Consider the following 57,671-nt stretch of genomic DNA (forward strand, 5'->3'; position numbering starts at 1 on the left):
ACCTGAGGCGGGCGGCGGCCACCGCCGGCGAGCTCGCCGCCGTGACCGGCCTTCCCGTCGCGTACGACTCCGCGCTGCGCGAGACGTACGCGGGGGAGTGGCAGGGACTGACCCACGAGGAGATCGTGGGGCGCTACGGCGAGCAGTACGCGGCCTGGAAGCGCGGCGAGCCCGTGCGCCGGGGCGGCGGGGAACTGGAGACCGAGGTGGCCGACCGGGCGGCTCCGGTGGTCCTCCGGCACGCCGAGAAGCTGCCCGAGAACGGCACGCTGGTCGTGGTGAGCCACGGCGGCACGATCCGCACCACGATCGGCCGGCTCCTGGGCCTGGAGGCCCGGCACTGGGAGGGCCTGGGCGGCCTCTCCAACTGCTGCTGGTCCGTCCTCGGTGAGGGCGCGCGCGGCTGGCGGCTCCTGGAGCACAACGCCGGCACGCTGCCCGAACCGGTGCTCGGCGACGACGACTGAGTCCCCCGCACCCCCCGGATTTCGCTTTCCGGCAGGTCACAGGCTAAGGTTCTTCTTGTTCGCAGCGCGGAGCGCGAAGAGCACGAGGGGCTATAGCTCAGTTGGTAGAGCGCCTGCATGGCATGCAGGAGGTCAGGAGTTCAATTCTCCTTAGCTCCACATTCACCGAATCCCGTCCCCTGCAGGGGGCGGGATTCGTCGTTCCGTCACTTTCCCGGCGTTCCCTCACGTGTCACCGGAGCCTGCGTGGCCCATCGGCGTTCCTCACCTCCCGGGCATGCCGGAGGCGCCTGCCCCCGCGGACGAGCCCCGGGCAGAGGCCCTCGCCCGGGCCGCCGCGTCGATCTCGGGCGGACCGGCGGTGACCGGTCCGCGGAGCCCGCTGACCCGCTTGCGAGGCCATGGCAGAATCGGGATGGCCGGAGGGGGACGAGGGTCCGGACGGGAGGGAGTGTGCGTTGGCCGCGAGCGGTGCCGAGGATTCCGAGGCCCATGCCGTCGCCGAGACCATCGAGGACCGTACGGGGGTGCCAGGCGCGCGACCCCGGGCCGGCCGCCCCGCCCGGCGATCGACGGAGGCCGCCCAGGTGCGTGACGGCGGCGGTGTGTCCGGTGGGCACACGTCCCGCGGTCACAGCGGGGGCTGAGTGATGGGTGCACACAGGCGGAAGTGCGACTGGTGCGGCAGGGGTACGCCCATCGTCCGGGACATGGATCCGGTCAACACCGAGTACCAGTACTGGTGCGAGGAGTGCGCTCGGGCGCTGATCATAAAGGGCGACCCCATCGAGACCTACCGCGAACTCGAGGGTGAACCGATCTACGGGCGGCTCCTCGAGGAGCACTGCACCCTCAAGCGCTTCTACTCGTTCGCCACGGCCTGACGCCACCGGGTGAGGGCGTATCCCGCGAACAGCGCCGTCATCGTCAGCGGATAGACCGCGGACAGCAGCATCTGGCCGGCGTTCTGGTCGAGCTCGGGACGCCCGGGGTCGTGCGGCACCCACCACAGCGCGAACGAGGCGAAAACCAGCGCGACCGCGGGCACCGCCCAGTCCGGCCGTACCCGCGCGCGCCGGTCCACCAGCAGGACCAGCAGCGGGACGCACCAGACCCAGTGGTGGGACCACGATATGGGGCTGATCATCAGGGCGGTGACCGCGCAGACCACCACGGCCATCGCCGTGTCCCCGCGCAGCGCCGCCCGCACCGCCAGAGTCATGGCCGCCGCGCCGAGAACGGCCGCCGTCGCCACCCACCACATGCCCGGGTCGTCGGTGTGCATGAGCCGGGCCAGTACCCCGCGCACCGACTGGTTGGCGGTCTCCTCGGCGAAGCCGACCCGGCCGGTCTCGAAGAGTGTCCCGGTCCAGAAGCGCTTCGCGTCGTGTGGCAGCGCCAGCCCGCTGGCCAGCGTCGTCCCCAGGAAGACGGCCGTCGCGGTGACCCCGGTCCGGAGCCATGTGTTCCAGCCGCGCTCGGCGCGCCACCGCAGCAGACCCACGACCAGCAGCAGCACGACGAAGAGGCCGGGTGTGAGCTTCACCGCGGTGGCGAGGCCGATTCCGAGCCCGGCCCAGCGGCTTCCCTCGCGCCGGGTGAAGTCCCAGAGCACGGCGACCGCGATCAGCAGGTTGATCTGTCCGTACCGCAACGTCGTCCACACCGGCTCCGACCAGACCACGACGGCGGCCACCAGGAACGTCGCCCGCCACAGATCCGCGCGGGCGAGGGACGGGCGGACCAGCCGGAGCGACAGCTGGACCAGCGCGACCACCAGCAGGAGGTTCCCCGCGGTCGTCAGCGTCCGCATCAACGGGACGCCCACCAGCGTCAGCGGCACGAACAGCAGCCCGGCGAACGGGGGATACGTCATGGCGAGGTTCGCCGAGGTGGCCCGCATCGCGTACAGGTCACCGCCGGCCCGGACCGTCTCGCCCTCGGCCCGGTACACCATCACGTCGAGCATGTTCACGTGTGCGAGGCGCTGGGCGACCCAGAAGGCGGCGAAGGAGAGCAGGCACACCGCCGCGGCGGTGGCGAGGGGCCACTTGCGGGCACGGGTGCGGATGAGGACGGGCGCGGTCACAGAGGGGGACCCTACCCGTACCCGCCGGCCCCCCGGTGAATCGATTTGGTGATCCCCTGGAGGGCCGGTTAATGTTCTGTCTGTCGCCGCGGGGGAAACCCGGAACGGGGCGGCAGGCAGCAAGGGGCTATAGCTCAGTTGGTAGAGCGCCTGCATGGCATGCAGGAGGTCAGGAGTTCAATTCTCCTTAGCTCCACAAGAAGGAAGCGGGTCATCCGGATCGGATGACCCGCTTCTTCGTGTTCCCTTCGGAGGTCAACTCCGGCCGCTGCCCAGGGCCTTGCGGCCGGAGCCGGGCGGCAGGGCGGGGCGTTCGGCCGGGGCCGGCTCCACGCGCAGGGCCAGCGCGGGACAACGGCGCACGGCGCGCTGGGCGCGGCCCCGCAGATGCGTCGGCACGGACGCGTCGGCGAGTGCCGGGTAGCCGTCCGGGCCCAGCCTGATCAGCTCCGGTACGAGGTCCGCGCACAGGCCGTGCCCCTGGCAGAGCGTCCAGTCCACCGCGAGCTTCTCACCGCTCGGAATCGACTCCTCCGCGTCTTGGTAGCCGGCCGCGGGCAGCGGCAGCACCCCGATCGTCGGCCGGCCGCAGCCGCCGTTGAGCACGTGGGCGGCGAGATCGTCGGTGAACGCGGAGAGCGTCGAGGCGAAGAAGCGGGCCGAGCCGTCCGGGTGCTTGCACGCTCCGCGGCCCTTCACTGCCTGCGTGACCTCCCGCAGCGCCTCCAGCGCGGCCGGACCGCCGCCGTTCAGCAGGTCCGAGAGACCGCCTGCCGCGGCGGGCAGGCCCAGCCGACAGGGCCCGCACTGCCCGGCCGTCTCCGCCGCCAGCCAGTTCGCGACCCGCAGGGACTCGCCGAGCGGGCAGGTCTCCGGACCGATGGGCAGGATCGCGCCGGCGCCCAGGGCTCCGCCTACCGCCGCCAGCGACGCGCGCGAGACGGTCGCGTTGTGGACGGCGACCGAGTCGATCCAGTTGCCGTGGTACCCGCCGGTCAGAACGCCCTGGGGGAGCGGTGGGGCCCCGGCCAGCTGGAGCGCGTACCGCAGCGGGACACCCGTCGGGACCTCGACCACCATGGGGCGCGCGACCGCCCCGGAGATGGTCAGCAGGACCGTTCCCGGCTCGGAGTCGAGTCCGGTGTGGGCGTAGCGCTGCGGACCGATCCGGGCGGCGATCGCCAGCTGCGCGAAGGTCTCGGCGTTCGACAGCAGTGTCGGCGCGCCGCCGACGCCGGACTCGGCCGCGCGTTCCCGGCGGCCGGGCGGCAGGGCGGGGCCCCCGGAAGCGGCACGGATGACCGCCGATGCCTCCCCGGAGACCATCCGCTCAGGGGTGCGGACGACCCGCGCGCGCAGCGCCTGGCCGCGCCGGTCGGACAGGCCCCGCTCGGCGAGGGCCGAGCGGATGGAGATCTCCGTGGAGTTCCGGGTCACGGCGACGATGAGCGTTCGGGCGCCGAGCGCCTCGGCCGCCAGCAGCGCGCCGTCCAGGATGAGGTGCGGAGCCCGGTTGAGCAGCACCGTGTCCTTGCGGCAGGCCGGTTCGCCCTCACTGCCGTTGACCACGACGACGGGGCGTACCCCGCGTCGGATCGCCGCCTTGCCGACCGCCCGGAGTTTGCGTCCGAAGGGGAAGCCGGCGCCGCCGCGGCCGGTCAGGGATATGTCGTCGGCGAGCTGGGCGAGCTGGTCACCGCTGAGGGGTTCCAGCGGTCCGTGCACCTTCAGATGCATGTCGAGCCCGAGCCGCTCCACCAGGTCGAATCCCTGAGTGAGTTGGGGCAGGCCGACCACCCGGACCTCGGGGACATCGGGGAGCGGGACGTTCACGGGCGTTCTCCTGCGGGTGCGTTCCAGGGCTCACCTGCGGGTGGCGGGCTGGAGTACGTCGGCATCGGCGGCGACGGGGCCGGCCAGTAGCCGGGTCGGGGGCTGGGATCGGGGACGACGGGGAGCTCCTCGGTCATGGGTATGCGCTCGGCGTACGGGACGCCGGGGTCGGTCGGATACGAGGCGGTCTCCGGCGCCGCGGTGGTGGCCCGCGACACTGCGCGGTACGCGGCCGAGAAGCCGGCACCGGCAGGGGGGACCGGGGACGCCGGGGCGACCACCGGCGGCGCGGAGACCGCCTCGTACAACTGCGGTACGGGCGGGGCGGCGGAATTGTTCAAGAAGGGTGCGGAAACAGGCCGGTCCAGCCACTCGGCGGACAGGGTGGGGGGCTCCTCCGGCGGGCTCGGCGCCTCTCGCTCGGTCCGGCGGGCCCGCCTCGCGGACGGCTCGGGCGTCGGCCGGCGGCCTTCCAGCAAGGAGATGAGGACGACGAGTCGGTCGACCAGCGCGCGCCGGGTCGGTGCGGGCAACAGCCGCAGCGAGACGGCTCCGGCGACCACGGCCAGGGCCAGGCAGTACAGGGTGACGACCCAGGTCGCCGCGGGCCTGCCGGTGTACAGGCCGTGCATCAGTGCGAAGCACCAGGCCGGGTAGGCCAGCATGTGCAGGGGCCGCCAGCGGGCGGCGAAGCGGCTCCGGCCGGCCAGGGTGCTGCGCAGTGCGCCGGTCGCGGCGGCGACCACCATCAGCAGGCCGGCCAGCGAACCGAGGCCGATGAGGCCGCCGGTGCCCGTGACGCCGAGGCCGAAGGGGACGAACGCGCCGATCGCCTCGACGTGGCCGAGGGAGACCTTCACCGTCGCGTGCAGCAGGAGGAAGCCCAGGGAGGCGACGGCCGTGGCGCGGTGGATGCCCTGGGCGAGCAGCCGGTGGCGAGTGGAGAGCAGCAGCCGGTCGGTGGCGGTCAGGCCCCAGGCGACCGACGCGGTCAGGGACACCAGCGACAGCACGCCGGTGGTGAAGTCGAGAGCGGCCCGGAAGCTCTCGCTGCCGAGGACGGCGAGCAGCGGGATGGCGACCAGGGCCGCGACCGACAGCCCGCCCTGAACCGGCCGGCTCATGCCGGCTCGTTCGGCGGGCGATGAACGGATCTTGCGGTGAGGGTTCATGGGGGCGACTCCGAATGGTGCGGATAAGCGGTCCCGTTGCCGCATGCTAAGTCCCGGCATACCGACCGGTAGATGGTTTGCGCGTTTACAGGGCTTGCGAACGAGAACTGACTCTGGGGTTGCCCTGGATAGGGGCGATACGCGGGGTAACCCGGGTGGCTCGGGCGGTCGGTGGTCACCGGGTGGAGCGTCGGCGCGGCCCCGTGGGGTCCGGCGGTCACAGAGCGGAACACCGGTGCGGCCCGCTCGGGCCCTGCGGTACCCTGACGCCATGCGTGCCGTACGCCTCCTGCTTAGCGAGCCGCGCTGATCAGTCCCGACGGATGAGAGATCCGGTCGGAATCGGCGCGGCGTCCCCTCCTGTGCGAGGGGTTTTTTCATTTCGTGGCAGCGGGCAGAGACGATCGATGGAGCTTCAAGGATCATGAGCGAGATGAATTCGGCTGCCGAGACGGCGGCCCCGCATCGTTATACGGCGGCCATGGCCGCCGACATCGAGGCACGCTGGCAGGACTTCTGGGACACCGAGGGAACCTACGAGGCACCGAATCCCACCGGTGACCTGGCGGGCGACCCGGAGATCGCCGCCCGGCCCAAGAAGTTCATCATGGACATGTTCCCGTACCCCTCGGGCGCGGGACTGCACGTCGGTCATCCGCTGGGGTACATCGCCACCGACGTGTACGCCCGCCACGCGCGCATGTCCGGGCACAACGTCCTGCACACCCTGGGCTTCGACGCCTTCGGCCTGCCCGCCGAGCAGTACGCGGTGCAGACCGGCACGCACCCGCGGGTGTCCACCGAGGCCAACATGGAGAACATGAAGGTCCAGCTGCGCCGGCTGGGCCTGGGTCACGACAAGCGCCGGTCGTTCGCCACGATCGACCCGGAGTACTACAAGTGGACGCAGTGGATCTTCCTGCAGATCTTCGACTCCTGGTACGACGAAGAGGCCGGCAAGGCCCGCCCGATCGCCACGCTGGTCGAGCGGTTCGAGAACGGCACCCGTGAGGTGCCGGGCGCGCGCCCGTGGGGCGAACTGAGTGCCGCGGAGCGCTCCGACCTGCTGAGCGAGTACCGCCTGGCGTACGCCTCCGACGCCCCCGTGAACTGGTGCCCGGGTCTGGGTACGGTGCTGGCCAACGAGGAGGTCACCGCCGACGGGCGCTCCGAGCGCGGCAACTTCCCCGTCTTCAAGTCCAAGCTGCGCCAGTGGAACATGCGGATCACCGCCTACGCGGACCGTCTGCTGGGCGACCTGGACGCCCTGGACTGGCCCGATGCCATCAAGCTGCAGCAGCGCAACTGGATCGGCCGGTCCGAGGGCGCCCGCGTCGACTTCCCGGTCGGCGACACCGGCGCGATCACGGTCTTCACCACCCGCCAGGACACCCTGTTCGGCGCCACCTACATGGTCCTGGCCCCCGAGCACGACCTGATCGAGAAGATCGTTCCGGCCGCCTGGCCCGAGGGCACCCACGACGTGTGGACCGGCGGCCACGCCAACCCGGCCGAGGCCGTCGACGCGTACCGCAAGCAGGCCGCCGCCAAGTCCGAGGTGGAGCGGCAGGCCGAGGCCAAGGACAAGACCGGTGTCTTCACCGGCGCGTACGCGACCAACCCGGTCAGCGGGGAGCAGGTCCCGGTCTTCATCGCCGACTACGTCCTGATGGGCTACGGCACCGGCGCGATCATGGCCGTCCCGGCCCATGACTCCCGCGACTTCGCCTTCGCTCGCGCCTTCGAACTGCCGATGCGCTGCGTCGTGGAACCAAGCGACGACCGCGGCACCGACCCGGCGGCCTGGGACGACGCCTTCTCCTCGTACGAGGCCAGGCTGGTCAACTCCTCGAACGAGGACGTGGCCCTGGACGGTCTGGGCGTCGTCGACGCCAAGGCGAGGATCACCGCCTGGCTGGCCGAGCGCGGCATCGGCGAAGGCACCGTCAACTTCCGCCTGCGCGACTGGCTGTTCAGCCGCCAGCGCTACTGGGGCGAGCCGTTCCCGATCGTCTACGACGAGGACGGCGTCGCGCACGCGCTGCCCGCGTCGATGCTGCCGCTGGAACTGCCGGAGGTCGACGACTACTCGCCGCGCACCTTCGACCCGGACGACGCCGACACCCGTCCGGAGACCCCGCTGTCCCGCAACGCCGACTGGGTGAACGTCACGCTGGACCTGGGCGACGGCCCCAGGAAGTACCGACGCGAGACCAACACCATGCCCAACTGGGCCGGCTCCTGCTGGTACGAGCTGCGCTACCTGGACCCGAACAACTCCGGGAAGCTGGTCGACCCCGCCATCGAGCAGTACTGGATGGGGCCGCGCGAGGGCATGCCCACCGGGGGCGTCGACCTGTACGTCGGCGGCGCCGAGCACGCCGTGCTGCACCTGCTCTACGCGCGCTTCTGGTCCAAGGTCCTGTTCGACCTGGGCCACATCTCGTCGGCCGAGCCGTTCCACAAGCTGTACAACCAGGGCATGATCCAGGCATTCGTCTACCGCGACGCGCGCGGCATCGCTGTCCCCGCGGCCGAGGTCGTGGAGCGCGACGGCGCCTTCTTCCACGGGGACGAGAAGGTCAGCCGCGTCCTGGGCAAGATGGGCAAGTCCCTGAAGAACGCGGTCACCCCCGACGAGATCTGCGCCGAATACGGCGCCGACACCCTGCGCCTGTACGAGATGGCGATGGGGCCGCTGGACGTCTCCCGCCCCTGGGACACGCGCGCCGTCGTCGGCCAGTACCGGCTGCTGCAGCGTCTGTGGCGCAACGTCGTCGACGAGTCGACCGGTGAGGTGACGGTCGCCGACGCCGAGCCCACCGAGGACACCCTGCGTGCCCTGAACAAGGCGATCGACGGGGTCGCGCAGGACATGGCCGCGATGCGCTTCAACACCGCCATCGCCAAGATCACCGAGCTGAACAACCACCTGACCAAGACGCCCGGCCCGCTCCCGCGGCCGGTCGCCGAACAGCTGGTGCTCCTGATCGCCCCGCTGGCCCCGCACATCGCCGAGGAGCTCTGGCGCAAGCTGGGCCACGCCGGTTCGGTCGTCCACCAGGACTTCCCGGTAGCCGACCCGGCCTACGTGGTGGACGAGACCGTGACCTGCGTCGTGCAGATCAAGGGCAAGGTCAAGGCGCGCCTGGAGGTCTCCCCGTCGATCACCGACGCGGAGCTGGAGGCGCTGGCCCTGGGCGATCCGCACGTGACCGCCGCGCTCGGCGGCGCCGAGATCCGCAAGGTGATCGTGCGCGCACCGAAGCTGGTCAACATCGTGGCCTGACCGCGGCACCGGGGTTTTCCCCTACGGGCAGGTTGGGGGTTCCGATGGAACCCCCAACCTGCCCGTTCCGTTTACCGTGGAGGAAGCGACAGCCGAGGGAACCCGAAGGACGCCGGAGGGCGCATATGGAAGCCGCGATTGTGATCATGGCGCTGCTCTTCTTCGCCCTCGTGGCGCTGGGGGCGTACGCGACCGTGAAGGCGGTCCGGGCCGCCAAGCGCGGAGTCGACCGCACCCTGTCCCAGGCCAGACGGACGGTCGAGGACACCACCCTGCGCGCCAAGAGCTACGGGCAGACCGGGGTCGCGGGCGAACTGGCCCAGCTGCGGCTCTCGCTGCGCACCTCGATGCGCGCGACCCAGAACGCCCTCCAGGCCGCCGGGCCCGAGGACGCCTCCGTCGGGGAAGCGCTGCTCCTGTTCCAGCGACTGAGCGCCCACGGCCGGGAGCTGGACGACGACCTGAAGCGGCTGGAACGGGAGCCGGACCGGTCCAGGGTGGCCGGACAGCTCGGCGAACTCCGCGAGCGCACGGAACGCATCACTCACTCCGCCGACTCGCTGCGCTGGGCCGCCCGGGACCGGGCACGGAGGTTCGCCGACGACGACCTGGCCTCGCTCAGCGCGCAGATCGACATCGAGGCGGGCGCGCTGCGCCACTGGTCGCCGGTGGACGACACCTCCGGCTCCCGGCCGGCCGACCTCTCCTGGTCCGAGCCCACCGCGGCGGGCGCCGGGCGCGAGCGGACAGCGGCGGCGGACGAGGACGCACACGGCCCGCAGGGGCCACCCCGTCCGGCCGCGCCGGAGCGGCGGCCTCCACGGGGCGTCACGGCGCGTGCCCCGCGGACGACGGCGTTCCCGTGGGAGAAGACCCCGCGACCGGAGTCCGGCAACCGCACCTGACCCGGGCGGCGGTGTGCCGGCGCACCGGGCACCGTCGCGGCAGTTGCCGTACGCCCCTCCACGCGCGCCGCGACGCGGACCCATGGTCAGCCCGCCCCGCTCACGCGGGCGCCGGCGGGCCATCTCGGACGTGCCCCGGTCCGCGCACCGTCCAGGCCTACGCGGTACGCGGCCGGGTGCCGGACGGGACGACGCGGCGGCCGGTGGACGGGACCCGGGCTGCCGTCGGGCCGCCCCTGCGGGTAACCTCCCGCTCATGTCCCGGCATGTCGCGATCGTCACCGATTCCACGGCCTACCTGCCACCCCAGACGATGGAGCGGCACGCCATCACAGCGGTACCGCTGACCGTCGTCGTCGACGGCCAGGCGCTCGAGGAGGGTACCGAGATCTCGGCCCGCTCACTGGCCCAGGCGCTCCAGAAACGCCGGCCGGTGACCACCTCCCGGCCGAGTCCCGAGGTCTTCGCGGCGACCTACCGCGCGGCGGCCGACGCCGGCGCGACCGGCATCGTCTCGCTTCATTTGTCCGCCGAGTTCTCGGGGACGTACGACGCCGCGGTGCTGGCGGCGAAGGACGCCTCCGTGCCCGTTCGGGTGGTGGACACCCGCATGGTGGGGATGGCGCTCGGCTTCTGCGCCCTCACGGCCGCCGAGGCCGTCGACGCGGGAGGCTCACTCGACGAGGCGGTCGCCGCGGCAGAGAAACGCGCCGCGGGGACCGCCGCCTACTTCTACGTCGACACGCTCGACTACCTTCGTCGCGGCGGTCGCATCGGAGCCGCGCAGGCGCTGCTCGGCTCCGCGCTGGCGGTCAAGCCGCTGCTCGAACTGGACGGCGGGCGGATCGAACTGAGAGAGAAGGTGCGTACGGCGTCGAAGGCCATCGCCCGCCTTGAGGAGATCGCCGTGGAACGTGCCGCGTCCGAGGCGGTGGACGTGGCGGTGCACCATCTGTCCGCACCCGAACGGGCCGGCGCGTTGGCCGAACGGCTACGGGAGCGCATCCCCGCCATGGCGGGGCTCCAGGTCTCCGAGGTCGGTGCGGTGATCGGGGCACACACCGGACCGGGATTGCTCGCCGTGGTCGTCTCGCCCCGCTGAGCGTCCCGGGGCGGGCGGATGCCGCCGTGCGTCCCACCCCGCCGGCCGCGGCCGCCCCCCGCCCGCTCCCTCGTGCGAGTGACGACTTTTTCCACAACTGTCCGTCTGTGCACGGATTCAGGAGCGTCTCGTCGGTTTCCTCGCTTTCTGTCTACCGTCGGACGCATGACTATTCGCACACGCATCTCGGCGGCAGCGGCCAGCGGACCGGGAAGGGCGCCAGGGCCGGACGGGCGCGCTCGCTCCGGTGGGCGAGGATCGCCCGTGGGGCGCGCTCGTCTCACGGCAGGCGGTGGACAGCGGGCGGTGGTGAGCGGGGCGGCGGCGCGGTACCGGGGAGAGGCGCTCTTCCCCGGAGCGGCCCGAGATCCACGGTCCGACAAGCCCGTCGACGAGCTTTCCGCCACGGCCGACGGCTCGGCGGCGGCCGTACCGCCGGTGAGCCGGCGAGCGGCGGAGACGGAACCCCCGCCCGGCACCCGGGAGGAGAGGGCGGGCCCCGGGCGGCGCGAGCGCCTGGGCTCCGCGCTGCGGGACCGGTTACCGGTGTGGGTGCAGTCCAGCTGCGGACTGGAGCCGCGGGCGTTGGCGGCGCTGGCTGTGATCCTGGTGGTGGCCGCGGGTGTCGCCGGATGGTACTTCTGGGCCGGAGGACCGGAGGTGGTCCGGGCACCTGAGGTCGTCCACGCGGCGCCGCCGGCGGAGAACGGGGCACCCTCCGGGACGCAGGGCGTCCCGGAGGCCCCGATGCTGTCCGCCCACCCCTCCTCGCAGACCTCGGGCACGGCGGTCGTCGTCGATGTGAACGGCAAGGTGCGACGGCCGGGGGTGCTCACCCTGCCGGCCGGATCGCGGGTCGCGGACGCGCTTCGCGCGGCGGGTGGAGTCCGGCCGGGCGCGGATCTGACGGGACTCAACCGTGCCCGGGTCCTCATGGACGGCGAGCAGGTCGTGGTCGGACTTCCCCCCGCGGAGATTCGGGCGGGGGGCGGAGGTGTCGGTGCGGCAGGCGGGGCCGCCGTCGGCACCCGGGCCGGGCCCTTGAGCCTCAACACGGCGACCATGGAGCAGCTTGACGCCCTTCCCGGGGTCGGGCCGGTCCTCGCCCGGCACATCGTCGACCACCGCACCCGACGCGGCGGCTTCCGCACGGTCGCCGAGTTGCGCGAGGTCAGCGGCATCGGCGAGCGCAGGTTCGCGGAGCTCGAACCACTGGTGCGGCCATGAGGACGCCCGAGATGCGCCCTGGCTTACACGAGAACCATCCCAAGGGCGGGGGCGGCCACGACGGTGACGCGGCGGAGGACGGCCACGACCACCACCCGCACTTCGGAGGCCGGCTGCGGAGCCGCCGAGCCGTGAGCCGGGGCGGCCCCGCCCGCCACGACTGCCGGGAAGACCCCGACGACACCGACGAACCCGACCACCGGCACGAGGACGGGCCGGTCGATCTCCGGCTGGTGCCTCCCGCGTTGGCGGCCTGGGGAGCGGCGGCGCTCGCGGTGGGCGTCAGCGGATGGTGGACGGCCGCGGGGGTGGCGGCCTGTGTGGGTGGGGCGGTGTTGCTGCTGACACCCGTGACGATCGGCGCGCGACGCGGCCGGCCGGATCGGGCCCTCAAGGCCACGGCGGCTGCTGCGGTGCTGCTCTGCGCGGCGGCCGGGGCGGCGTCGGGCGGTCTGCACGCGGCGGACCTGCGGCGCGGCCCGGTGCCGGGGCTCGCGGAGAGACATGCGAGAGTGACCGTGGAGATGACCCTCGTCTCCGATCCCCGGCTCACCCGCCCCCGGGTCCGGGGCGACCGGACCGCTCCCGCCTCCGTGGTCCTGCGCGCCGAAGCACACCGGGTCGAGCCGTCCGACGGCTCGGCACACCGCACCAGAACACCCGTGCTGGTCCTCGTGCCGGCGGGCAAGGCCCAGGGTGCGTGGCTGCGCCTGCTGCCCTCGACCCGGCTGCGCGTCCACGGGCGCCTGGCCTCCCCGCTGAGTCCGGGCGAGTCGTTTGCCGCGGTGCTCCGCGTCGACAGTGCCGGGCCGCCGCGGATCACCGGGCCGCCGAGCACCGTACAGCGCACGGCCGGAGGACTGCGCGCCGGACTACGTCGCGCGACCGAGAACCTGCCTCCTGACGCGCGGGCGCTGCTGCCCGGCCTCGTCGTCGGCGACACCGCACGGATCGAGCGGGATCTCGCGGACGCCTTCGCCGCCACCGACCTCGCTCACCTGCTCGCGGTCTCGGGATCGAACCTCACCGTCGTCCTGCTGCTCCTCGTCGGACGGCCGAGCACCGCTCTGGCTGCGGAACGCGGCGGGCTCGCGCCCCGGCTCGGCATTCCCCTGCGGTCCACGGCGCTCGTCGGAGGAGGGCTCACCCTCGCGTTCGTGGTCGTGTGCCGGCCCGACCCCAGCGTGCTCAGGGCGGCGGCCTGCGGTCTGGTCGCCTTGCTGGCCATCGCCACCGGCCGACGCAGATCCCTGATTCCCGCACTGGCCGCGGCGGTGCTGCTGCTCGTGCTCTACGACCCCTGGCTGGCGCGGAGTTACGGCTTCCTGCTCTCGGTCCTGGCCACCGGTGCGCTGCTCACGATCGCCCCGCGCTGGAGTGCGGCCCTGCGACGCCGCCGGGTGCCCGGCCGTCTTGCCGAGGCGCTCGCCGCGGCCCTGGCGGCGCAACTGGTCTGCGCCCCGGTCGTGACGGTCTTCGCCGCTCGGGTGAGTCTGGTCGCGATCCCCGCCCACCTCCTCGCCGAACCGGCCGTCGCCCCTGCCACGGTGCTCGGGTTCGCCGTCCTCGCGCTGGCCCCGGTCGCCCCGCCGATCGCCGAGTGGGTGGCGCGGGTCGCGGCCTGGCCCGCGGGATGGATCGCCACGGTGGCCCGTCGGGGTGCGGAGCTGCCGGGTGCGGAGGCGGCCTGGCCGGGCGGTTGGTGGGGCGGACTGCTCCTCGCCGGCGTGTTCGCTCTCGTGGCGACCGGCATCTGGAAACTGCCGTACCGGCGCGGGATCGCCGTCTTCGGAGCCGTGCTGCTCCTGCTCGCCGCGGTGCGGCCCCCGCCGCTCGCGCGGCTCGTCACGGGCTGGCCTCCGCCGGGCTGGGTGTTCGTGATGTGCCAGGTCGGGCAAGGGGACGCGACCGTGGTGGCGGCGGGCGGGGACACGGCTGTCGTGGTCGACGCCGGGCCGGACCCGGGACTGGTGGACCGCTGCCTGCGCGACCTCGGAGTGCGCAGAGTCCCGCTGCTGGTGCTCACGCACTTCCACGCGGATCACGTCGCCGGACTGCCCGGGGTGCTGCGCGGGCGCTCGGTCGGCGCGATTCAGACGACGGGTCTCGAAGAACCCGCGGGGCAGGCGGCGTTCGTGCGCAGGACGGCCGCGGCGGCGGGTGTTCCGCTGGTCGCGGCCCGCGCCGGGGAGCGACGACGACTCGGCCCGCTGGACTGGCGGGTCCTCTGGCCCCGCGACACGACCACGCGGGCGGGCCCGGAGGATTCCTCACCGAACGACGCCAGCGTCACTCTGCTGGTCCGGGCCGCCGGAGGGCTGAGCGTTCTGCTCCTCGGAGACCTTGAACCGCCCTCCCAGAGCGGGTTGCTGCGTACGCATCCGGACCTGAAGCCGGTGGACGTGCTGAAGGTCGCCCACCATGGCTCCGCGCATCAGGACCCTGAGCTGATGCGGGCGGTCCGGCCGAGGCTCGCGCTGATCTCGACCGGACGGGACAACCCGTACGGACATCCCGCGCCCCGTACCGTCGACGCTCTGCGGGCCGGCGGGGCGCGGGTGCTACGTACGGACCGGGACGGTGCGATCGCGGTGACGGGAGCGGGAACGAAGCTCCTCGCCGTACCGAGAGGAGCCCCCTGAGAAACGCCCGGTCGAGACCGCGTCCGGACGTCCGAAGGTCACGCGGCAGGGCCGGCGACGCGATCCGGTGCGTGCCCGCTTCGGACCGGCCGCGGTGTCCGGACCACGGGCTCCAGCGGTCCGCCGCCGCCCTGGCGGTCATCGGAGCCGCCACCACGCCCGGACGAGGCCCGTGGGAGACCGGTCACCCGTTCTCGGAGCCGCCGCGCGCCATGCCGCACCGTCATCGGTACCGACCGGGCTCCGCGCCGCCGCGGCGGCCGAGGCTGGGTCACGTCCGGTACACGGCCTAGGACCGAAGTCCCATGGCGGCATCCGGGACCTGCCGGGGAGACTGTCTTCATGGACAGCCCCGCCGCCGACGAACGCCCGACCGCCGACGCGTACCTGCGGCGCGTCGGTGCCACCCGCCCCGCGCGCCCGGACACCGCCGCGCTGGACGAGCTCCACCTGCGGCACCTGCGCACCGTCCCCTTCGAGAACCTCTCGATCCACCTCGGCGAGGACATCGTCCTGGAGGAGGGGGCGCTGCTCGACAAAGTGGTCAACGCCCGTCGTGGTGGCTTCTGTTACGAGGTCAACACGACGTTCGCCGTACTCCTGCGCGACCTCGGCTACCGGGTCTCCCCGCTCCAGGGCCGCTGCTTCGGAAAGGACGGACGGCTCGGCATCCCCTACGACCACATGGCGTTGCTCGTGGAGACGGCGGACGGAGGACGCCGGCTCGCGGACGTGGGCTTCGGGAACCACTCGCACTTCCCGCTGGCCTTCGACGAGCGGGGGGACCAGCAGGACCCGGGAGGCGTGTTCCGGGTCGTTCCGGCCGCGGGCGGTGATCTCGACGTGCTGCGCGACGGGAAACCCCAGTACCGCCTGGAGACGAGACCACGCGTGACGGCCGACTTCACGGCGGGGGCCTGGTACCACCGCACCTCACCGGATTCGCACTTCACGCGTTCCCTCATCTGCTCCCGTCTCACGGGGGAGGGCCGCGTCACGCTCAGTGGGTACAAGCTGGTGACGACGCTCGGGGCCGAACGGGACGAGCGGTCGCTGGAGAGCGACGAGGAGGTGCGGGCGGTGTACCGGGACCTGTTCGGCATCGAGCTCGCCCGCCTGCCCGAAGTACCCCCGTCCGCGGAGCGGTGACCCTCTGGCCGTGACGCCGTGGCCGACCACGTACCGTCTGAGCGTGTTCGTTCCCGATCGACAGGGTCCCGTGCTGCACGGGCGAGGCGAGAGGGACCAACGGGGCCGACCGTCGCGGCTCGGCGGAGCCCCGGGCACCGGACCCCTCCCGAGTGAGGGGGCATCCACCAGAGCCGGAGGCACCGAGGACCCCGCCGGTGCGGTCGCGCCGCCGGTTCCGCGGGGAGGCCGTCGGCGTTACGGGGCCTCCAGCCAGCCCTCGTACTCCGCGGCCAGCGCGTCGAGGCCCTCGGCGTCCAGGCGCGCGTCCGGGTCCTCCACGACCACCAGCCACTGGGCGTCCTCGGCGTCGTCCTCGCCCGCCAGGGCGTCGCGCACGAGCTGCGGTTCCTCGTCCGGGCCGAATCGGTCGTTCACTTCCCCGACCACCTCCTCCGCGGCGTCGCGGTCCGGCAGCACCAACACGTGTCTCACGTCGCTCACGCGCACATTCTCCGGTACGGCGACGGCCGCACGGCAGGGGGTGTCAGCGGTCCGTGGGATGCTGGGACGCGATGGCACCCAGGAAGAATTCCACCGACGACCTCCTCGGCCCCGTGACGATCGCCGTGGGCCAGGAGGATCTCCTCCTCGACCGCGCCTTCCAGGAGGTGGTGGCGGCTGCCAGAGCCGCCGACGCCGACACCGACGTACGTGATCTGGGCCCCGAACAGCTCCAGCCGGGCACCCTGGCGGAGCTGACCAGCCCTTCGCTGTTCGCGGAGCGCAAAGTCCTGGTCGTACGGAACGCGCAGGACCTGTCCGCGGACACGATCAAGGACGTCAAGGCGTACATCGGCGCTCCCGTCGAGGAGATCACGCTCGTGCTGCTCCACGCCGGCGGGGCCAAGGGCAAGGGGCTGCTCGACGCGGCACGCAAGGCGGGCGCGCGCGAGGTGCCCTGCCCGAAGACGACGAAGCCGGCCGAACGACTGGCGTTCGTAAGGCAGGAGTTCCGGGCGGCGGGGCGTTCGGCCACGCCCGAGGCGTGCCAGGCGCTGGTGGACGCGATCGGCAGCGACCTGCGGGAGCTTGCGTCGGCCGTCTCGCAGCTCGTCGCGGACGTGCCGGGGACGATCGACGAGGCGGTCGTCGGACGCTATTACACGGGGCGCGCCGAGGCGTCGTCGTTCAACGTCGCGGACCGTGCGGTGGAGGGCCGGGCGGCCGAGGCGCTGGAGGCGCTGCGCTGGTCCCTCTCGACCGGGGTTCCGGCCGTGCTGATCACCAGCGCACTCGCGCAGGGGGTCCGGGCGATCGGCAAGCTTTCCGCGGCGCGAGGCGGACGGCCCGCGGACCTCGCGCGGGAACTGGGGATGCCGCCGTGGAAGATCGACCGTGTCCGGCAGCAGATGAGGGGCTGGACGCCGGACGGGGTGTCGCTCGCTCTGCGGGCGGTGGCAGAGGCCGACGCGGGCGTCAAGGGCGGAGGAGACGATCCCGAGTACGCCCTGGAGAAGGCGGTGGTCGCGGTGGCGCGGGCGGCAAGACTCCGCCGGTAGCCGATAGCCCACGCACCGAAGGCCCCGCACCCTCCTGGGGAAGGAGGAGGCGGGGCCTTCGGCGTTACGGCGGTGGGCCCGTGCACGCGTGGCGAACGCGTATCGCGCACGGATCCGGGGTGCCGGTCGGGAGCGGGAGAGAGGGCCCGCTGTGCCCCGTCCGGCGTCTACATCAGAGCTCAGCCCTGGAGAGCGGCAACCTTGGTGGCCAGCGCCGACTTCTTGTTGGCGGCGGCGTTCTTGTGGATGACGCCCTTCGAGACAGCCTTGTCGAGCGCGCGGGAGGCGGCGCGGGAAGCCACGACGGCCTTCTCCACGTCACCCGCGGCGACGGCCTCGCGGGCCTTGCGGATCGCGGTCTTGAGCGAGGACTTGACGGCCTTGTTGCGCAGGCGCGCCTTCTCGTTCGTCTTGTTCCGCTTGATCTGGGACTTGATGTTCGCCACGAAAGAGCCTTTTCAGGTTCGATGTTGTTTCAGAGTGCGTGACCCGTAGCTGAGAGGGCATACGAGACACAGCTGTCCACGGTATCAGCAGCCCGTGGGACCGCCCAAACCGAGCACCGCGTCACAGTCATGGGACGATGGAGCCTACGTATCGATCCGACATCGCCCCGAGACGAGACCCTGCGTGCCCGCGACTCCTCCCCACGTGCCCGAGCCGAGCCGTACCGACCCGGCTCTGATCCGCAACTTCTGCATCATCGCGCACATCGACCACGGCAAGTCGACCCTTGCCGACCGGATGCTCCAACTGACCGGAGTGGTCGACCAGCGGCAGATGCGCGCCCAGTACCTCGACCGGATGGACATCGAGCGCGAGCGCGGCATCACGATCAAGTCCCAGGCCGTCCGTCTGCCCTGGGCGCCGAGCGAGGGCGCCGGTCAGGGCAGGACGCACATCCTGAACATGATCGACACCCCCGGGCACGTCGACTTCACCTACGAGGTCTCGCGGTCCCTCGCCGCGTGTGAGGGCACGGTTCTGCTGGTCGACGCGGCGCAGGGCATCGAGGCGCAGACCCTCGCCAACCTCTACCTGGCGATGGAGAACGACCTCACCATCGTCCCGGTGCTGAACAAGATCGACCTGCCGGCCGCCCAGCCGGAGAAGTTCTCCGAGGAGCTGGCCAACCTCATCGGTTGTCAGCCCGAGGACGTGCTCAAGGTCTCCGCCAAGACCGGTCTCGGCGTCGAGGCCCTGCTCGACCGGGTCGTGGAGAACGTTCCGGCTCCCGTCGGTGCCGCCGACGCCCCCGCCCGCGCGATGATCTTCGACTCGGTCTACGACTCCTACCGTGGCGTCGTGACCTACGTCCGTGTCGTGGACGGCCAGCTCAACAAGCGCGAGCGCATCCGCATGATGTCGACCGGCGCCACCCACGAACTGCTGGAGATCGGCACCAACTCGCCCGAGATGCTGCCGGCCGACGGCCTTGGCGTCGGCGAGGTGGGCTACCTCATCACCGGGGTGAAGGACGTCCGTCAGTCCAAGGTCGGCGACACGATCACCTCCCTGGTCAAGGGCGCCTCGGAGGCCCTCGGCGGCTACAAGGACCCCAAGCCGATGGTCTTCTCCGGCCTCTACCCGCTGGACGGCTCGGACTACCCGGAGCTGCGCGAGGCCCTGGACAAGCTCCAGCTGAACGACGCCGCGCTGGTCTACGAGCCGGAGACCTCCGCCGCCCTCGGCTTCGGTTTCCGCGTCGGCTTCCTCGGGCTGCTGCACCTGGACGTGATCAGAGAGCGCCTGGAGCGCGAGTTCGGCCTCGACCTCATCGCCACGGCTCCCAACGTGGTCTACCGCGTGGTCATGGAGGACGGCGGCGAGCACACGGTCACCAATCCGAGCGAGTTCCCCGAGGGCAAGATCGACGAGGTGTACGAGCCCGTCGTGCGCGCCACGATCCTCGCCCCCAGCGAGTTCATCGGGTCGATCATGGAGCTGTGCCAGACCCGGCGCGGCACCCTGCTCGGCATGGACTACCTCTCCGAGGACCGGGTGGAGATCCGCTACACCCTGCCCCTCGCCGAGATCGTCTTCGACTTCTTCGACCAGCTGAAGTCCAAGACGCGCGGCTACGCCTCCCTCGACTACGAGCCCACCGGCGAGCAGGCGTCCAGTCTGGTCAAGGTGGACATCCTGCTGCACGGCGACAAGGTGGACGCCTTCTCGGCGATCACCCACAAGGACCAGGCGTACGCCTACGGCGTGCGGCTCGTCGCCAAGCTGAAGGAGCTCATCCCTCGGCAGGCGTTCGAGGTGCCGGTGCAGGCCGCCATCGGGTCCCGGGTCATCGCCCGGGAGACCATCCGCGCCATCCGCAAGGACGTCCTCGCCAAGTGCTACGGCGGTGACATCTCCCGTAAGCGGAAGCTGCTGGAGAAGCAGAAGGAAGGCAAGAAGCGGATGAAGATGGTCGGCTCCGTGGAGGTCCCGCAGGAGGCGTTCATCGCCGTCCTGTCGAGCGACGACTCGGCGGGCGGCAAGGCCAAGAAGTAGGGCGCACGGTCGGCCGTGAGGACAGCGGCCGATGGGGTGACAGGTCCTTCGAACGGGCTCACGTACGAACAGTGCGGGGGCCCGTTCGTTATGAAACCGGGTGCGAAGCGGCGACCGCGGGCTCTTACGCGGCGCTCTTCGGCCATCTACTCTGATCCCGGCTCGAAGGTTACTCGCCAGTTAGAACGCGAAGAACACCCAGAACGCACCGCCGCCGCCCGGAGGACGTCGTGAGCGACACACAGACCCAGATCGAGAACCGGCCGCCGTCCGTGGCGACCCTCTTCCTTGAGCGCGTGGCGCGGACTCCCGACGCGGAGGCATATCGCTATCCGGTCCCGGCCGCCTCCGGTCAGGGCACCGACGAGTGGAAGTCGCTCAGCTGGGAACAGGCCGCCGAGCGCGTCTACGCGATCGCCGCGGGTCTGGTCGATCTGGGTGTCCAGCCGGAGGAGCGGGTCGCCCTGGCGTCCTCCACCCGGGTGGAGTGGATCCTCGCCGACCTCGGCGTGATGTGCGCGGGCGCCGCCACCACCACGGTCTACCCCCAGACCAATGCCGAGGAGTCGGCGTTCATCCTCTCCGACTCCGAGTCCAAGGTGCTGATCGCGGAGGACGCCGCCCAGGTCGCCAAGGCCGTCGCCCGCCGCGGTGACCTGCCTGGTCTCCATCACGTCGTCGTCGTCGACACCACCGATGTGGAGACGGACGACTGGGTCATCTCGCTGGCCGACCTGGAGGCGCGCGGCAAGGCGTACCTGGAGAAGCACCCGGAGGCCGTCAAGGAGCGGGTCGCCGCGATCACCTCCGACCAGCTGGCCACGCTCATCTACACCTCGGGCACCACCGGCCGCCCCAAGGGCGTCCGCCTCCCGCACGACAACTGGTCGTACATGGCCAAGGCCATCGCCGCCACCGGCCTCGTCACCCAGGACGACGTCCAGTACCTGTGGCTGCCGCTCGCGCACGTCTTCGGCAAGGTGCTGACCTCGGGGCAGATCGAGGTCGGACACGTCACCGCGGTCGACGGCCGCATCGACAAGATCATCGTGAACCTGCCGGTGGTCCAGCCCACCTACATGGCGGCCGTCCCCCGCATCTTCGAGAAGGTATACAACGGAGTCGCGGCCAAGGCCCGTGAGGGCGGCGCCGCCAAGTACAAGATCTTCCAGTGGGCGGCCGACGTCGCACGCGAATACGCCAAGGTCACGCAGGACAACTTCCGCCGCACCGGGACCGCCTCCGCGCCCTTCGGCCTCACCGCCAAGCACAAGGTCGCCGACGCGCTGGTCTACAAGAAGCTGCGCGAGGCGTTCGGCGGCCGGCTGCGCGCCGCCGTGTCCGGCTCCGTCGCGCTCGCGCCCGAGATCGGCTACTTCTTCTCCGGAGCCGGCATCCACATCCTGGAGGGCTACGGCCTCACGGAGTCCTCCGCCGCCTCCTTCGTCAACCCGGGCGAGGCATACCGGACCGGCACGGTCGGCAAGCCGCTGCCCGGCACCGAGGTCCGCATCGCCGACGACGGCGAGATCCTGCTGCGCGGCCCCGGCATCATGGAGGGCTACCACGGCCTGCCGGAGAAGACCGCCGAGGTCCTGGAGCCCGACGGCTGGTTCCACACCGGGGACATCGGCGAGCTGTCCGCCGACGGCTACCTGCGGATCACCGACCGCAAGAAGGACCTGTTCAAGACCTCCGGCGGCAAGTACATCGCCCCGACGGAGATCGAGGGCCGGTTCAAGGCCGTCTGTCCGTTCGTCTCGAACATCGTGGTCCTCGGCGCCGACCGGAACTACTGCTCGGCACTGATCGCGCTCGACGAACCCGCCATCCTCGGCTGGGCGGCCGAGCACGGCCTCGAGGGCAAGACGTACGCGGAGGTCGTCGCCGCCCCGGAGACCGAGACGTTCGTGCAGGGCTACGTCGAGCGCATGAACGAGGGACTCCAGCGCTGGCAGACGATCAAGAAGTTCCGGCTGCTGCCGCGCGACCTGGACGTCGAGCACGGCGAGCTCACCCCGAGCCTGAAGATGAAGCGGCCCGTCGTGGAGCGCACCTACCAGCACCTCATCGACGAGATGTACGCGGGAGCCCGCGAGGCCTGACCCCCGGTACTCTCAGGCCGGACGCGCACCTCGGGTGGTACGGGACAATGGGCTCATGCCTTCCGTACTGCCCGATGGTGAGTCCATGCCCGAGGACGGGGCGCTGCCCGCACACGCCCTGGAAGGGGCCGGGGAGCGACCGCTCGGGTTCTATCTGCATGTGCCGTACTGCGCCACGCGCTGCGGCTACTGCGACTTCAACACCTACACCGCGAGTGAGCTGCGCGGGGCCGGCGGCGTGCTCGCCTCCCGGGACAACTACGCGGGACAGGTCGCCGAGGAGATCCGGCTGGCCCGCAAGGTGCTCGGCGACGACCCCCGGCCGGTCCGGACCGTGTTCGTCGGCGGCGGTACGCCGACGCTGCTCGCCGCGGGCGACCTGGTGCGGATGCTGGGGGCGATCCGGGACGAGTTCGGGCTCGCGGACGACGCCGAGATCACGACGGAGGCGAACCCCGAGTCGGTGGACCCCGCCTACCTGGCGGAACTGCGCGCGGGAGGCTTCAACCGGATCTCCTTCGGGATGCAGAGCGCGCGGCAGCACGTCCTGAAGGTCCTGGACCGGACCCACACGCCCGGCCGTCCCGAGGCGTGTGTGGCCGAAGCGCGGGCCGCGGGCTTCGAGCACGTGAATCTGGACCTCATCTACGGCACGCCCGGCGAGAGCGACGACGACTGGCGGGCGTCGCTCGACGCGGCGATCGGGGCCGGACCCGACCACGTCAGCGCCTACGCGTTGATCGTGGAGGAGGGTACGCAGCTGGCGCGGCGGATCCGCCGCGGCGAGGTCCCGATGACCGACGACGACGTCCACGCGGACCGCTATCTGATCGCCGACTCCGTTTTCGCGCAGGCCGGATTCGCGTGGTACGAGGTGTCGAACTGGGCGACCTCCGAGGCCGGGCGCTGCCTGCACAACGAGCTGTACTGGCGCGGAGCCGACTGGTGGGGCGCCGGTCCGGGCGCCCACAGCCACGTCGGCGGCGTGCGGTGGTGGAACGTGAAGCACCCGGGCGCCTACGCGGCGGCCCTCGGGGAAGGACGCTCGCCCGGCGCCGGCCGGGAGCTGCTGTCCGCGGAGGACCGGCGGGTGGAGCGCATCCTGCTGGAGCTGCGCCTCCGGGAGGGCGTGGAGCTGGGGCTGCTGGCCCCTGCGGGCCTGGCCGCCTCCCGCAAGGCGCTCACGGACGGCTTGCTCCAGGCGGAGCCGTACCGCGCGGGCCGTGCGGTCCTGACCCTGCGCGGACGCCTCCTCGCGGACGCGGTGGTCCGCGACCTGGTCGACTGACCGCCGCGTCCGCGAGGAGGCGTCCGCCGTTCCCGCGTCCCGGCCGCACGCCACCGGCGGCCGGGAGCCGGCTACGGCTCCGTCACGAAGTCGATCAGCTCCTCCACCCGGCCCAGCAGCGCCGGTTCCAGATCCTTGTAGGTGCGGACCTTCGACAGGATGTGCTGCCAGGCCGCGCCGGTGTTCTCCGGCCAGCCGAGCGCCCTGCAGACGCCCGTCTTCCAGTCCTGGCCGCGCGGGACGGACGGCCACGCGGGGATGCCCACGGAGGACGGTTTCACCGCCTCCCAGACGTCGATGTACGGGTGGCCGACGACGAGCACGTCCTCGCCCGTGACCGAGGCCGCCAGGCGTTGCTCCTTCGAGCCGGGCACCAGATGGTCCACCAGGACACCGAGCCGTGCGTCGGGCGCCGGACCGAACTCCGCGACGACGGCCGGCAGGTCGTCGACGCCCTCCAGGTACTCCACGACGACGCCCTCGACCCGCAGGTCGTCGCCCCAGACCCGCTCGACGAGTTCGGCGTCGTGGCGGCCCTCCACGTAGATACGCCCCGCCCGTGCGACCCGTGCCCGCGCGCCCGGTACCGCGATCGAGCCCGAGGCGGTCCGGGCGGGACCCGCCGGGGCCGCCGCCGACGGGCGGACCAGCGTCACCACCCGGCCCTCCAGCAGGAAGCCGCGCGGTTCCATCGGGAAGACCCGGTGCTTGCCGAAGCGGTCCTCCAGGGTCACCGTGCCCGCCTCGCAGCGGATCACCGCCCCGCAGAAGCCGGTCGCGACCTCCTCGACGACGAGGTCCGCCTTCGCGGGGACCTCCGCGACGGGTGCCGACCGCTTCCAAGGGGGCGTCAGGTCCGGGTTGTAGCTGCGCATTCGCGCGACGTTATGACACTCCGAAGCGCTGTGCCAGCTCATCGCGCTGCGTCCGTACGAACGTTGCGTCGACCGTCGCTCCGTGCCCGGGCACGTACACCGCGTCCGTACCGCCCAGTAGCAGCAGCCGGTCGAGCGCCGCCGGCCAGCGTGCCGGGATCGCGTCCCGCCCGGCCTGTGGCTCACCGGACTCCTCGACCAGGTCGCCGCAGAACACGACCTCCGGGCCGCCGTCCGCGTCGGGGACGAGCAGCGCCAGATCGTGGCCGGAGTGACCGGGACCCACGTTGGCCAGCAGCACCCGTCGGCCACCCAGGTCGAGGGTCCACTCGCCGGACACCGTGTGGCGCGGGCTCACCAGCACGTCGACCGCCTCCTCCGCCACGTGCGCGTCCACCCCGTGCTCCACCGCGGACGCCCGCAGCGCGCCGGCCTCCCGCCGCAGCAGCGCGTCGAGCCCCACCGCGCCGTACACCTCGGCTCCCGCGAAGACGGCGGTGCCCAGGACGTGGTCGAAGTGCGGGTGGCTCAGTGCGATGTGCGTCACTCTCCGGCCCCCGGTCAGCGCCCGTACCTGAGCCCGCAGCTCCGCGCCCTCGCGGAGCGAGGAGCCCGTGTCGTACAGCAGGACGGCCGTCTCGCCCAGCACCAGGCCCACCGTGGCGTCCCAGACCGGCAGACGGCGCCGCCCGATTCCGTCACCGAGTCGTTCCCAGCCGAGCTCTTCCCAAGCGACATTCATGCGGCGACGCTATCCGCTACGACGCGGCAGGCGGGGACTCGGCCTCCTTGCCAGGAGCGATGCCCGCCGCCGTACACTGGCCGGGGGATTCCTGGCACTCGGACGACACGAGTGCCAAACACGGAGCAACCGGGACGACAGCTGGAGGTGTGCCCATGCTCAGCGAACGCAGACTCGAGGTGCTGCGCGCCATCGTCCAGGACTACGTCGGGACGGAGGAACCGGTCGGCTCCAAGGCGCTCACGGAGCGTCACCGGCTGGGGGTCTCACCCGCCACCGTCCGCAACGACATGGCCGTCCTGGAGGAAGAGGGCTTCATCGCCCAGCCCCACACCAGCGCCGGACGCATCCCCACGGACAAGGGCTACCGACTCTTCGTCGACCGGCTCGCCGGCGTCAAGCCGCTGTCGACCCCGGAGCGGCGCGCCATCCACAACTTCCTGGACGGCGCCGTCGACCTGGACGACGTCGTCGGGCGCACCGTCCGGCTGCTCGCGCAGCTGACCCGGCAGGTCGCCGTCGTGCAGTACCCCTCGCTGACCCGTTCGACGGTCCGGCACGTGGAGCTGCTCTCGCTGGCGCCCGCCCGGCTGATGCTGGTGCTGATCACGGACACCGGACGGGTCGAGCAACGGATGATCGACTGCCCGGCGCCCTTCGGCGAGACCTCGCTGGCTGATCTGCGGGCCCGGCTCAACAGCCGGGTCGTCGGCCGCCGTTTCGCGGATGTGCCGCAACTGGTGCAGGATCTTCCGGAGTCCTTCGAGGAGACGGAGGACCGCGGCACGGTCACGGCGGTGCTCGCGACCCTGCTGGAAACCCTGGTGGAAGAGCACGAGGAACGGCTGATGATCGGCGGTACCGCCAATCTCACCCGCTTCGGGCACGACTTCCCCCTCATGATCAGGCCGGTGCTGGAGGCGCTCGAGGAACAGGTCGTGCTCCTCAAGCTGCTCGGCGAGGCCAAGGACTCGGGCATGACCGTACGGATCGGGCACGAGAACGCCCACGAGGGGCTCACCTCCACGTCCGTCGTCGCGGTCGGCTACGGTTCGGGCGACGAGGCAGTCGCCAAACTCGGCGTGGTCGGACCGACCCGCATGGACTACCCCGGAACGATGGGAGCGGTACGCGCAGTGGCACGTTACGTCGGACAGATCCTGGCGGAGTCGTAAGTGGCCACGGACTACTACGCCGTACTCGGCGTACGCCGCGACGCCTCCCAGGACGAGATCAAGAAGGCGTTCCGGAGGCTCGCCCGCGAGCTGCACCCGGACGTCAATCCCGATCCGAAGACGCAGGAGCGCTTCAAGGAGATCAACGCCGCCTACGAGGTGTTGTCGGACCCGCAGAAGAAGCAGGTCTACGACCTCGGCGGGGACCCGCTCTCCCAGGCTGGAGGCGGCGGTGGCGCCGGCGGCTTCGGCGCCGGCGGCTTCGGGAACTTCTCGGACATCATGGACGCGTTCTTCGGCACGGCGTCGCAGCGCGGGCCGCGCTCGCGCACCCGCCGCGGCCAGGACGCCATGATCCGTCTGGAGATCGATCTCAACGAGGCCGCCTTCGGCACGACGAAGGACATCCAGGTCGACACGGCGGTCGTCTGCACGACGTGCTCCGGCGAGGGCGCCGCACCCGGCACCTCCGCGCAGACCTGTGACATGTGCCGCGGCCGTGGCGAGGTCTCGCAGGTCACCCGGTCCTTCCTGGGCCAGGTCATGACCTCGCGTCCCTGCCCCCAGTGCCAGGGCTTCGGCACCGTCGTCCCGACCCCGTGCCCGGAGTGCGCCGGCGACGGACGGGTCCGTTCGCGCCGCACCCTCACCGTGAAGATCCCGGCCGGTGTCGACAACGGCACCCGGATCCAGCTGGCCGGCGAGGGTGAGGTGGGTCCCGGCGGCGGTCCCGCCGGCGACCTGTACGTCGAGATCCACGAGGTCCCGCACGAGGTCTTCCAGCGCCGCGGCGACGACCTGCACTGCACGGTCACCATCCCGATGACGGCGGGTGCGCTCGGCACCAAGGTGCCGCTCCAGACGCTGGACGGGATGGAGGAGGTCGACATCAGGCCGGGCACGCAGTCCGGGCAGTCGATCCCCCTGCAGGGCCGCGGCATCACGCATCTGCGGGGCGGCGGGCGCGGCGACCTGATCGTGCACGTGGAGGTCACCACGCCGTCGAAGCTCGACCCGGAGCAGGAGCGGCTGCTGCGCGAACTGGCGAAGCTGCGTGGTGAGGAACGCCCGACGGGCCAGTTCCAGCCGGGGCAGCAGGGCCTGTTCTCGCGCCTCAAGGACGCCTTCAACGGCCGCTAGGGCGTGACGGGCGGGGCCGACGCCCCGCCCGTGCGGACCTTCGCCCGGAGTGGCACCGTCGGCACCTCCCGGGGCGGCACGCGTGGACCACGCGTGCCGCCCCGGGCGTTTTCGGCCGGGGAGCCCGGCCATGACACGATGCATGCATGTCCACCGCACTGAGCGATCTCTGTCGTCACCCGATCGTGCAGGCCCCCATGGCGGGTGGCGCCTCCTGTCCGCAGCTGGTCGGAGCCGTTTGCGAGGCCGGCGGCCTGGGATTCCTGGCCGGCGGCTACAAGACGGCCGGCGGCATGTACCAGGAGATCAAGCAGGTCCGCGGGCTGACCTCGCGCCCGTTCGGCGTGAACCTGTTCATGCCCCGGAGCGCACAGGCCGCGGACCCCGCCGCCGTCGAGATGTACCGGCACCAGCTCGCGGGGGAGGCCACCTGGTACGAGACCGAGCTCGGCGACCCGGACAGCGGACGCGACGACGGCTACGACTCCAAGCTGGCGATCCTCCTGGACGACCCGGTGCCGGTCGTCTCCTTCACCTTCGGCTGCCCCTCCCGGGACACCCTGAACGCCTTCGCCCGCGCCGGTACGTTCACGATCGTCACGGTGACCTCGGCCGAGGAGGCCGGCACCGCGCAGCGCGCCGGCGCCGACGCGGTCTGCGTCCAGGGCGACGAGGCCGGCGGGCACCGGGGCAGCCACCGCGACGACCCGGACATCGCGCTGTCCGCCGGAACCGGCCTGCTGGCGCTCGTGACCCAGGTGCGCGAGACCGTGCGGCTGCCGATCATCGCGAGCGGTGGGCTGATGCGCGGGGCGCAGATCGCCGCCGTCCTGGCCGCCGGTGCGGACGCGGCCCAGCTCGGCACCGCGTTCCTGGTGTGCCCCGAGTCGGCGGCCCATCCCCTGCACAAGCAGGCCATGACCAATCCGCTGTTCTGCCGCACCGAGCTGACGCGGGCCTTCTCCGGGCGCCCGGCGCGCGGGCTCGTCAACCGCTTCATGCGCGAGCACGGGCCCTACGCCCCCGCCGCCTATCCCGAGGTGCATCACCTCACCGCCCCGCTGCGGAAGGCCGCCGCCACCGCGGGCGACGCGCAGGGCATGGCCCTGTGGGCCGGGCAGGGGCACCGGCTCGCCCGGGACCTGCCGGCCGGCCGGCTCGTCGAGGTGCTGGCCTCCGAACTCGACACCACCTCCGCCGGGCTGGCCCACAGGAGCGCCTCATGACCGCACCCGTCTTCGTCGTCGACGCCGTACCCGGCGCCGGCCGCTATGTCCTGGACGGTCCCGAGGGCCGCCACGCCGTCTCCGTGAAGCGCCTGCGGGCGGGGGAGGAGCTGGTCCTGACCGACGGGCGCGGAGCCTGGGCCGGGTGCGTGGTCGCCTCAGCCGAGGGCAAGGACCGGCTGACCGTGGACGTGCGGGCGGTCCACGACGACCCCGAACCCACGCCCCGCATCACCGTGGTCCAGGCGCTGCCCAAGGGCGACCGGGGGGAGCTCGCCGTCGAGATCATGACGGAGACGGGCGTCGACGCGATCGTGCCGTGGGCGGCGTCCCGCTGCGTCACCCAGTGGCGGGGCGAGCGCGGTCTGAAGGCCCTCGCGAAGTGGCGGGCCACGGCACGCGAGGCGGGCAAACAGTCGCGCCGCACCCGTTTCCCCGAGGTCGCCGACGCGATGAGCACCAAGCAGGCAGCGGCCCTCCTCGCGGAAGCCGACTTCGCCGCGGTGCTCCACGAGGACCGCGACCACCCCAGTGACGCGCTGGCCGACGCGCGACTCCCCGTGACGGGCGGGATCGTGCTGGTGGTGGGGCCCGAGGGCGGCGTCTCCCCGGAGGAGCTCGCCGTCTTCGAAGCGGCCGGCGCGAAGCCGTACCGCCTGGGCCCCAGCGTGCTGCGGACCTCCACCGCGGGCACGGCGGCGACGGCGCTGCTCCTGGGCCGCACCGGCCGCTGGAGCGGGACGGTCCCCTCGGACCACTGACCTCCGGGGCGCCGCCGGCGTCCCGGACCGGCCGTCGTCGGCGGTGCGCCGATCCGGCCGCCACGCCCGCGCCGGTCCTCGCCGGCCTCTTCGGGTCCTCCGGCGGCCCGGATCACCGCCCTCCGCCACCGGATCCCCGGAACCCGGTGGACGGGAGGGGTGGGCCGCTCCTTAGGCTGGCCGCATGCCCGACGAGTCCCCTCTCATCCGCAGTCTGCGCGCCGCCGTCGCCGCCGCCCCGGACGACGTCCCCCTACGGCTGCACTTCGCCGAACTGCTCCTCGCGGAGGGGCGTGGAGACGAGGCCGTCACGGAAGCGGCCGTCGCCCTCCAGCACGCGCCGGGCGACGAGGCGGCCCGGACCCTGATGGTCCGTGCGATGGGGCTGCCCCCCACCCCGCCGGCCGCGCCGCCTCCGGCGCAGGGCCCCACCCCGCCGGTGGCGCCGCGGGACGAGCCCCCCACCGCGTCCCGAGCCGAACCCCCGGCCGATCCCCCCGCCTTCGACTGGGCGGCGGCCGAGCAGGAGATCGGGGACCTCGTCGGCCCCCGGTTCGTCACCGGTGACGAACCGGAGCCGCCCCTGACGGCCGACGGCGGCGGCGACCCCGGGGACGCGCCCGCCTGGGACGTCGACGCGCCGGGAGCCGTCCGTCTCGCCGACGTCGGCGGCATGCGGGAGGTGAAGGAGCGCCTGGAGGCCGCCTTCCTCGCTCCCATGCGCAACCCCGAACTCCGCAGGCTCTACGGCAAGTCGCTGCGCGGCGGACTGCTCCTGTACGGCCCGCCCGGCTGCGGCAAGACCTTCATCGCCCGCGCCGTCGCCGGCGAACTCGGCGCGAACTTCATGTCGGTCTCGCTCTCCGACATCCTCGACATGTACATCGGCACGTCCGAGAAGAACGTCCACGACATCTTCGAGACCGCCCGCCGTCAGGCGCCCTGCGTGGTCTTCCTCGACGAGCTGGACGCCCTCGGCGCCAAGCGTTCCCGTACCCACCACAGCGGTCTGCGCAACGTCGTCAACCAGCTCCTCACCGAACTGGACGGCATCCACAGCGCCGGCAACGAGGGGGTCTTCGTGCTGGCCGCCACCAACGTCCCCTGGGACGTGGACCTCGCCCTGCGCCGTCCCGGCCGGCTCGACCGCACCCTCCTGGTGCTGCCGCCCGACGCCGCGGCCCGGGACGCGATCCTCCGCTACCACCTGCGCGGCCGTCCCATCGAATCCGTCGACCTGGGCAGACTCGTCAAGGCCACCGACGAGTTCTCCGGCGCCGACCTCGCCCATCTGTGCGAGACGGCCGCCGAGTCGGCGCTCCTCGACTCCGCTCGCACCGGCACCGTACGGATGATCGGCATGAAGGACCTGCTGGGCGCGGCGAAGCAGATCAAACCGTCCAGCGAGTCCTGGTTCGCCTCGGCGCGCAACGTCGCGATGTTCGCCAACGACGGCGGCACCTACGACGACCTGGTCGCCTATCTGAAGAAGAAGCGCAAGCTGTGACCGGCCACGCCCGGGGCTCCCGCGTCCGGGCCCGCCACCGCCGGATCCGGACGCCGCGTCCGCCCGGCACCGCGGGCGACGGGGGCACGGTCCGATGAGCCCGTCACTGGAACGCGCCGACGCCCTCTTCGACGTAGGCCGGTACGAGCAGGCCGCCGAACTCGCCGCAGGGCACCTGGCGCAGGACCCGGAGGACGCCGAGGCACTCGTGCTGCTCGCCCGCTGCCAGCAGCGCCTCGGCCGGGATGAGGAGGCCCTCGAGAGCGTCGAGCGGGCGTTGCGCGCCGCACCCGAAGCCCTCACGGCCTGGCTGATGCGCACCCATGTCCTGCTGTCGCTCCGGCGGTACGAGGAAGCCGAGGCCGCCGCCCGGCACTCCGTCGAACTGGCCCCGCACTACTGGGGCAGCCACTACGCCCTCGGCACCGTCCTCGACCGGTCCAGCCGGATCGAGCGCAGGCGCGCCGCCTACGAGGCGGCCCGGACCGCCGTGGCCCTGGCTCCCGAGGAGAGCGACGCGCACTTCCTGGTGGGACTCACCGCCCAGCGCACGGGCGACCACCGGGTCGCCCAACAGGCGTACGAGACGGCGCTGCGGCTCGACCCGGAGAGCAGCGAGGCCCACAACAACCTCTCCCTGCTGCACCTGCGCCGCCGCTGGTTCCGGCGTGGGGCGTGGACGAAGGCCGCCGAGGGTTTCGTCGAGTCCGCGGCCCTCGACATGAACGACCGCCAGGCCCGCTACAACCTGGAGACCATGGCCTGGAACACCGCCGCCGGGGCGCGCTGGGTGGCCCTGCTCGGCTGCGTCGCGGCCACCTTCGGCTCGGCCTCTCTGCGTGGAGGGGCCGCCGGCCGGGACGCGCTCGTCCCCAGCCTGATCGCCGTGGCCGTGCTCGTCTGCGGCTGGGGAGGCTGGGCGCTGCTGCTGAGCCGTCGCGTGCCGGCCCGGCTGCGGCGTCCGCTGCTTCTGGTGGCGCGCGGCTGCCGACCGGTCCTCGCGATGGCGGCGGCGGTCGGACTCCTCGGTCTCCAGTCGTTGCTGGCCCTGGTGTTGTGGCGGGTCGAGCCCGTCACGGCTCTCGCCTACCCGCTGTTCTGGGGTGTGGTGATCACCTACTGGGTGAGCCGCTCGGCCCTGCGGCGGCGCGCACCCCGGCCCTGAGCCGGCCCGGGGTCCGGCCGATACGATGCGGATGTATCGATCATCGACGCGAGGAGGCCCGGGCCATGGCCGGAGAGCCGCACAGCGACTGCCTGTTCTGCAAGATCGTCGAAGGGGAGGTGCCGGCGACGATCGTGCGTGAGACGGAGACCACGCTCGCCTTCCGGGACATCAATCCGCAGGCGCCCACGCACGTGCTCGTCATCCCGCGCGTCCACTACCCCGACGCCGCGTCCCTCGCGGCCGCCGCCCCGGAGGTCGCCGCCGACGTGCTGCGCGAGGCGGGCGAGGTCGCCGCCCAGGAGAAGGTCGACGGCAGTGGCTTCCGGGTCGTCTTCAACACCGGTTCCGGCGCCGGACAGACCGTCTTCCACGCGCACGCCCACGTCCTCGGCGGGCGCGGACTCAACTGGCCCCCCGGATAGCCGCCCGCACGCACGAGAGGAGCCTCGCCGTGTCCGTACGCGAGCTCGTCGTGCTCGGGACCGCCAGCCAGGTCCCGACCCGGCACCGCAACCACAACGGCTATCTGCTGCGCTGGGACGGGCAGGGCCTGCTCTTCGACCCCGGCGAGGGCACCCAGCGCCAGATGCTGCGGGCCGGCGTCGCCGCCCACGACATCGACCGGATCTGCGTCACCCACTTCCACGGCGACCACTCGCTGGGCCTCGCCGGAGTGATCCAGCGGATCAACCTCGACCAGGTGCCGCACCCGGTGGGCGTCCACTACCCGGCGAGCGGGCAGCACTTCTTCGAGCGGCTGAGGTACGCCACCGCCTACCGAGAGACCGTGGCGCTGACCGAGGCCCCGGTCCGTGCCGACGGCCCGCTCGCCGTCACCGACGCGTACACCCTCGACGCGTGCCGGCTCTCCCACCCCGTCGAGTCCTACGGCTACCGGCTCGTCGAGCCCGACGGCCGCCGCCTGCTGCCGGCCCGCCTCGCCGCGCACGGCATCCATGGCCCGGACGTCGGACGGCTCCGGCGCGAGGGCGTCCTCGACGGGGTCACCCTCGACGAGGTCAGCGAGGTCCGCCGCGGACAGCGTTTCGCCTTCGTCATGGACACCCGGCTCTGCGACGGGGTGTACGCCCTCGCGGAGCGCGCCGACATGCTCGTCATCGAGTCGACCTTCCTCGACGAGGACGTCCGTCTCGCCACCGACCACGGGCACCTGACGGCAGGTCAGGCAGGTGCGGTCGCGCGGGAGGCGGGGGTGCGGCACCTCGTCCTCACCCATTTCTCGCAGCGATACCACGATCCGGACGCCTTCACCCGCCAGGCCCGCGCGGCCGGATTCGAGGGAGAACTGAGCACCGCCCAGGACCTGATGCGGGTCCCCCTCCCCAAGAGATAGACGACACACCCGTGCACCTCCCCCTGCCCAAAGCCGAACTCCACCTCCACATCGAGGGCACCCTCGAACCCGAGCTGGCCTTCACGCTCGCCGCACGCAACGGCGTGACGCTGCCCTACGCCGACACCGAGGCGCTGCGCGCGGCGTACCGGTTCGGCGACCTCCAGTCCTTCCTCGACCTGTACTACGCGCTGATGGCCGTCCTGCGCACGGCGGACGACTTCGGCGAACTCGCCGACGCCTATCTGGCGCGCGCGGCGGCTCAGGGCGTGCGGCACGCCGAGGTCTTCTTCGACCCGCAGGCCCACACGGCCCGGGGGGTGGCGATCGGGACGGTCGTCGAGGGCCTGGCCGACGCACTGGACCGGGCCGAGGAGCGCCACGGGGTCTCCACCCGGCTGATCATGTGCTTCCTGCGCGACGAGTCCGCCGAGTCGGCACTGGCGACCCTGGAGGCCGCGAAGCCGTACCTGCACCGGATCACCGGCGTCGGCCTGGACTCGGCGGAGGCCGGGCACCCGCCGTCGAAGTTCCGGGAGGTGTACGCGGCGGCCGGGGAGCTCGGGCTGCGCAAGGTCGCCCACGCGGGCGAGGAGGGGCCACCGGCCTACATCCGGGAGGCGCTGGACGTCCTGGGCGTGGAGCGCGTCGACCACGGACTGCGGTGCGTGGAGGACCCGGGACTCGTGGCGCGGCTCGTCCGGGAACGGGTGCCGCTGACGCTCTGCCCGCTGTCGAACGTGCGCCTGCGGGCGGTCGACGTCCTGGAGGACCACCCGCTGTCCGCGATGATGGAGGCCGGTCTGATGGTGACGGTGAACTCCGACGACCCCGCGTACTTCGGCGGCTACGTGGGTGACAACTTCGACGCGGTGCGGGACGCGCTCGGCCTGGACCGCGAACGGCTGCGGACACTGGCCCGCAACTCCTTCGAGGCGTCCTTCCTCGACGACGACGAGGAGCGCAGGGCGCGTTACCTCGCCGAGGTCGAGGCGTACGACTTCGACGCCGCCGGATAAGCCCCGTCACGGGCCGGGGTGCGCAGCCGCCCCGCCGGCTCCCCGCCCGATCCGTCCGGCGGACCGCCTCGCGGCGTCACCGCCGCCACCCGGCCCCCATCGGGCACACTGGGCAGAACCGCACCATGTTCGGGAGCCTGCCGTGACCACACCAGAGGGAGACCAGCAACGCGACGCCGGAGTCGACCCCCTGGTGTGCCTGCGTGAGCCGACCGACCCCGACTGCGACGTCTTCCTCACCGGCACGGTCTTCCTCGACATCGTCTTCACCGGCCTGGACAGCGCGCCCGTCCGCGGGACCGAGTCCTGGGCCCGGGGGATGGGCTCCAGCCCCGGCGGCGTGGCCAACATGGCCACCGCCCTGGCCCGCCTCGGCCTGCGGACCTCGCTCGCCGCCGCCTTCGGCGACGACCACTACGGCGAGTACTGCTGGGACGCCCTGGAGCAGGGCGAGGGGATCGACCTTTCCCTCTCCCGGACCGTGCCCGGCTGGCACTCCCCGGTCACCGTCTCCATGGCCTACGAGGGCGAGCGCACGATGGTCTCCCACGGCCACGAGGCCCCGCCCCTGGACGGAGCGCTGCCCGCCTACCCGCCGCACGCCCGTGCCGCGGTCGCCTCCCTGGCACCCGGGCGGGGCGAGGAGTGGGTCGCCCAGGCGGCCCGCGGCGGCGCCAGGGTCTTCGCCGACGTCGGCTGGGACGACACCGGACGCTGGGACCTGGCCGGGCTCACCGACCTGGAACACTGCGAGGCTTTCCTGCCCAACGCGCAGGAGGCCATGCGGTACACCCGCACCGACTGTCCGCGGGCCGCCGCCCGCGCCCTCGCCGACAAGGTCCGCTACGCGGTGGTCACGCTCGGCGCCGACGGCGCCTACGCCGTCGACGGCGCCACCGGCGAGACGGCGGAGGTCCCCGCCATCGAGGTCTCCGCGCTCGACCCGACCGGAGCCGGCGACGTCTTCGTTGCCGGGTTCGTCACCGGCACCCTCGCGGGCTGGCCGCTCGCCGACCGGCTCGCCTTCGCCGGTCTGACCGCCGCCCTCTCGGTACAGGAGTTCGGAGGCTCCCTGTCCGCGCCGACCTGGGGCGAGGTCGCCGCCTGGTGGCAGCACGTCCAGGGCCACGCCTGCCAGGACCCCGAGGCCCTCCGCGGCCGCTACGCCTTCCTGGAACGCCTCCTGCCGGCGCCCGCCCGCCCCTGGCCGCTGCGCCGCGCGGTGCCGACCATCGGCTTCCGCCGCGGGGCCTGAGCACCCGGACCGGGAAAACACTTCGGTCTTGTCGGCGGCAAGTCGTAGGCTGGGAGGCCGAGAGGTTATCGAGCAGCGAGAACCCCGCAGCGGGAGGTATGCGCAGGCCACAGTGCCGGCCCATGACTCAGACACCCACAGACCGCAACGGCGCCACGGGCGAGGCCCGTGCCCACTTCACCGTCCCCGCCAAGCACCCGATGGTGACGGTCCTCGGTTCCGGTGACGCTTTGCTCCGCGTGATCGAGAAGGCGTTCCCGGAAGCCGACATCCATGTCCGTGGCAACCAGGTCAGCGCGGTGGGCGAGGCGGCGGAGGTCGCACTCATCCAGCGCCTTTTCGACGAGATGATGCTGGTGCTCCGCACCGGGCAGCCGATGACGGAGGACGCAGTGGAACGCTCGATCGCCATGCTCCGGGCGAGCGAGAACGGCAAGGCCGAGGTCGGCCAGGAGACCCCGGCCGAGGTGCTCACGCAGAACATCCTCTCCAGCCGCGGCCGGACCATCCGCCCCAAGACCCTGAACCAGAAGCGCTACGTCGACGCGATCGACAAGCACACCATCGTCTTCGGCATCGGCCCCGCCGGCACCGGCAAGACGTACCTGGCCATGGCCAAGGCGGTCCAGGCCCTGCAGTCCAAGCAGGTCACCCGGATCATCCTGACCCGACCCGCCGTCGAGGCGGGCGAGCGGCTCGGTTTCCTGCCCGGCACGCTCTACGAGAAGATCGATCCCTACCTGCGGCCGCTCTACGACGCCCTGCACGACATGCTCGACCCCGACTCGATCCCGAAGCTGATGGCCTCGGGCACGATCGAGGTCGCGCCGCTGGCCTACATGCGGGGCCGCACGCTCAACGACGCGTTCATCATCCTCGACGAGGCGCAGAACACGAACCCCGAGCAGATGAAGATGTTCCTCACCCGCCTCGGTTTCGACTCGAAGATCGTCATCACCGGCGATGTCACCCAGGTCGACCTGCCCGGCGGCACGAAGAGCGGTCTGCGACAGGTCCGCGACATCCTCGACGGGGTGCGGGACGTCCACTTCTCGACGCTCACGTCGCAGGATGTCGTCCGGCACAAGCTCGTCGGCCGTATCGTCGACGCGTACGAGCAGTACGACAGCCGCAACGGGAAGTAGCACACCAGCACCATGTCGATCGACGTCAACAACGAGTCCGGTACCGAGGTCGACGAGCAGGCGATCCTCGACGTCGCCCGCTACGCGCTCGCCCGGATGCGCATCCATCCCCTCTCCGAACTGTCGGTGATCGTCGTGGACGCCGACGCGATGGAACAGCTCCACATCCAGTGGATGGACCTGCCGGGTCCGACGGACGTCATGTCCTTCCCGATGGACGAGCTCCGCCCGCCGACGAAGGACTCCGAGGAGCCCCCGCAGGGGCTCCTCGGCGACATCGTGCTCTGCCCCGAGGTCGCCACCCAGCAGGGCAAGGACGCCCCCACACAGCACTCCATGGACGAGGAGCTCCAGCTCCTCACCGTCCACGGCGTGCTCCACCTGCTCGGCTACGACCACGAGGAGTCCGACGAGAAGGCCGAGATGTTCGGCCTTCAGGCGGCCATCGTCGACGGCTGGCGCGCGGACAAGGGCCTGACCGGCCCGTCCCCGGCGCCCACCGTCTCCTGAGCCACCGATGGACGCATCGCTGATCCTCGGCGCCGTCGCCCTCGTCGTCGTGGCCTGGCTCGCCGCCTGCGCCGAGGCCGGACTCGCCCGCGTCTCCACCTTCCGCGCCGCCGAGGCCGTCCGGTCGGGGCGGCGCGGGGCCGAGAAACTGGCCCAGGTCTCCGCCGACCCCACCCGCTATCTCAACATGGCGCTGCTCGTGCGCGTCTCCTGCGAGATGGCGGCCGGAGTCCTCGTCACGTACGCGTGCCTGGAGGCGTTTCCCGAGACCTGGGAGGCGCTCCTCGTCGCGATCGTGGTGATGGTGCTCGTCAGCTACGTCGCCGTCGGCGTCTCGCCGCGCACCATCGGCCGCCAGCACCCCCTGAACACGGCGACCGTCGCCGCCTACGTCCTGCTGCCCCTGGCCAGGATCATGGGCCCGATCCCGCAGCTCCTCATCCTCATCGGCAACGCGCTCACGCCCGGCAAGGGCTTCCGCAAGGGCCCTTTCGCCTCGGAGGCCGAACTGCGCGCGATGGTCGACCTGGCCGAACAGGAGTCCCTGATCGAGGACGAGGAGCGCCGCATGGTGCACTCCGTCTTCGAGCTCGGCGACACCCTGGTCCGCGAGGTCATGGTGCCCCGCACCGACCTGGTCTGCATCGAGCGGTACAAGACGATCCGTCAGGCGCTCACTCTGGCACTGCGGTCCGGCTTCTCCCGGATCCCGGTCACCGGTGAGAACGAGGACGACATCGTCGGCATCGTCTACCTGAAGGACCTGGCACGCAAGACCCACATCAACCGGGACGCCGAGGCGGACCTCGTCTCCACGGCGATGCGGTCGGCTGCCTTCGTCCCGGACACCAAGAACGCGGGCGATCTGCTGCGCGAGATGCAGCAGGAGCGCAACCACGTCGCCGTCGTCATCGACGAATACGGCGGCACGGCCGGGATCGTCACCATCGAGGACATCCTGGAGGAGATCGTCGGCGAGATCACCGACGAGTACGACCGCGAGCTCCCGCCCGTCCAGGACCTGGGCGAGGACCGCTACCGGGTCACCGCCCGGCTCGACATCGGAGACCTCGGCGAGCTGTACGGCCTGGGCCCGGACGAGTACGACGACGAGGACGTGGAGACCGTCGGGGGCCTGCTCGCCAAGGCGCTCGGCCGCGTGCCGATCGCCGGTGCCTCCTCCGTCGTGGAGCTGCCGGACGGCCGCTCGCTGCGCATGACGGCAGAGTCCCCCGCCGGCCGCCGCAACAAGATCGTGACGGTGCTCGTGGAACCCGAACCGGAGGGAGAACCGGAATGACGCCGGAGCAGCTGCGCGCCTTCTGCCTGGGCTTCGAGGACGTGACGGAGGAATTCCCTTTCACCCCGGAGACCTCGGTCTTCAAGGTCGCCGGGAAGATGTTCGCGCTCTGCGCGCTCGACGCGGAGCCGCTGCGGGTCAACCTCAAGTGCGATCCGGAGGAGGCGGTACGGCTCCGGGAGGAGTACCCGGCCGTCGCCCCCGGCTATCACATGAACAAACGCCACTGGAACACGGTGACGGCCGGAGAGCTCCCGGACCGGATGGTCCGGGAGCTCGTCGAGGACTCCTACGACCTGGTCGTCGCAGGTCTCCCGAAGGCCGTCCGGCTCCGCCTCGACCGTCCCTAGCGCCGCGTCAGGCGATCTCGCCCCGTCGTACTGGCGCACCGTCGGCGGGCTCGCTCGGCTGACGGACGGGGTGTCCGGTCCCGGGCGGACGATCGTCGCCTGCCGTTCAAGGGGCGATCATGCGCTGTCACCGGTGCCGTATATCCTCCACGAGGCTTGGCCCGCTCCGGGGCCGAGACCTTCATCTCCTCATTTCAAGGGGCTCTTCAGCATGCGCACCCGCATACGCCACGGCGTGGCCGCCGTTCTCGCCGTCTCCTCTCTCGCCCTGACCGCGGCCTGCGGCGGGTCCGGTGACAGCGACGCGAAGAGCGGCGACGAGAAGAGCGCCGGCACACCGGCCGCCTCCGCGAAGGCCACGGAGTCCGCTCCCGCCGCCGCGCCTCTGACGGAAGCCCAGATGAAGGCCGGCGCGCTGGCGCTGACGGACCTCCCGTCCGGCTGGAAGGCGAGCACGTCGGAGTCGGACGGCACCGTCTACAAGGCCGACAAGCCCGAGTGCGCGCCGCTGGCCACGCTGCTCGCGGACGAGATCGCCGGCGCCACGACCGGCGCCTCGGTCGACTACGAGACCGCCGGCACCGAGTCCCTGATCGGCCAGCAGGTCGCGACCTTCCCGGGCACCGGCGCCGCGGACCTCGTGAAGTCGGTCGGCACCGCCGTCGACGCCTGCGCCGGGTTCGGTGCCGAGATGCAGGGCATGAAGATGGACGTCACCCTGCAGAAGCTGACCGCCCCGCAGGGCGCCGAGGAGGCCCACGCCTTCCGGCTGAAGATGAAGATCAAGGACGTCGGCATCACCGTGGAGTCGAACATGCTGGTCGCCTCCCAGGGCACCGGACTGACCCGCTTCTCCCACACTCCCGCCAACGCCTCCGGACACAAGGACTTCGACGGCCTCGCCAAGCTCGCCGTCGAGAAGTTCGCCAAGGGCGCGCAGAGCTGACCCGGCGCCCCGACCTATGCTCGGGGCATGACACTCAGCAGCGACCACGGTGACCTCGGCACCGAGGACCTCAAGATCATCACGCTGGCGCGCAGCGCCCGCGCCCGCAACGGTGTGCCCGAGGGGGCGGCGGTACGGGACGAGACCGGCCGCACCTATGTGGCGGGGACCGTGGCCCTGGAATCGCTCCGGCTCAGCGCACTCCAGACCGCGGTCGCGATGGCCGTGGCCAGTGGCGCCCGGTCGTTGGAGGCCGCGGCCGTCGTCTCGGACGCCGACGCCGCCTCGGACGCGGACCGGGCGGCCGTCCGGGACCTCGGCGGCCCGCGGACCCCGGTGCTGCTCGCCGGTCCCGACGGCACGCTGCGCGCGGCGGTCACCGCGGGCTGAGGTCCTCGGGTGAGTCACCGCCGAAGGGCCCGGAGCATCCTTCCGGGCCCTTCGGCGCGTTCGGCCTCCGACGCGGCCGTGAGACGCGACGCGAGTGTCCCGACGCCACCGGGGGACGCCTTTCCGGCCGATGCGCTCCGGGGCAGGGGGGCGCGGCAGGGTGCCGCTGCCCGCCGGGCGTGCCGGCGTGGATCCACACAGGCGACCGGAGTGGCGTCGCCCTCAGCGTCACCGGTACCTGCGCCGACCTGGTGGGATGCCGCCGGTTTGGCGATCTTGACAGTATCTGATGGGTCATCAGTCGGTGGATTTGGATGCCATTGACTTCTTTTGACGCGCGGCCGTCAATGGCGCCCTCTCATCCCTCAGGAGGGGCACACATGGCACTGTTCCGAACCTTGCCGCGAAGACGGCGCCGGACGGCCGTCCTCGGCGTCGCCGTCCTCGCGACCGCCGCCGTCACCGCACTGGCCGGCCCGGCCGGCGCGGTGACGACCGCGTCGCAGGCCGTGGACTTCCCCACGCACTGCGTTCCGCCGCCGATCGCGGGCATCCCGCCCATCGACGGCACCACGACGGCACGGATCACCGTGGACAAACCCACACCCAAGGTCGGCGACACGGTCACCGTCACCTACGAGGTCACCAAGCCGGCCGCCTCCAACCCGGTCGACCTGGCCCTGCCCGCCGACATCATGACGCCGAGCGGCAAGGTCGCCCTCGGTGGCGCCCAGTCGGGCGCGGTCACCGTCGTCGGGCCCAAGAAGAACGATCCGGTCCCGGGCAAGGGCGCCTTCCCGCCGTTCTCGATGACCGGCACGTTCACGGTCACCGCGCCCGGTGCGATCACCCTGTCGCCCGGCGACTACAACATCCACACCAGCTACCTGATGGAGCTGGACACCCCGTGCACGGTCACCGACCCGCCCGCACCGGTCTCCGAGACCGTCACGGCGAGCCCGCAGCCGGGCGCCAACGAGCGGAACATCTCGCTCGGCTCGGCCTCCGGCGCACCGGGCGTCCAGGTCACCGTCACCGGCGCGAAGTTCACCCCGCTCGCCGAGGTGACCGTCGCCGGCCGCTCCGGCGCCGCGGAGACCACGGACCGGATGACCGTCACGACCGACAGTCAGGGAGGATTCACCGCACGCCTCACGGTAGGCGACAAGGCGACCACCGGTGTCGTGGCGTACGAGGGCACGGCCTGGGACCCGGAGAAGGGCGCCGGACCGGTCGCGTACACCGTCGTCGACGACACCCCGCAGCCGCCCGGCAGCCAGAAGCTGACGGCGGCCGTCCGAGCGGGCGAACTGTCCATGACCCAGGCCGGGGACGCGGTGGAGCTGTCGTCCGTCGACTTCGGACAGGGCGGCGCGGCGACCGGCGACCTGAAGACGGTGACGGTGAAGGACTTCCGCGGCGGCCCCGCGGGCTGGTCCCTGACCGGCAAGGTCACCGACTTCACCGGACCCGGCGGCTCCATCGACGCGGGCCGGCTCGGCTGGACGCCCGTCTGCGCGACCAAGGCGGGCAGCCCCAGCACCTGCGCCCCCGGCTCGGCCGGGACCGTGGGCAGCGGCGGGGCGACCCTCGCCTCGACCCCGAACGGCACCGTCACCGGCGGCGAGTTCACCGTCGACGCCACGGTCTCCCTCGATGTCCCGGCGTTCACCGCTCCGGGCACGTACGCGGGCGTCCTCACGCTGACCCTGAGCTGACCCCCGACACCCACGGCGGGCCGGGCGCGCACCCGGTCGGCCCGCCCCGACCCCAGGGACTCCGCACCGTGCGCAAGCTGTCCGCCCTCGTCCTCGCCGCCGCCTCGCTGCTGCTCGGAGCGCACTCGGCGTCCGCCGCCGACAACGGCGAGTGGGCCGTCTATCCGGTGGCCTCCGAACTCGGCAGCCGCCCCTACTTCTACCTGTCCGCCGATCCCGGCACGACCGTGACGGACCAGGTCACCGTCGCCAACCGGACGGACGCCCCCCGCACCTTCCTGATCTACGGAGCCGACGCCTACAACACCGAGCGGGACGGCGGCTTCGCCGTCCGCGGACGCGAGGAGAAGCAGACCGGCGCCGGCGCCTGGATCACCCCGGACCGCACGCGGGTGACCGTGTCCCCGCACACCTCCGTGACCGTGCCGTACACCCTCGCCGTCCCCTCCGACGCCGAACCCGGAGACCACCCCGGCGCCGTCGTCGCCCTCGACGAGCGAGTGGAGGGCGGCGGGTCCGGCGCCGTCGCCGTCGGCGTGCGGCGGGCCGTCGCGGCGCGGGTCTACCTCCGGGTCGACGGGCCGGCCGTGCCCGCCCTGGGCGTCGAGGACGTCACCCTCTCCCAGGACCGCCCGCTCGTACCCGGCACCGGCGAGAGCAGCGCCGTCGTCTCGTACACCCTGCACAACCGCGGCAACGTCACGCTCCGTCCGAAGGTCGCCCTCCGGGCGGAGGGGCTCCTCGGCCGGACGCTCCTCGACCGCGAGCTCACGCGGGTACCTTCCGAGCTGCTGCCCCGGCAGAAGATCAGGCTCACCGCGCGCTGGGCGGGGTCGCCGCAGTTCGACTGGGGTGACGTGACCCTGACGGCGACGGCCGAGAACGTACGGGAGTCCGGCCGGGTGTCCTTCCTCGCGCTGCCGTGGTCGGCCGTCGCGGTCGTGGTCCTCGGGGCGGTCACGGGTCTGGCGGGGCTCCGGGTGCGGCGTCGCAGGGCCGCCGCGGGGCGCTGAGGACGCACTGGGTACGTGAGGCCGTCCCGCATCGGGGAGAATGGCCCTCATGAGCGCTCGTAACCAAGATTCCGAAGCCGTCCACCGGGCCGGCTTCGCCTGCTTCGTCGGCCGCCCCAACGCGGGCAAGTCCACTCTCACGAACGCTCTGGTCGGCCAGAAGGTGGCGATCACCTCCAACCGGCCGCAGACCACCCGGCACACTGTCCGGGGCATCGTGCACCGCCCGGACGCGCAGCTGATCCTGGTCGACACGCCCGGCCTCCACAAGCCGCGGACCCTGCTCGGCGAGCGGCTCAACGACGTGGTGCGCACCACCTGGGCCGAGGTCGACGTGATCGGCTTCTGCCTGCCCGCCGACCAGAAGCTCGGTCCGGGCGACCGCTTCATCGCCAAGGAACTCGCCGGGATCAAGAAGACCCCGAAGGTCGCGATCGTCACGAAGACCGACCTGGTCGACTCCAAGACGCTCGCCGAGCAGCTCATCGCCATCGACCGGCTCGGCAAGGAGCTGGGCTTCGAGTGGCAGCAGATCGTCCCGGTCTCGGCCGTCGGCAATCAGCAGGTCGAGCTGGTCGCCGATCTGCTGATCCCGCTGCTACCGGAGTCCCCGCCGCTCTATCCGGAGGGCGACCTCACGGACGAACCGGAGCAGGTCATGGTGGCCGAGCTGATCCGCGAGGCCGCGCTGGAGGGCGTCCGCGACGAGCTGCCGCACTCGATCGCCGTGGTCGTCGAAGAGATGATCCCGCGCGAGGACCGGCCCGCCGACAAGCCGCTGCTCGACATCCACGCCAACGTCTACATCGAGCGCCCCAGCCAGAAGGGCATCATCATCGGCCCCAAGGGCAAGCGACTGAAGGAGGTCGGCATGAAGTCCCGCAAGCACATCGAGGCGCTTCTCGGGACGCCGGTCTTCCTGGACCTGCACGTCAAGGTCGCCAAGGACTGGCAGCGCGACCCCAAGCAGCTGCGGAAGCTCGGCTTCTAGTGCCGGGCCGGAGGGCCGTCGGGGGAGGGGTCAGGCGCCCTCCTTCAGCACGCGTGTGATCAGCGACCGCTGGGCCGGGGTCAGACGCGGGTCGCCGCAGCGGACCGTCCGACCGTCCACGGTGATCTCGTACCGGAAGCCGTCCGGTACCCCTCGTCCCTCGTCGTCACCCTCTTCCAGGACCGCGGCCGCCAGGCCGTGCCAGTCCCCGGCGTCCGGCAGGTCCGAGGTGTCCACCTCGGCCTGCCGTTCGATCCCCGCGAAGCCACCCGTGCGCCGCACTCGAATCCGCATGCGCCCTGTCTACCAGCCGGCGGTTCAGTCCGTGGGGACACCGACCGCGGACCATGCCTTCAGCACGGCCTGGATCTCCTTCCCGTCGCCGTAGCGGGCCCGTGCCGCGGCGCAGGTCGCGGCGGCGAACTCGGAGAACCGCGTCTCGGGCCGCAGGGTGCCGCCGGTCATCACGTCGTACCAGACCTGTCCCGCCCGCTCCCACGCCTTCCCGCCGAGCTCGGTCGCCGCCAGGTAGAAGGCGTGGTTCGGGATGCCGGAGTTGATGTGCACCCCGCCGTTGTCGCGGCCGGTGCGGACGTAGTCGTCCATGTGACCCGGCTGGGGGTCCTTGCCGAGGACGTCGTCGTCGTAGGCCGTCCCCGGGGCCTTCATCGACCGCAGGGCGGTCCCCTCCACGTCCGGGTGGAACAGGCCCTGGCCGATCAGCCAGTCCGCCTGGTCCGCGGTCTGGCCCAGGGTGTACTGCTTCACCAGCGAGCCGAACACGTCCGAGACGGATTCGTTGAGCGCGCCGGACTGGCTGAAGTACTCCAGGTCGGCGGTGTACTGGGTGAAGCCGTGCGCCAGTTCGTGACCGATGACGTCCACCGGAAGGGTGAAGTCGAGGAAGATCTCGTCGTCGCCGTCCCCGAAGACCATCTGCTCGCCGTTCCAGAAGGCGTTGGCGTAGTCCCGGTCGTAGTGGACGGTCGCGCGCAACGGGAGGCCCACGCCGTCGATCGAGTCGCGGCCGAAGGCCTTCAGGAAGAGGTCGAAGGTGGCGCCGAGCCCCGCGTACGCGCGGTTCACGGTGGCGTCGCCGGTGGCCTCCTGGCCTTCGGCCCGCACCTCGGTGCCGGGCAGGTCGGTGCCTTGCCGGGCGTCGTACACGGTGCGGCGAGGGCGGGCGGGCTCCGGCGGCCCGGCGGCCGTCCCGGTGGCGCCGGAAGGCACCGTGCGCGCCGTACGGGCCGCCGCGTCGGCGACCAGGGTGCGCCGGGCGGCGGCCGCGACCGCCGGATTGCCGGACCGCGCCAGGTGTTCCAGGAGGTGCGGCGGCACGATCGTGCAGAAGACGGGGTGGCCCGGAAGGCGGTGCGTGGGGGAGGTCATGCGATGAATGTGGCACTGCGTCACGTCGGTGTCACCAGGGGCGACCATGATCCGCGAAATAGAGTGATGCGTCACCCTTCGTCCTTGACGCCACCGCTGTCCCGCATACTGAAACGGGACGTCCGTCTCCGGCGTCCTGGGCTAGGCTGCGGCACATCATGCGTTTCGGGCTGCTTCTCCTTAGCTGCCGCGGCGAGGGCCTGTAGTCGTAGGCCGACCCCCTCCCCGCGGGACCTGGTGTTGCGTTCGACAGTCGGCCGTCCCCCCGCTGGACCCGAGGAGCCCTGCGCGATGTCTCAGCCTGTCGGCCGCCCGACGCCCGTCACCAACGCCACCCGGACGCAGAAGCCGTCCGGTATGCCGATCCACAAGTACGGCCGATACGAAGCCGTGCACATCCCCGATCGCACCTGGCCCGAGCAGCGCATCACCAAGGCCCCCCGCTGGCTCTCCACGGACCTGCGCGACGGCAACCAGGCACTGATCGACCCGATGTCCCCGGCCCGCAAGCGCGAGATGTTCGACCTGCTGGTGCGCATGGGCTACAAGGAGATCGAGGTCGGCTTCCCGTCCTCCGGCGACACCGACTTCGCCTTCGTGCGCTCCATCATCGAAGACGGCGCCATCCCGGACGACGTCACCATCTCGGTACTGACACAGGCTCGCGAGGACCTGATCGAGCGGACCGTGGAGTCCCTGGTCGGAGCCAAGCGCGCCACCGTCCACCTGTACAACGCCACCGCCCCGACCTTCCGTCGGGTCGTCTTCCGCGGCTCGAAGGAGCAGATCAAGCAGATCGCCGTGGACGGCACGAGGCTGGTGATGGAGTACGCGGACAAGCTGCTGGGCGACGAGACCGTCTTCGGCTACCAGTACAGCCCGGAGATCTTCACCGACACGGAGCTGGACTTCGCCCTGGAGGTCTGCGAGGCGGTCTGTGACGTCTGGCAGCCCGAGGAGGGGCGCGAGATCATCCTGAACCTGCCCGCCACCGTGGAGCGCTCGACTCCGTCCACGCACGCGGACCGCTTCGAGTGGATGTCCCGGAAGCTGACCCGTCGCGCGTACGTCTGCCTGTCCGTCCACCCGCACAACGACCGGGGGACGGCGGTGGCCGCCGCCGAGCTGGCGATCATGGCCGGCGCCGACCGTGTCGAGGGCTGCCTGTTCGGCCAGGGTGAGCGCACCGGCAACGTCGACCTGGTGACCCTGGGCATGAACCTGTTCTCCCAGGGCGTCGACCCGCAGATCGACTTCTCGCAGATCGACGAGATCCGTCGCACCTCCGAGTACTGCAACCAGATGGAGGTCCACCCGCGTCACCCCTACGCGGGCGACCTGGTCTACACCGCCTTCTCCGGCTCCCACCAGGACGCCATCAAGAAGGGCTTCGACGCCAGGGAGGCCGACGCCGCCGCGGCGGGCAAGACCGTGGACGAGATCGAGTGGGCGGTGCCCTACCTGCCCATCGACCCGAAGGACGTGGGCCGCTCCTACGAGGCCGTGATCCGGGTCAACTCGCAGTCCGGCAAGGGCGGCATCGCGTACGTCCTGAAGAACGACCACAAGCTGGACCTGCCACGGCGGATGCAGATCGAGTTCTCGAAGATCATCCAGCAGAAGACGGACGCCGAGGGCGGCGAGGTCACGCCGGCCGCGATCTGGTCGGTCTTCCGCGACGAGTACCTGCCCAACCCGGACAGCGCCACCGACCGCTGGGGTCGTATCCAGCTGCGCTCCGGCCAGACCACCTCCGACACGGACGGCACCGACACGCTGACCGTAGAGGCGGTCGTGGACGGCGTCGACACCGTCCTGACGGGCTCCGGGAACGGTCCGATCTCGGCCTTCTTCGCCGCTCTGCAGGCGATCGGCGTGGACGCCCGGCTGCTGGACTACCAGGAGCACACGATGAGCGAGGGCGCCTCCGCGCAGGCCGCCTCGTACATCGAGTGCGCCATCGACGGCAAGGTGCTGTGGGGCATCGGCATCGACGCCAACACCACCCGCGCCTCGCTGAAGGCCGTCGTCTCGGCGGTCAACCGCGCCGCGCGCTGACACACCCCCTTTCGCGGCCCCGCACTCCCCGGAGTGCGGGGCCGTGGCCGTCCCTGGGCCGTCCCTTCCGCCGTGCCGCTGTCCGCCTGCCGCCGCCGGCGGGGTTGCGGTGTCCGGCGGCTGGTGACCGCTGCCGTGGAACGGAGGGGAACCGCGGGCCGTCGCGTGCGGCGCGGCGGCGGGCTCCGGGGTGCGTCTGCGCGGCCTTCCACCGGAATTCCTTCCCGCCCGTCGCCACCGGACGCGGCCTCGGCGCCCCGCGGCGCGCCGCCCCTTGTCCGTACCTCCTGACCTGCTTGCGGGCCCGTCCGGCGGGTGATCCACGGGTGTCGTGTCTCGGCCAAGTCGGTCGCGTTCTGCTGACGGGGTGCTGACGCCACATCATGGATGTGGCTAACATCACGCCAACGCCGGCAGTGCTGCCGGACCGTGGAGGAGGTGCGACGTGCAGGCTGCCCGAGGCTCACGCAGGAGAAAGCTGGGCGTTTGCGGTATTCGCACTTCCTGGAACACCGTCGCGGACGGCGAGTTCTTCTGCGAGGAGTGCGGTGGTGACCGCAACTACCGCCGTCGCACCGGCCGGCGCCGCTTCACCGTCCTGGGTGTTCCGGTCCTTCCGCGCGGACAGGCCGGGCCGGTCGTCGAGTGCGCCGCCTGCCACACCCACTTCGGCACCGAAGTGCTCGACCATCCGACGACGAGCCGCTTCTCCGCGATGCTGCGCGACGCCGTTCACACGGTCGCCCTCGCGGTCCTCGCGGCGGGTGGAGCATCCTCCCATACTGCCGTGGACACCGCCGTCGCCGCGGTGCGCGCGGCCGGATTCGCCGAGTGCACCGGCACGCAGCTCACCGACCTGGTGGAGGCCCTGGAGGCCGACACGGGCCGCTTCCTGCCGGATGTCGGCGGCGGGGGCGCGGCGCTGGCGATCGAACTCCACGAGGCGCTGGAGCCGCTCTCCCCGCATCTGGCCGCGTCCGGGCGCGAGGCGATCCTGCTCCAGGGGGCCCGGATCGCACTCGCGGACGGCGCCTACAGTCCCGCCGAGCGGGACGTACTGAGCACCGTCGGTAACGCGCTGGCGCTGTGCGCCGACGACACGGCACGGCTGCTCGCCAGCGCGAGGACGCTGCTGTAGCACCCGCGCCCGCCCTCCGGGGAGGCCGGGCGCCGACGCGCGTGCGGCGAGACACCGGGGACGGGAGCCTTCCGCGTGGACGCGCGCACCGATGGCGTCAGGGGCCGCCTCCCGGGCCCGTCACGACGGGACCGGACCGGCCGGCGCGGGCTACTCGTCCGTGCGCCGGACCCGGTCCGTCACACACCGCGCCGGTGTCTACCGCGGGGTGACCGCGTCGCTCGCGCGCAGCATGTCCTCGCGCTCGACGATCTTCACCCGCTCGCGCCCCTCCGCCTCGCCCAGCGCCTTCTCTGCGGCGTCCAGGGCGTACCAGCCCTCCCACGTGGTGTACGTGACGCCCCGGCCTTCCAGGAACGCCACGACGGCGTCGGTCTCCGGGTTCTCCGGGGTGAGCAGCCTGCCGTTCGCGAAGTCGTCGAGCAGGTTGCCCACCGTCTCGTTGGCGTCGCCCTTGGTGTGGCCGATGAGGCCGACCGGGCCGCGCCGGATCCAGCCGGTCACGTAGGTGGACGGCATGGGCGCGCCGCCCTCCTCGACGACCCGGCCGCCCTCGTCCGGGACGGTTCCGGAGGCGGTGTCCCAGGGGAGCTTGGGCAGTTCGTCGGAGAGGTAGCCGACGGCCCGGTAGACAGCCTGGACGTCCCAGTCGGTCGTGGTGCCCGTGCCGGTGACGTTGCCCGTGCCGTCGAGCTCGGTGCGCTCGGTGCGCAGGCCGACGACCCTGCCGTCCGCGCCGAGGATCTCGACGGGGGACTCGAAGAAGTGCAGGAAGAGCTTGTGCGGGCGCTCGCCGACGTCGCGGATCGCCCAGTTCTCCAGGGTCTTGGCGACCATGTCGGTCTGCTTGTTCTTGCGGCGCTCGGCGATCGAGCCCTCGTCGTAGTCGATGTCCTCGGGGTTGACGATGACCTCGATGTTCGGCGAGTGGTCCAGCTCGCGCAGTTCCATGGGGCTGAACTTCGCCTGAGCGGGGCCGCGGCGTCCGAAGACGTGGATCTCGACCGCCTTGTTCGCCCGCAGGCCGGCCTGGACGTTCGGCGGGATCTCGGTCGGCAGCAGCTCGTCCGCGGTCTTGGCGAGGATGCGGGCGATGTCGAGGGCCACGTTGCCGACGCCGAGCACGGCGACCTTCTCGGCCTCCAGCGGCCAGGTGCGCGGCACGTCCGGGTGTCCGTCGTACCAGGAGGCGAAGTCGGCCGCGCCGTACGAGCCGTCGAGCTCGACGCCTGGGATCCGCAGCGTACGGTCGGCCATGGCGCCGGTGGAGAAGACGACGGCGTCGTAGAAGGCTCGCAGGTCGTCCAGGTGGACGTCGGTGCCGTAGTCGACGTTGCCGAAGAGTCGCACCTGGGGCTTGTCGAGCACCTGGTGCAGCGCGGTGACGATGCCCTTGATCCGGGGGTGGTCGGGGGCGACGCCGTAACGGATCAGACCGAACGGCGCCGGCATCCGCTCGAAGAGGTCGATGGACACGCCCGGCTCGGCGGCGGCCTCGGACTTCAGCAGCGCGTCAGCGGCGTAGATCCCGGCGGGGCCGGCGCCGACGATCGCGACCCGGAGGGGGCGGGGCATGTCAGGTTCCCTTCGCAAGCGACATGGCGGCGAAAGCCGCCGACACTTAGGTCACCCTAATTACCTCTCCCTATCGGCCGGTACCCGCCCCCGGTCTATGGACCCATAAGGTCGACTTATGACTTCCATAAGTCGATGCGTGAGGCGGAGGGGCTGTCACGGTATCCCCGGACCCGGTCCGAGCCGGATTCCCGGGCGCCGGGAGAGGATTCCCGGACCCCGGGGAGGGCGGGTCCGGAGTACGGGAGAATGGGGCCCATGAGTCTGTTCCGCGACGACGGCATCGTGCTGCGCACCCAGAAGCTGGGTGAAGCGGACCGCATCATCACGCTCCTCACGCGCGGTCACGGCCGCGTACGCGCCGTGGCCCGCGGGGTCCGGCGCACGAAGTCGAAGTTCGGGGCCCGGCTGGAGCCCTTCTCGCACGTGGACGTCCAGTTCTTCGCGCGGGGGAGCGAGCTCGTCGGCAGGGGCCTTCCGCTCTGCACGCAGAGCGAGACCATCGCCGCGTACGGCAGCGGGATCGTCACCGACTACGCCCGCTACACGGCCGGCACCGCGATGCTGGAGACCGCGGAGCGCTTCACGGACCACGAGGGCGAACCGGCCGTGCAGCAGTACCTGCTGCTGGTCGGCGGACTGCGGACGCTGTCCCGCGGTGAACACGCCCCGCACCTCATCCTCGACGCCTTCCTGCTGCGCTCGCTCGCGGTCAACGGCTACGCCCCCAGCTTCGACGACTGCGCGAAGTGCGGCATCCACGGACCCAACCGGTTCTTCTCGGTCGCGTCCGGCGGAGTCGTCTGCGGCGACTGCCGGGTGCCCGGCAGCGTCGTACCCTCTTCGGAGGCCATCGGCCTGCTCGGCGCGCTGCTCACCGGCGACTGGGCGACGGCGGACGCGTGCGAGCCGCGCCACGTCAGGGAGGGTGGCGGGCTCGTGTCCGCCTATCTGCACTGGCACTTGGAGCGCGGCCTGCGCTCACTGCGGTATGTAGAGAAGAGCTAGACGCTCGGAGCTAGGAGTGACCCCATGGCCATGGCACGAATCCTCGGACGGCAGCGCCGGGAGTACAAGGCCCCCGAGCCGCACCCGTCCGGCGCGCGCCCGCCGAGGCTTCCCGGCGAGCTGGTGCCGAACCACGTGGCCTGCGTGATGGACGGCAACGGCCGCTGGGCGCAGGAGCGCGGTCTGCCGCGCACCGAAGGCCACAAGGTCGGTGAGGGCGTCGTCCTGGACGTGCTCAAGGGCTGCCTGGAGATCGGGGTCAGGAACCTCTCGCTCTACGCCTTCTCCACGGAGAACTGGAAGCGGTCGCCGGAGGAGGTCCGCTTCCTGATGAACTTCAACCGGGACGTCATCCGCCGCCGACGCGACGAGATGGACGAGCTCGGCATCCGGATCCGCTGGGTCGGCCGCATGCCGAAGATGTGGAAGTCGGTCGTCCAGGAGCTTCAGGTCGCCCAGGAGCAGACGAAGAACAACGACGCCATGACGCTGTACTTCTGCGTGAACTACGGCGGCCGGGCCGAGGTCGCGGACGCCGCGCAGGCCATCGCGCGCGACGTGGCGGCCGGGAAGCTCGACCCGGCCAAGGTCAACGAGAAGACCTTCCAGAAGTACCTGTACTACCCGGACATGCCGGACGTGGACCTCTTCCTGCGCCCCAGCGGTGAGCAGCGGACCTCGAACTACCTGATCTGGCAGAGCAGTTACGCGGAGATGGTGTTCCAGGACGTGCTGTGGCCGGACTTCGACCGCCGCGACCTGTGGCGCGCCTGCGTGGAGTACGCCTCCCGCGACCGCCGCTTCGGCGGGGTCTCGGAGGAGGACCTCGCCGTCCTCGACAAGCGGTAGCGGCTCGCCGTGCCACGCCTACCCGGCGGCGCACTCCGCGCAGGTGCCGAAGATCTCGACCGTATGTGCCACGTTCACGAAACCGTGCTCCGCGGCGATCGTCTCCGCCCACTGCTCCACCGCCGGGCCCTCCACCTCGACGGCCTTGCCGCACAGGCGGCAGACCAGGTGATGATGGTGGTCGCCGGTCGAACAGCGGCGGTAGACCGTCTCGCCTTCGCTCGTGCGCAGCGCGTCGACCTCGCCCGCGTCCGCGAGCGACTGGAGCGTCCGGTACACCGTCGTCAGGCCGACCGAGTCGCCGCGGTGCTTGAGCATGTCGTGCAGTTCCTGGGCGCTGCGGAACTCGTCCACCTCGCTCAGCGCGGCGGACACCGCGGCCCGCTGTTTGGTCGAGCGCCCGCGTACGGGGGGTCCTGCCGTCGCCACCGGGGCCTCCTTGTGAAGTCGTCTGCCCCCGCCATTCTGCCAGGCCGCTAGAGCGTGGCGTCGTCCGTCGCGCGCCGTGTGGCCGGAACCGCCATCTCGCACTCCGCCGCGGAGGCCCGGCCTCTCGACGCCTCCGCGGCCCGGGCCCGGCGTTTCGCCAGAGGAGTGGAGAGGGCGGTGAGCGCGATGAACACGGCGATGGCGAGCAGCACGATCGTCGCGCCGGGCGGTACGTCCCGGTAGTACGAGGTGATCGTGCCGGCCAGGGTCACGCCGGTGCCGATGACCACCGCGAGGACGAAGGTCGCCCGGAAGGACTTCGACAACTGCTGGGCCGCCGCCACCGGGACCACCATCAGGGCGCTGACGAGCAGCAGGCCCACGACGCGCATGGCGACCGTCACGGTCACCGCGGCGGTGACCGCGATCAGCAGGTTCATGGCGCGCACCGGCAGGCCGGTGACGCGCGCGAACTCCTCGTCCTGGCTGACCGCGAAGAGCTGGCGGCGCAGTCCGACCGTGACGAGGACCACGAAGGCCGCGAGCGAGGTGATCGCGGTGACGTCCTCGGGTGAGACCGTGGACAGCGAACCGAAGAGGTACGACGTCAGGTTGGCGGTGGAGCCGGTGGACGAGAGGTTGATCAACAGGACGCCACCGGCCATGCCGCCGTAGAAGAGCAGCGCGAGGGCGAGGTCGCCGCGGGTCTTGCCGTACGCCCGGATCAGCTCCATCGCCACCGAGCCGACCACGGCGACCAGCGTCGCCATCCACACCGGGCTGGAGTTGAGCAGGAAGCCGAGGCCGACGCCGGTCATGGCGACATGACCGATTCCGTCGCCCATCAGTGCCTGGCGGCGCTGGACGAGGTAGATGCCCACGGAAGGGGCGATGATGCCGACGAGTACGGCCGCGAGCAGCGCTCGCTGCATGAAGGCAGGCTCGAGGAAGTCCATGGTCAGGTCAGCAGTCCCGTGCGGAGCGGCTCGTCGGCCGCGTGCGGATGTACGTGGTCGTGTCCGGGCAGCGCGTGCTGGCCGACGGCCTTCGGCGGCGGGCCGTCGTGGACGACGCAGCCGTCACGCAGGACGACGGCCCGGTCGATCAGCGGCTCCAGCGGGCCCAGTTCGTGCAGGACGAGGAGGACGGAGGTGCCGCGGGCGACCTGCTCGCGGAGCGTCGAGGCGAGGATCTCCTGGCTGTCCAGGTCGACGCCGGCCATCGGCTCGTCCATGATCAGCAGTTCGGGTTCGGAGGCGAGCGCGCGGGCGATGAGCACGCGCTGGTGCTGGCCGCCGGAGAGCGCGCCGACCGAGTCCCCGGCCCGGTCCGCGAGGCCCACGAGGGTGATCGCGCGGTCGACGGCCGCCCGGTCGGCGCGGGTGAGCCAGCCGAACGTGCGCCGGGAGAGCCGGCCGGAGGAGACGACCTCGCGGATGGTGGCGGGCACGCCGCCGGCCGCGGTGGTGCGCTGAGGTACGTAGCCGACCCGGGCCCAGTCGCGGAACCGTCTCCGGTCCGTGCCGAACAGGGAGATCGTTCCCCCGGTCAACGGCACCTGCCCGATGACCGAGCGCACGGCGGTCGACTTGCCGGAGCCGTTGGCGCCGAGCAGGGCGACGACCTCGCCGCGGCGCACGGTGAGGTCGACGCCGCGCAGCACCGGGCGCGCGCCGAGGGCCGCCGTGGCTCCGCGGACGGAAAGGACGGGTTCCAGGGGCATGTCGTGAGCCTCCGATGCGAGTCTGCCGTGCTGGGGTGTCACCTGGCGCCGAGAGCCTTCCGCAGCGCGGCGAGGTTGGAGCGCATGACCTCGATGTAGTCGTCGCCCAAGGACGCGTCGGTGATTCCCTCCAGCGGGTCCAGGACGTCCGTCCGGAGGCCGGTGTCGCCCGCGAGGGTCTTCGCCGTCTTGTCGCTGGCGAGGGTCTCGAAGAAGACGGTGGAGACCTTCTCCTTCTCCGCGATGCCCTGAAGTTCCCTGATCCGGGCGGGGCTCGGCTCCGACTCGGGGCCGAGGCCGCTGATGCCCTCCTGGTCGAGGCCGTAGCGCTCGGCGAGGTAGCCGAAGGCGGAGTGGGTGGTGATGAAGGTCTTCGTGGTCGTGTTCCGCAGACCCGTCTCGTAGGCGGTGTCCAGGTCCCCGAGCTTCTTCACCAGCGCCTGGGTGTTCTTCGCGTAGTCGGCGGCGTGGGCCGGGTCGGCCTTCTGCAGGGAGGCGCCGACGCCCTCGGCCACCTCGGCGTACTTCACCGGGTCGAGCCAGACGTGCGGGTCGGCGCCCGCCGCGCCGTGCCCGTGGTCCTCGGAGCCGTGGTCCCCCGCGTGGTCGTGGCCGACGGTGGTGCCGTGCGCCTCGAGCGTGGTGAGGGTGGTGGCGTCGACGCTGTGCTTGACGCCGGCCTGCTCGATGGCGTCGTCGACGGCGGGCTGCACGCCTTTGAGGTAGAGGATGTAGTCGGCTTCGCCGAGTTCGCCGATCTGCCGCGGCTTGAGCTCCAGGTCGTGCGGCTCGACGCCCGGCCTGGTGAGCGTGGTGACGCTGACGTGCTCGCCGCCTATCTGCTCGGCCAGGTACTGCATCGGGTAGAACGACGCCACGATGTCCAGCTTGCCGTCGCCGCTCTTGTCCGCCGCGTCGGAGGTTCCGGCGCAGGCAGAGAGGGTGAGGAGGCCGAGGGAGACGGCTCCGGCGACGGCGGTGGCGGGTATCAGGCGTCGTACGTTCATGACACTCATTTTCAACAAAACTGGAAACGATTGTCAATTGTCCTTCCTGTGGCCCGGGCCACGCCGCCTCCGGCCGGGCCGCGGGAGGGTCCGGCACCGAACCGATTTGATACGGGGGGTGCGGGCGCCGGTAATCTGAAGCATTCGCACTTCGTCGTCGTAATGAAGAGAGCACCGTGGCCGCCGACAAGATCGACACCATCGTCAGCCTGAGCAAGCGCCGTGGCTTCGTCTACCCGTGCAGTGAGATCTACGGCGGCCAGAAGGCCGCCTGGGACTACGGACCGCTGGGTGTCGAACTCAAGGAGAACATCAAGCGTCAGTGGTGGCGTTACATGGTCACCGCGCGCGAGGACGTCGTCGGCATCGACTCGTCGGTGATCCTGGCCACCGAGGTCTGGGAGGCCTCCGGCCACGTCGCCACCTTCACCGACCCGCTGACCGAGTGCACCTCCTGCCACAAGCGCTACCGCGCCGACCACCTGGAGGAGGCGTACGAGGAGAAGCACGGCCGTCTCCCCGAGAACGGCCTCACCGACCTCAACTGCCCCAACTGCGGCAACAAGGGCACCTTCACGGAGCCCAAGCAGTTCTCCGGCCTGCTCTCCACCCACCTCGGCCCGACCCAGGACTCCGGCTCCGTCGCCTACCTGCGTCCCGAGACCGCCCAGGGCATCTTCACCAACTTCGGCCAGGTGCAGCAGACCTCGCGCAAGAAGCCGCCGTTCGGCATCGCGCAGATGGGCAAGTCCTTCCGGAACGAGATCACTCCGGGCAACTTCATCTTCCGTACCCGCGAGTTCGAGCAGATGGAGATGGAGTTCTTCGTCAAGCCGGGCGAGGACGAGCAGTGGCACGAGTACTGGATGGAGCAGCGCTGGAACTGGTACACGGGCCTGGGTCTCCGTGAGGAGAACATGCGCTGGTTCGAGCACCCGAAGGAGAAGCTCTCCCACTACTCCAAGCGCACCGCCGACATCGAGTACCGCTTCCGCTTCGGCGGCAGCGAGTGGGGCGAGCTCGAGGGTGTCGCCAACCGCACCGACTATGACCTGAACGCCCACTCCAAGGCATCGGGCAACGATCTGTCGTTCTTCGACCAGGACGCCGGCGAGCGCTGGACGCCGTACGTCATCGAGCCGGCCGCCGGTGTCGGCCGCACGATGCTGGCGTTCATGCTCGACGCGTTCAACGAGGACGAGGCCCCGAACGCCAAGGGCGTCATGGAGAAGCGCACCGTGATGCGCTTCGACCCGCGCATCGCGCCGGTCAAGGTCGCCGTCCTCCCGCTGTCCCGCAACCCGCAGCTGTCGCCGAAGGCCAAGGGCCTCGCCGCCGACCTGCGGCAGAACTGGAACATCGAGTTCGACGACGCCGGCGCCATCGGCCGCCGCTACCGCCGTCAGGACGAGATCGGCACGCCGTTCTGCGTCACGGTCGACTTCGACACCCTGGACGACAACGCCGTGACCGTGCGCGAGCGCGACACCATGAAGCAGGAGCGCGTCTCCCTGGACCAGATCCAGGGCTACCTGGGCAGCCGCCTGCTCGGCTGCTGACGCCGCGCCGTCCGCGGCGCGCCCGCACCACGAAGCCCCCGGTTCCCGAGCGTGTGGGAACCGGGGGCTTCGCGTGTCACGGGCCCGGGGCGGGCTCCGGCACGGCGCGCGACGCCCGAACCGTCCGCGGGAGCAGTGACGGCGTCGCCAGGGCGAGGAGCCCGGCGAGCGCCAGCGCGGCGCGTGGGCCGGTGAGTCCGGCCAGCAGTCTCCAGAGTGCCGTCGTCGCCGCGACGGCCAGCTTGCCGCTGACCGACCACGCGGACAGGGTGCGTACCAGCCGGTCCGTCGGCGTCAGGTCGAGTCGCACAGTGGCGAAGACCGGGTTGAACACCCCCATGCACGTGATGATCCCGAGTTCGACGACCATCACGGTCAACAAGCCGGGAACGCCCGGCCCGACGAAGGCGAGCCCGGGCAGCCAGCAGGCGCGCAGCACCCCGGCGGTGCGCAGCACCCGGCGCCGTCCGAACCGCGCGACGAGCCGGGGCGACCACCGTGAGCCGATCAGACCGCCGAGGCAGGGCACGGCGAAGACGAGGCCGTACTGCCAGGGCGCGAATCCGAGCCGGCCGAGCATGAGGACGGCGAGCAGAGGTGAGGTCGCCATGATCAGGCCGTTGACCGCGAGGGTGTTGAGGAACAATCGGCGCAGGGCCGGGTCGGCCAGGATGAACCGCCACCCGTCGGCCAGCTCGCCGATCCGCAGCCGCGGCGCGCCGGTTCGCCCGGCGCGCGCCTCCCTGCCTGGGATCGCCCGGATTCCCAGCGCCGACAGCAGATAGCTGACGGCGTCGGCCAGCACACTCGTCACCGGACCGAACAGTCCGATCGCGGCGGTGCCCAGCGGAGGCCCGAGCATCGTCGCCGTCCAGGTCGTCGCCTCCAGCCGTCCGTTGGCGCGCAGCAGGCTCTCGGGCGGCACGATCTCCTTCAGGCAGGCTCCGGACGCCGCCTGGAAGGTGATGCCCGCCGCGGCGACCACCACCGACACCACGAGGAGCTGCGGGAAGCCGAGCAGGCCGAGCGTGTAGGCGACG

At 71.7% G+C, this 57,671-nt stretch carries 51 protein-coding genes and 2 tRNA genes (2 of these 53 running past the window's edge); 38 read left to right on the top strand and 15 right to left on the bottom strand.

Annotation, left to right across the window (positions count from 1 at the left end):
- The 3 genes from OG393_RS22115 to OG393_RS22125 all read left to right on the top strand — a co-directional run.
- On the top strand, window positions 1-467 hold the 3' portion of the coding sequence (locus OG393_RS22115; protein WP_327378509.1) for a histidine phosphatase family protein. It extends 187 nt beyond the left edge of the window; 467 of the gene's 654 nt are visible here — the last part of the coding sequence; its start codon lies off the left edge, out of view; its stop codon occupies window positions 465-467.
- A gap of 86 nt (window positions 468-553) precedes the next feature.
- A tRNA-Ala gene (locus tag OG393_RS22120) sits at window positions 554-626 on the top strand.
- A gap of 491 nt (window positions 627-1,117) precedes the next feature.
- Complete coding sequence (locus tag OG393_RS22125) at window positions 1,118-1,351, top strand: hypothetical protein (RefSeq protein ID WP_327376414.1); 234 nt, start codon at window positions 1,118-1,120, stop codon at window positions 1,349-1,351.
- On the opposite strand, the gene OG393_RS22130 is transcribed toward OG393_RS22125, so the two are convergent.
- Window positions 1,330-2,556: a glycosyltransferase 87 family protein gene (locus OG393_RS22130; protein ID WP_327376415.1), complete on the bottom strand. Its 1,227-nt coding sequence runs from the start codon at window positions 2,554-2,556 to the stop codon at window positions 1,330-1,332. The two genes, OG393_RS22125 and OG393_RS22130, sit on opposite strands and share 22 nt — an antisense overlap.
- Before the next feature lie 123 nt (window positions 2,557-2,679).
- On the opposite strand from OG393_RS22130, the gene OG393_RS22135 reads away from it, so the two are divergent.
- Window positions 2,680-2,752 (top strand) — tRNA-Ala (locus OG393_RS22135).
- A gap of 59 nt (window positions 2,753-2,811) precedes the next feature.
- On the opposite strand, the gene OG393_RS22140 is transcribed toward OG393_RS22135, so the two are convergent.
- Window positions 2,812-4,389, bottom strand: a complete 1,578-nt coding sequence (locus tag OG393_RS22140; RefSeq protein ID WP_327376416.1) for an NADH-ubiquinone oxidoreductase-F iron-sulfur binding region domain-containing protein — start codon at window positions 4,387-4,389, stop codon at window positions 2,812-2,814.
- Window positions 4,386-5,513 (bottom strand): hypothetical protein, encoded by a 1,128-nt coding sequence (locus tag OG393_RS22145; protein ID WP_327376417.1) that lies wholly within the window; start codon window positions 5,511-5,513, stop codon window positions 4,386-4,388. Before OG393_RS22145 ends, OG393_RS22140 begins: the two co-directional genes overlap by 4 nt.
- A 472-nt stretch (window positions 5,514-5,985) precedes the next feature.
- Here OG393_RS22145 and leuS point away from each other — a divergent pair, with 472 nt between their 5' ends.
- The 6 genes from leuS (at window position 5,986) to OG393_RS22175 (ending at window position 15,875) form a co-directional block, all read left to right on the top strand.
- Window positions 5,986-8,850, top strand: a complete 2,865-nt coding sequence (gene leuS, locus OG393_RS22150) for a leucine--tRNA ligase (protein WP_327376418.1) — start codon at window positions 5,986-5,988, stop codon at window positions 8,848-8,850.
- 125 nt (window positions 8,851-8,975) lie between these two features.
- Window positions 8,976-9,755 (top strand): hypothetical protein, encoded by a 780-nt coding sequence (locus OG393_RS22155; RefSeq protein WP_327376419.1) that lies wholly within the window; start codon window positions 8,976-8,978, stop codon window positions 9,753-9,755.
- Window positions 9,756-10,011: 256 nt separating this feature from the next.
- A complete protein-coding gene (locus tag OG393_RS22160) occupies window positions 10,012-10,857 on the top strand; it encodes a DegV family protein (RefSeq protein ID WP_327376420.1) in 846 nt (281 codons plus the stop codon).
- A gap of 165 nt (window positions 10,858-11,022) precedes the next feature.
- Complete coding sequence (locus tag OG393_RS22165) at window positions 11,023-12,084, top strand: helix-hairpin-helix domain-containing protein (protein WP_327376421.1); 1,062 nt, start codon at window positions 11,023-11,025, stop codon at window positions 12,082-12,084.
- Between the two features lie 11 nt (window positions 12,085-12,095).
- Entirely contained in the window at window positions 12,096-14,726 is a 2,631-nt protein-coding gene (locus OG393_RS22170; RefSeq protein WP_442817345.1) for a ComEC/Rec2 family competence protein, read from the top strand.
- A 342-nt stretch (window positions 14,727-15,068) separates the two neighbouring features.
- A complete protein-coding gene (locus OG393_RS22175) occupies window positions 15,069-15,875 on the top strand; it encodes an arylamine N-acetyltransferase family protein (protein WP_327376422.1) in 807 nt (268 codons plus the stop codon).
- A gap of 237 nt (window positions 15,876-16,112) precedes the next feature.
- On the opposite strand, the gene OG393_RS22180 is transcribed toward OG393_RS22175, so the two are convergent.
- Entirely contained in the window at window positions 16,113-16,358 is a 246-nt protein-coding gene (locus tag OG393_RS22180) for a hypothetical protein (protein ID WP_327376423.1), read from the bottom strand.
- Between the two features lie 71 nt (window positions 16,359-16,429).
- Between OG393_RS22180 and holA the strand changes: the two genes are divergently transcribed.
- Complete coding sequence (holA, locus tag OG393_RS22185) at window positions 16,430-17,416, top strand: DNA polymerase III subunit delta (protein WP_327376424.1); 987 nt, start codon at window positions 16,430-16,432, stop codon at window positions 17,414-17,416.
- Between the two features lie 179 nt (window positions 17,417-17,595).
- Here the strand turns inward: holA and rpsT are convergent, their stop codons facing one another.
- Window positions 17,596-17,862, bottom strand: a complete 267-nt coding sequence (gene rpsT / locus OG393_RS22190; RefSeq protein WP_137989361.1) for a 30S ribosomal protein S20 — start codon at window positions 17,860-17,862, stop codon at window positions 17,596-17,598.
- 184 nt (window positions 17,863-18,046) lie between these two features.
- Here rpsT and lepA point away from each other — a divergent pair, with 184 nt between their 5' ends.
- The 3 genes from lepA to hemW all read left to right on the top strand — a co-directional run bounded on the left by lepA (window position 18,047) and on the right by hemW (window position 23,311).
- Window positions 18,047-19,918: a translation elongation factor 4 gene (gene lepA, locus OG393_RS22195; RefSeq protein WP_327376425.1), complete on the top strand. Its 1,872-nt coding sequence runs from the start codon at window positions 18,047-18,049 to the stop codon at window positions 19,916-19,918.
- A gap of 230 nt (window positions 19,919-20,148) precedes the next feature.
- Entirely contained in the window at window positions 20,149-22,023 is a 1,875-nt protein-coding gene (locus OG393_RS22200; RefSeq protein WP_327376426.1) for an AMP-dependent synthetase/ligase, read from the top strand.
- A gap of 55 nt (window positions 22,024-22,078) precedes the next feature.
- On the top strand, window positions 22,079-23,311 hold the full coding sequence (gene hemW / locus OG393_RS22205) for a radical SAM family heme chaperone HemW (protein ID WP_327376427.1): 1,233 nt from the start codon (window positions 22,079-22,081) through the stop codon (window positions 23,309-23,311).
- A 71-nt stretch (window positions 23,312-23,382) separates the two neighbouring features.
- Here the strand turns inward: hemW and OG393_RS22210 are convergent, their stop codons facing one another.
- The gene (locus OG393_RS22210; RefSeq protein ID WP_327376428.1) at window positions 23,383-24,186 is read right to left on the bottom strand and encodes a DUF3097 domain-containing protein; all 804 of its coding nucleotides are present in this window, start codon (window positions 24,184-24,186) and stop codon (window positions 23,383-23,385) included.
- A 10-nt stretch (window positions 24,187-24,196) separates the two neighbouring features.
- The gene (locus tag OG393_RS22215) at window positions 24,197-24,928 is read right to left on the bottom strand and encodes an MBL fold metallo-hydrolase (RefSeq protein ID WP_327376429.1); all 732 of its coding nucleotides are present in this window, start codon (window positions 24,926-24,928) and stop codon (window positions 24,197-24,199) included.
- Between the two features lie 155 nt (window positions 24,929-25,083).
- Here OG393_RS22215 and hrcA point away from each other — a divergent pair, with 155 nt between their 5' ends.
- From hrcA to era, 19 genes are all read left to right on the top strand, one after another.
- Entirely contained in the window at window positions 25,084-26,103 is a 1,020-nt protein-coding gene (gene hrcA / locus OG393_RS22220; protein ID WP_327376430.1) for a heat-inducible transcriptional repressor HrcA, read from the top strand.
- Window positions 26,104-27,243, top strand: a complete 1,140-nt coding sequence (gene dnaJ / locus OG393_RS22225) for a molecular chaperone DnaJ (RefSeq protein WP_327376431.1) — start codon at window positions 26,104-26,106, stop codon at window positions 27,241-27,243.
- A 146-nt stretch (window positions 27,244-27,389) separates the two neighbouring features.
- Window positions 27,390-28,469: a nitronate monooxygenase gene (locus OG393_RS22230; protein WP_327376432.1), complete on the top strand. Its 1,080-nt coding sequence runs from the start codon at window positions 27,390-27,392 to the stop codon at window positions 28,467-28,469.
- Window positions 28,466-29,230 carry a 16S rRNA (uracil(1498)-N(3))-methyltransferase gene (locus OG393_RS22235; protein ID WP_327376433.1) on the top strand — a complete coding sequence of 255 codons (765 nt, stop codon included), beginning with the start codon at window positions 28,466-28,468 and terminating at the stop codon, window positions 29,228-29,230. Before OG393_RS22230 ends, OG393_RS22235 begins: the two co-directional genes overlap by 4 nt.
- A gap of 184 nt (window positions 29,231-29,414) precedes the next feature.
- Complete coding sequence (locus OG393_RS22240) at window positions 29,415-30,737, top strand: ATP-binding protein (protein ID WP_327376434.1); 1,323 nt, start codon at window positions 29,415-29,417, stop codon at window positions 30,735-30,737.
- A gap of 94 nt (window positions 30,738-30,831) precedes the next feature.
- Entirely contained in the window at window positions 30,832-31,902 is a 1,071-nt protein-coding gene (locus tag OG393_RS22245) for a tetratricopeptide repeat protein (protein WP_327376435.1), read from the top strand.
- Between the two features lie 65 nt (window positions 31,903-31,967).
- A complete protein-coding gene (locus OG393_RS22250) occupies window positions 31,968-32,327 on the top strand; it encodes a histidine triad nucleotide-binding protein (protein WP_327376436.1) in 360 nt (119 codons plus the stop codon).
- Between the two features lie 29 nt (window positions 32,328-32,356).
- A complete protein-coding gene (locus OG393_RS22255) occupies window positions 32,357-33,259 on the top strand; it encodes a ribonuclease Z (RefSeq protein WP_327376437.1) in 903 nt (300 codons plus the stop codon).
- A gap of 11 nt (window positions 33,260-33,270) precedes the next feature.
- A complete protein-coding gene (locus tag OG393_RS22260; RefSeq protein WP_327376439.1) occupies window positions 33,271-34,278 on the top strand; it encodes an adenosine deaminase in 1,008 nt (335 codons plus the stop codon).
- 142 nt (window positions 34,279-34,420) lie between these two features.
- Window positions 34,421-35,533 (top strand): carbohydrate kinase family protein, encoded by a 1,113-nt coding sequence (locus OG393_RS22265; protein ID WP_327376440.1) that lies wholly within the window; start codon window positions 34,421-34,423, stop codon window positions 35,531-35,533.
- Between the two features lie 122 nt (window positions 35,534-35,655).
- The gene (locus OG393_RS22270; protein ID WP_327376441.1) at window positions 35,656-36,678 is read left to right on the top strand and encodes a PhoH family protein; all 1,023 of its coding nucleotides are present in this window, start codon (window positions 35,656-35,658) and stop codon (window positions 36,676-36,678) included.
- A gap of 12 nt (window positions 36,679-36,690) precedes the next feature.
- Window positions 36,691-37,188: an rRNA maturation RNase YbeY gene (ybeY, locus tag OG393_RS22275; RefSeq protein WP_327376442.1), complete on the top strand. Its 498-nt coding sequence runs from the start codon at window positions 36,691-36,693 to the stop codon at window positions 37,186-37,188.
- A 7-nt stretch (window positions 37,189-37,195) separates the two neighbouring features.
- Window positions 37,196-38,488, top strand: coding sequence for a hemolysin family protein (locus OG393_RS22280; protein WP_327376443.1), 1,293 nt, complete (start codon window positions 37,196-37,198; stop codon window positions 38,486-38,488).
- Window positions 38,485-38,838, top strand: coding sequence for an MmcQ/YjbR family DNA-binding protein (locus OG393_RS22285; RefSeq protein WP_327376444.1), 354 nt, complete (start codon window positions 38,485-38,487; stop codon window positions 38,836-38,838). Before OG393_RS22280 ends, OG393_RS22285 begins: the two co-directional genes overlap by 4 nt.
- 211 nt (window positions 38,839-39,049) lie before the next feature.
- Window positions 39,050-39,784, top strand: coding sequence for a hypothetical protein (locus OG393_RS22290; RefSeq protein WP_327376445.1), 735 nt, complete (start codon window positions 39,050-39,052; stop codon window positions 39,782-39,784).
- A gap of 27 nt (window positions 39,785-39,811) precedes the next feature.
- Window positions 39,812-40,174, top strand: a complete 363-nt coding sequence (locus tag OG393_RS22295) for a cytidine deaminase (RefSeq protein ID WP_327376446.1) — start codon at window positions 39,812-39,814, stop codon at window positions 40,172-40,174.
- Window positions 40,175-40,554: 380 nt separating this feature from the next.
- Window positions 40,555-41,892, top strand: coding sequence for a beta-xylosidase (locus OG393_RS22300; protein ID WP_327376447.1), 1,338 nt, complete (start codon window positions 40,555-40,557; stop codon window positions 41,890-41,892).
- A gap of 68 nt (window positions 41,893-41,960) precedes the next feature.
- Window positions 41,961-42,905 carry a WxL protein peptidoglycan domain-containing protein gene (locus tag OG393_RS22305; RefSeq protein ID WP_327376448.1) on the top strand — a complete coding sequence of 315 codons (945 nt, stop codon included), beginning with the start codon at window positions 41,961-41,963 and terminating at the stop codon, window positions 42,903-42,905.
- Between the two features lie 49 nt (window positions 42,906-42,954).
- A complete protein-coding gene (gene era, locus OG393_RS22310; RefSeq protein WP_327376449.1) occupies window positions 42,955-43,896 on the top strand; it encodes a GTPase Era in 942 nt (313 codons plus the stop codon).
- Window positions 43,897-43,926: 30 nt separating this feature from the next.
- Here the strand turns inward: era and OG393_RS22315 are convergent, their stop codons facing one another.
- A complete protein-coding gene (locus tag OG393_RS22315; protein ID WP_327376450.1) occupies window positions 43,927-44,190 on the bottom strand; it encodes a protealysin inhibitor emfourin in 264 nt (87 codons plus the stop codon).
- 24 nt (window positions 44,191-44,214) lie between these two features.
- Window positions 44,215-45,285: a M4 family metallopeptidase gene (locus OG393_RS22320; protein WP_327376451.1), complete on the bottom strand. Its 1,071-nt coding sequence runs from the start codon at window positions 45,283-45,285 to the stop codon at window positions 44,215-44,217.
- Between the two features lie 291 nt (window positions 45,286-45,576).
- Between OG393_RS22320 and leuA the strand changes: the two genes are divergently transcribed.
- Both leuA and OG393_RS22330 read left to right on the top strand, forming a co-directional pair.
- Window positions 45,577-47,343, top strand: coding sequence for a 2-isopropylmalate synthase (leuA, locus tag OG393_RS22325; protein WP_327376452.1), 1,767 nt, complete (start codon window positions 45,577-45,579; stop codon window positions 47,341-47,343).
- 445 nt (window positions 47,344-47,788) lie between these two features.
- Window positions 47,789-48,481 (top strand): TerB family tellurite resistance protein, encoded by a 693-nt coding sequence (locus OG393_RS22330; protein WP_327376453.1) that lies wholly within the window; start codon window positions 47,789-47,791, stop codon window positions 48,479-48,481.
- 198 nt (window positions 48,482-48,679) lie between these two features.
- Here the strand turns inward: OG393_RS22330 and OG393_RS22335 are convergent, their stop codons facing one another.
- Entirely contained in the window at window positions 48,680-50,056 is a 1,377-nt protein-coding gene (locus OG393_RS22335; RefSeq protein WP_327376454.1) for an FAD-dependent oxidoreductase, read from the bottom strand.
- 258 nt (window positions 50,057-50,314) lie between these two features.
- Here OG393_RS22335 and recO point away from each other — a divergent pair, with 258 nt between their 5' ends.
- Window positions 50,315-51,064, top strand: a complete 750-nt coding sequence (gene recO / locus OG393_RS22340) for a DNA repair protein RecO (RefSeq protein WP_327376455.1) — start codon at window positions 50,315-50,317, stop codon at window positions 51,062-51,064.
- A 24-nt stretch (window positions 51,065-51,088) separates the two neighbouring features.
- The gene (locus OG393_RS22345; protein ID WP_327376456.1) at window positions 51,089-51,913 is read left to right on the top strand and encodes an isoprenyl transferase; all 825 of its coding nucleotides are present in this window, start codon (window positions 51,089-51,091) and stop codon (window positions 51,911-51,913) included.
- An 18-nt stretch (window positions 51,914-51,931) separates the two neighbouring features.
- Here the strand turns inward: OG393_RS22345 and OG393_RS22350 are convergent, their stop codons facing one another.
- Genes OG393_RS22350 through OG393_RS22365 form a run of 4 tightly spaced genes read right to left on the bottom strand, consistent with a single transcriptional unit; the run spans window position 51,932 to window position 55,072 of the window.
- Window positions 51,932-52,342: a Fur family transcriptional regulator gene (locus OG393_RS22350; RefSeq protein WP_327376457.1), complete on the bottom strand. Its 411-nt coding sequence runs from the start codon at window positions 52,340-52,342 to the stop codon at window positions 51,932-51,934.
- Window positions 52,343-52,389: 47 nt separating this feature from the next.
- Entirely contained in the window at window positions 52,390-53,298 is a 909-nt protein-coding gene (locus OG393_RS22355) for a metal ABC transporter permease (RefSeq protein ID WP_327376458.1), read from the bottom strand.
- A 2-nt stretch (window positions 53,299-53,300) separates the two neighbouring features.
- On the bottom strand, window positions 53,301-54,065 hold the full coding sequence (locus OG393_RS22360; RefSeq protein WP_327376459.1) for a metal ABC transporter ATP-binding protein: 765 nt from the start codon (window positions 54,063-54,065) through the stop codon (window positions 53,301-53,303).
- A 38-nt stretch (window positions 54,066-54,103) separates the two neighbouring features.
- Window positions 54,104-55,072, bottom strand: a complete 969-nt coding sequence (locus tag OG393_RS22365) for a metal ABC transporter substrate-binding protein (protein ID WP_327376460.1) — start codon at window positions 55,070-55,072, stop codon at window positions 54,104-54,106.
- A gap of 176 nt (window positions 55,073-55,248) precedes the next feature.
- Here OG393_RS22365 and OG393_RS22370 point away from each other — a divergent pair, with 176 nt between their 5' ends.
- On the top strand, window positions 55,249-56,631 hold the full coding sequence (locus OG393_RS22370) for a glycine--tRNA ligase (protein WP_327376461.1): 1,383 nt from the start codon (window positions 55,249-55,251) through the stop codon (window positions 56,629-56,631).
- A 76-nt stretch (window positions 56,632-56,707) separates the two neighbouring features.
- On the opposite strand, the gene OG393_RS22375 is transcribed toward OG393_RS22370, so the two are convergent.
- A protein-coding gene (locus OG393_RS22375) for an MFS transporter (protein WP_327376462.1) crosses the window boundary here: on the bottom strand, window positions 56,708-57,671 show its 3' portion. 278 nt of this gene lie beyond the right edge of the window; the window shows 964 of its 1,242 coding nt (coding positions 279-1,242); the start codon falls outside the window, past its right edge; the stop codon is at window positions 56,708-56,710.

The organism is Streptomyces sp. NBC_01216 (assembly GCF_035994945.1).
Taxonomy (GTDB): Bacteria; Actinomycetota; Actinomycetes; order Streptomycetales; family Streptomycetaceae; genus Streptomyces.

What these genes read in the sequence shown, in the direction of transcription:
- OG393_RS22245 (WP_327376435.1), top strand. Translation starts at nt 30,832, where the DNA reads ATGAGCCCGTCACTGGAACGCGCCGACGCCCTCTTCGACGTAGGCCGG.
- OG393_RS22335 (WP_327376454.1), bottom strand. Translation starts at nt 50,056, where the DNA reads ATGCCCCGCCCCCTCCGGGTCGCGATCGTCGGCGCCGGCCCCGCCGGG.
- OG393_RS22175 (WP_327376422.1), top strand. Translation starts at nt 15,069, where the DNA reads ATGGACAGCCCCGCCGCCGACGAACGCCCGACCGCCGACGCGTACCTG.
- hrcA (WP_327376430.1), top strand. Translation starts at nt 25,084, where the DNA reads ATGCTCAGCGAACGCAGACTCGAGGTGCTGCGCGCCATCGTCCAGGAC.
- OG393_RS22365 (WP_327376460.1), bottom strand. Translation starts at nt 55,072, where the DNA reads ATGAACGTACGACGCCTGATACCCGCCACCGCCGTCGCCGGAGCCGTC.
- OG393_RS22170 (WP_442817345.1), top strand. Translation starts at nt 12,096, where the DNA reads ATGCGCCCTGGCTTACACGAGAACCATCCCAAGGGCGGGGGCGGCCAC.
- OG393_RS22155 (WP_327376419.1), top strand. Translation starts at nt 8,976, where the DNA reads ATGGAAGCCGCGATTGTGATCATGGCGCTGCTCTTCTTCGCCCTCGTG.
- OG393_RS22160 (WP_327376420.1), top strand. Translation starts at nt 10,012, where the DNA reads ATGTCCCGGCATGTCGCGATCGTCACCGATTCCACGGCCTACCTGCCA.
- OG393_RS22215 (WP_327376429.1), bottom strand. Translation starts at nt 24,928, where the DNA reads ATGAATGTCGCTTGGGAAGAGCTCGGCTGGGAACGACTCGGTGACGGA.
- OG393_RS22145 (WP_327376417.1), bottom strand. Translation starts at nt 5,513, where the DNA reads ATGAGCCGGCCGGTTCAGGGCGGGCTGTCGGTCGCGGCCCTGGTCGCC.
- OG393_RS22315 (WP_327376450.1), bottom strand. Translation starts at nt 44,190, where the DNA reads ATGCGGATTCGAGTGCGGCGCACGGGTGGCTTCGCGGGGATCGAACGG.
- ybeY (WP_327376442.1), top strand. Translation starts at nt 36,691, where the DNA reads ATGTCGATCGACGTCAACAACGAGTCCGGTACCGAGGTCGACGAGCAG.
- OG393_RS22270 (WP_327376441.1), top strand. Translation starts at nt 35,656, where the DNA reads ATGACTCAGACACCCACAGACCGCAACGGCGCCACGGGCGAGGCCCGT.
- OG393_RS22285 (WP_327376444.1), top strand. Translation starts at nt 38,485, where the DNA reads ATGACGCCGGAGCAGCTGCGCGCCTTCTGCCTGGGCTTCGAGGACGTG.
- OG393_RS22165 (WP_327376421.1), top strand. Translation starts at nt 11,023, where the DNA reads ATGACTATTCGCACACGCATCTCGGCGGCAGCGGCCAGCGGACCGGGA.
- OG393_RS22295 (WP_327376446.1), top strand. Translation starts at nt 39,812, where the DNA reads ATGACACTCAGCAGCGACCACGGTGACCTCGGCACCGAGGACCTCAAG.
- OG393_RS22235 (WP_327376433.1), top strand. Translation starts at nt 28,466, where the DNA reads ATGACCGCACCCGTCTTCGTCGTCGACGCCGTACCCGGCGCCGGCCGC.
- OG393_RS22240 (WP_327376434.1), top strand. Translation starts at nt 29,415, where the DNA reads ATGCCCGACGAGTCCCCTCTCATCCGCAGTCTGCGCGCCGCCGTCGCC.
- OG393_RS22250 (WP_327376436.1), top strand. Translation starts at nt 31,968, where the DNA reads ATGGCCGGAGAGCCGCACAGCGACTGCCTGTTCTGCAAGATCGTCGAA.
- OG393_RS22210 (WP_327376428.1), bottom strand. Translation starts at nt 24,186, where the DNA reads ATGCGCAGCTACAACCCGGACCTGACGCCCCCTTGGAAGCGGTCGGCA.
- OG393_RS22125 (WP_327376414.1), top strand. Translation starts at nt 1,118, where the DNA reads ATGGGTGCACACAGGCGGAAGTGCGACTGGTGCGGCAGGGGTACGCCC.
- OG393_RS22360 (WP_327376459.1), bottom strand. Translation starts at nt 54,065, where the DNA reads ATGCCCCTGGAACCCGTCCTTTCCGTCCGCGGAGCCACGGCGGCCCTC.
- OG393_RS22355 (WP_327376458.1), bottom strand. Translation starts at nt 53,298, where the DNA reads ATGGACTTCCTCGAGCCTGCCTTCATGCAGCGAGCGCTGCTCGCGGCC.
- OG393_RS22230 (WP_327376432.1), top strand. Translation starts at nt 27,390, where the DNA reads ATGTCCACCGCACTGAGCGATCTCTGTCGTCACCCGATCGTGCAGGCC.
- holA (WP_327376424.1), top strand. Translation starts at nt 16,430, where the DNA reads ATGGCACCCAGGAAGAATTCCACCGACGACCTCCTCGGCCCCGTGACG.
- recO (WP_327376455.1), top strand. Translation starts at nt 50,315, where the DNA reads ATGAGTCTGTTCCGCGACGACGGCATCGTGCTGCGCACCCAGAAGCTG.
- leuS (WP_327376418.1), top strand. Translation starts at nt 5,986, where the DNA reads ATGAGCGAGATGAATTCGGCTGCCGAGACGGCGGCCCCGCATCGTTAT.
- leuA (WP_327376452.1), top strand. Translation starts at nt 45,577, where the DNA reads ATGTCTCAGCCTGTCGGCCGCCCGACGCCCGTCACCAACGCCACCCGG.
- OG393_RS22345 (WP_327376456.1), top strand. Translation starts at nt 51,089, where the DNA reads ATGGCCATGGCACGAATCCTCGGACGGCAGCGCCGGGAGTACAAGGCC.
- hemW (WP_327376427.1), top strand. Translation starts at nt 22,079, where the DNA reads ATGCCTTCCGTACTGCCCGATGGTGAGTCCATGCCCGAGGACGGGGCG.
- OG393_RS22290 (WP_327376445.1), top strand. Translation starts at nt 39,050, where the DNA reads ATGCGCACCCGCATACGCCACGGCGTGGCCGCCGTTCTCGCCGTCTCC.
- OG393_RS22320 (WP_327376451.1), bottom strand. Translation starts at nt 45,285, where the DNA reads ATGACCTCCCCCACGCACCGCCTTCCGGGCCACCCCGTCTTCTGCACG.
- OG393_RS22280 (WP_327376443.1), top strand. Translation starts at nt 37,196, where the DNA reads ATGGACGCATCGCTGATCCTCGGCGCCGTCGCCCTCGTCGTCGTGGCC.
- era (WP_327376449.1), top strand. Translation starts at nt 42,955, where the DNA reads ATGAGCGCTCGTAACCAAGATTCCGAAGCCGTCCACCGGGCCGGCTTC.
- OG393_RS22300 (WP_327376447.1), top strand. Translation starts at nt 40,555, where the DNA reads ATGGCACTGTTCCGAACCTTGCCGCGAAGACGGCGCCGGACGGCCGTC.